At 69.3% G+C, this 48,622-nt stretch carries 37 protein-coding genes and 1 pseudogene; 17 read left to right on the plus strand and 21 right to left on the minus strand.

Annotated features, from left to right (window positions below; genetic code table 11):
• Positions 1 to 75: 75 nt before the first annotated feature.
• Entirely contained in the window at positions 76 to 1,320 is a 1,245-nt protein-coding gene (locus CV1CTNOD_RS11920) for a glycosyltransferase (protein WP_131786175.1), read from the plus strand.
• 167 nt (positions 1,321 to 1,487) lie between these two features.
• Here the strand turns inward: CV1CTNOD_RS11920 and CV1CTNOD_RS11925 are convergent, their stop codons facing one another.
• The gene (locus tag CV1CTNOD_RS11925; protein ID WP_207386373.1) at positions 1,488 to 3,128 is read right to left on the minus strand and encodes a multicopper oxidase domain-containing protein; all 1,641 of its coding nucleotides are present in this window, start codon (positions 3,126 to 3,128) and stop codon (positions 1,488 to 1,490) included.
• A gap of 517 nt (positions 3,129 to 3,645) precedes the next feature.
• Between CV1CTNOD_RS11925 and CV1CTNOD_RS11930 the strand changes: the two genes are divergently transcribed.
• The 3 genes from CV1CTNOD_RS11930 to CV1CTNOD_RS11940 all read left to right on the plus strand — a co-directional run bounded on the left by CV1CTNOD_RS11930 (position 3,646) and on the right by CV1CTNOD_RS11940 (position 7,550).
• Positions 3,646 to 4,959 (plus strand): hypothetical protein, encoded by a 1,314-nt coding sequence (locus CV1CTNOD_RS11930; protein ID WP_131786176.1) that lies wholly within the window; start codon positions 3,646 to 3,648, stop codon positions 4,957 to 4,959.
• 560 nt (positions 4,960 to 5,519) lie between these two features.
• A complete protein-coding gene (locus tag CV1CTNOD_RS11935; protein ID WP_131786177.1) occupies positions 5,520 to 6,908 on the plus strand; it encodes a metal-dependent hydrolase family protein in 1,389 nt (462 codons plus the stop codon).
• A 285-nt stretch (positions 6,909 to 7,193) separates the two neighbouring features.
• A complete protein-coding gene (locus CV1CTNOD_RS11940) occupies positions 7,194 to 7,550 on the plus strand; it encodes a four-helix bundle copper-binding protein (protein WP_207386374.1) in 357 nt (118 codons plus the stop codon).
• 133 nt (positions 7,551 to 7,683) lie between these two features.
• On the opposite strand, the gene CV1CTNOD_RS11945 is transcribed toward CV1CTNOD_RS11940, so the two are convergent.
• From CV1CTNOD_RS11945 to CV1CTNOD_RS11965, 5 genes are all read right to left on the minus strand, one after another.
• Complete coding sequence (locus CV1CTNOD_RS11945; RefSeq protein WP_131786178.1) at positions 7,684 to 8,697, minus strand: DUF2637 domain-containing protein; 1,014 nt, start codon at positions 8,695 to 8,697, stop codon at positions 7,684 to 7,686.
• A gap of 363 nt (positions 8,698 to 9,060) precedes the next feature.
• On the minus strand, positions 9,061 to 9,255 hold the full coding sequence (locus CV1CTNOD_RS11950; RefSeq protein ID WP_131786179.1) for a DUF5703 family protein: 195 nt from the start codon (positions 9,253 to 9,255) through the stop codon (positions 9,061 to 9,063).
• 111 nt (positions 9,256 to 9,366) lie between these two features.
• Positions 9,367 to 10,614 carry a mannosyltransferase family protein gene (locus tag CV1CTNOD_RS11955; protein WP_131786214.1) on the minus strand — a complete coding sequence of 416 codons (1,248 nt, stop codon included), beginning with the start codon at positions 10,612 to 10,614 and terminating at the stop codon, positions 9,367 to 9,369.
• 58 nt (positions 10,615 to 10,672) lie between these two features.
• Entirely contained in the window at positions 10,673 to 12,265 is a 1,593-nt protein-coding gene (locus CV1CTNOD_RS11960) for a glycosyltransferase family 39 protein (RefSeq protein WP_131786180.1), read from the minus strand.
• A gap of 30 nt (positions 12,266 to 12,295) precedes the next feature.
• The gene (locus CV1CTNOD_RS11965; RefSeq protein WP_131786181.1) at positions 12,296 to 13,792 is read right to left on the minus strand and encodes an NAD(P)/FAD-dependent oxidoreductase; all 1,497 of its coding nucleotides are present in this window, start codon (positions 13,790 to 13,792) and stop codon (positions 12,296 to 12,298) included.
• A gap of 212 nt (positions 13,793 to 14,004) precedes the next feature.
• On the opposite strand from CV1CTNOD_RS11965, the gene CV1CTNOD_RS11970 reads away from it, so the two are divergent.
• Positions 14,005 to 15,528: a glycosyltransferase 87 family protein gene (locus CV1CTNOD_RS11970; protein WP_131786182.1), complete on the plus strand. Its 1,524-nt coding sequence runs from the start codon at positions 14,005 to 14,007 to the stop codon at positions 15,526 to 15,528.
• Here CV1CTNOD_RS11970 and CV1CTNOD_RS11975 read toward each other — a convergent pair.
• On the minus strand, positions 15,486 to 17,384 hold the full coding sequence (locus CV1CTNOD_RS11975) for a glycosyltransferase family 39 protein (protein WP_131786184.1): 1,899 nt from the start codon (positions 17,382 to 17,384) through the stop codon (positions 15,486 to 15,488). The genes CV1CTNOD_RS11970 and CV1CTNOD_RS11975 overlap by 43 nt on opposite strands.
• Before the next feature lie 8 nt (positions 17,385 to 17,392).
• Positions 17,393 to 19,531, minus strand: a complete 2,139-nt coding sequence (locus CV1CTNOD_RS11980; RefSeq protein ID WP_131786186.1) for an AAA family ATPase — start codon at positions 19,529 to 19,531, stop codon at positions 17,393 to 17,395.
• A gap of 147 nt (positions 19,532 to 19,678) precedes the next feature.
• Between CV1CTNOD_RS11980 and CV1CTNOD_RS11985 the strand changes: the two are divergent.
• The 6 genes and pseudogenes from CV1CTNOD_RS11985 to CV1CTNOD_RS12005 all read left to right on the plus strand — a co-directional run.
• Positions 19,679 to 19,933 (plus strand): annotated as a pseudogene (locus CV1CTNOD_RS11985) (undecaprenyl-diphosphate phosphatase); the annotation flags it as partial.
• On the plus strand, positions 19,930 to 20,076 hold the full coding sequence (locus CV1CTNOD_RS24685; RefSeq protein ID WP_165485460.1) for a hypothetical protein: 147 nt from the start codon (positions 19,930 to 19,932) through the stop codon (positions 20,074 to 20,076). The pseudogene CV1CTNOD_RS11985 and the gene CV1CTNOD_RS24685, both read left to right, overlap by 4 nt.
• The gene (locus CV1CTNOD_RS11990; RefSeq protein WP_131786187.1) at positions 20,073 to 20,822 is read left to right on the plus strand and encodes an MSMEG_4193 family putative phosphomutase; all 750 of its coding nucleotides are present in this window, start codon (positions 20,073 to 20,075) and stop codon (positions 20,820 to 20,822) included. The genes CV1CTNOD_RS24685 and CV1CTNOD_RS11990 overlap by 4 nt, the downstream gene beginning before the upstream one ends.
• Positions 20,823 to 20,947: 125 nt before the next feature.
• Complete coding sequence (locus CV1CTNOD_RS11995; RefSeq protein ID WP_131786189.1) at positions 20,948 to 21,727, plus strand: SCO1664 family protein; 780 nt, start codon at positions 20,948 to 20,950, stop codon at positions 21,725 to 21,727.
• 199 nt (positions 21,728 to 21,926) lie between these two features.
• Positions 21,927 to 23,168 carry a cysteine--1-D-myo-inosityl 2-amino-2-deoxy-alpha-D-glucopyranoside ligase gene (gene mshC / locus CV1CTNOD_RS12000; RefSeq protein ID WP_131786190.1) on the plus strand — a complete coding sequence of 414 codons (1,242 nt, stop codon included), beginning with the start codon at positions 21,927 to 21,929 and terminating at the stop codon, positions 23,166 to 23,168.
• A gap of 30 nt (positions 23,169 to 23,198) precedes the next feature.
• Complete coding sequence (locus CV1CTNOD_RS12005) at positions 23,199 to 24,005, plus strand: hypothetical protein (protein ID WP_131786191.1); 807 nt, start codon at positions 23,199 to 23,201, stop codon at positions 24,003 to 24,005.
• A 66-nt stretch (positions 24,006 to 24,071) separates the two neighbouring features.
• Here CV1CTNOD_RS12005 and CV1CTNOD_RS12010 read toward each other — a convergent pair whose 3' ends face one another.
• Positions 24,072 to 24,911, minus strand: a complete 840-nt coding sequence (locus CV1CTNOD_RS12010; RefSeq protein WP_131786193.1) for a PAC2 family protein — start codon at positions 24,909 to 24,911, stop codon at positions 24,072 to 24,074.
• Between the two features lie 311 nt (positions 24,912 to 25,222).
• Between CV1CTNOD_RS12010 and metH the strand changes: the two genes are divergently transcribed.
• Complete coding sequence (gene metH / locus CV1CTNOD_RS12015) at positions 25,223 to 28,756, plus strand: methionine synthase (protein WP_431607104.1); 3,534 nt, start codon at positions 25,223 to 25,225, stop codon at positions 28,754 to 28,756.
• Positions 28,757 to 29,025: 269 nt separating this feature from the next.
• A complete protein-coding gene (locus CV1CTNOD_RS12020; RefSeq protein WP_278043899.1) occupies positions 29,026 to 29,760 on the plus strand; it encodes an HAD family hydrolase in 735 nt (244 codons plus the stop codon).
• Between the two features lie 22 nt (positions 29,761 to 29,782).
• On the opposite strand, the gene CV1CTNOD_RS12025 is transcribed toward CV1CTNOD_RS12020, so the two are convergent.
• The 8 genes from CV1CTNOD_RS12025 to map form a co-directional block, all read right to left on the minus strand.
• The gene (locus tag CV1CTNOD_RS12025; RefSeq protein ID WP_131786197.1) at positions 29,783 to 31,336 is read right to left on the minus strand and encodes an NADH-quinone oxidoreductase subunit C; all 1,554 of its coding nucleotides are present in this window, start codon (positions 31,334 to 31,336) and stop codon (positions 29,783 to 29,785) included.
• Positions 31,337 to 31,340: 4 nt separating this feature from the next.
• The gene (locus CV1CTNOD_RS27345) at positions 31,341 to 32,837 is read right to left on the minus strand and encodes a proton-conducting transporter membrane subunit (protein ID WP_131786199.1); all 1,497 of its coding nucleotides are present in this window, start codon (positions 32,835 to 32,837) and stop codon (positions 31,341 to 31,343) included.
• Positions 32,837 to 33,496, minus strand: coding sequence for a hypothetical protein (locus CV1CTNOD_RS12035; protein ID WP_131786200.1), 660 nt, complete (start codon positions 33,494 to 33,496; stop codon positions 32,837 to 32,839). Before CV1CTNOD_RS12035 ends, CV1CTNOD_RS27345 begins: the two co-directional genes overlap by 1 nt.
• A 46-nt stretch (positions 33,497 to 33,542) precedes the next feature.
• Positions 33,543 to 34,499, minus strand: a complete 957-nt coding sequence (locus tag CV1CTNOD_RS12040) for a respiratory chain complex I subunit 1 family protein (protein ID WP_207386375.1) — start codon at positions 34,497 to 34,499, stop codon at positions 33,543 to 33,545.
• Complete coding sequence (locus tag CV1CTNOD_RS12045; protein ID WP_131786202.1) at positions 34,496 to 36,526, minus strand: proton-conducting transporter membrane subunit; 2,031 nt, start codon at positions 36,524 to 36,526, stop codon at positions 34,496 to 34,498. Before CV1CTNOD_RS12045 ends, CV1CTNOD_RS12040 begins: the two co-directional genes overlap by 4 nt.
• Positions 36,523 to 37,005 carry an NADH-quinone oxidoreductase subunit B family protein gene (locus CV1CTNOD_RS12050; protein WP_131786204.1) on the minus strand — a complete coding sequence of 161 codons (483 nt, stop codon included), beginning with the start codon at positions 37,003 to 37,005 and terminating at the stop codon, positions 36,523 to 36,525. Before CV1CTNOD_RS12050 ends, CV1CTNOD_RS12045 begins: the two co-directional genes overlap by 4 nt.
• Positions 37,006 to 37,136: 131 nt before the next feature.
• Positions 37,137 to 37,337: a hypothetical protein gene (locus CV1CTNOD_RS12055; RefSeq protein ID WP_131786206.1), complete on the minus strand. Its 201-nt coding sequence runs from the start codon at positions 37,335 to 37,337 to the stop codon at positions 37,137 to 37,139.
• Positions 37,338 to 37,662: 325 nt separating this feature from the next.
• Entirely contained in the window at positions 37,663 to 38,430 is a 768-nt protein-coding gene (gene map, locus CV1CTNOD_RS12060) for a type I methionyl aminopeptidase (protein WP_131786207.1), read from the minus strand.
• 55 nt (positions 38,431 to 38,485) lie between these two features.
• Between map and CV1CTNOD_RS12065 the strand changes: the two genes are divergently transcribed.
• On the plus strand, positions 38,486 to 38,773 hold the full coding sequence (locus CV1CTNOD_RS12065) for a helix-turn-helix domain-containing protein (RefSeq protein WP_131786208.1): 288 nt from the start codon (positions 38,486 to 38,488) through the stop codon (positions 38,771 to 38,773).
• 187 nt (positions 38,774 to 38,960) lie between these two features.
• On the opposite strand, the gene CV1CTNOD_RS12070 is transcribed toward CV1CTNOD_RS12065, so the two are convergent.
• The 3 genes from CV1CTNOD_RS12070 to CV1CTNOD_RS12080 form a co-directional block, all read right to left on the minus strand.
• Complete coding sequence (locus CV1CTNOD_RS12070) at positions 38,961 to 41,501, minus strand: ABC transporter permease (RefSeq protein ID WP_131786209.1); 2,541 nt, start codon at positions 41,499 to 41,501, stop codon at positions 38,961 to 38,963.
• 3 nt (positions 41,502 to 41,504) lie between these two features.
• Complete coding sequence (locus CV1CTNOD_RS12075; RefSeq protein ID WP_131786210.1) at positions 41,505 to 42,482, minus strand: ABC transporter ATP-binding protein; 978 nt, start codon at positions 42,480 to 42,482, stop codon at positions 41,505 to 41,507.
• Between the two features lie 374 nt (positions 42,483 to 42,856).
• A complete protein-coding gene (locus CV1CTNOD_RS12080; protein ID WP_431607103.1) occupies positions 42,857 to 43,804 on the minus strand; it encodes a RecB family exonuclease in 948 nt (315 codons plus the stop codon).
• A 147-nt stretch (positions 43,805 to 43,951) separates the two neighbouring features.
• Here CV1CTNOD_RS12080 and CV1CTNOD_RS12085 point away from each other — a divergent pair, with 147 nt between their 5' ends.
• Positions 43,952 to 45,148 (plus strand): site-2 protease family protein, encoded by a 1,197-nt coding sequence (locus tag CV1CTNOD_RS12085; RefSeq protein ID WP_242606619.1) that lies wholly within the window; start codon positions 43,952 to 43,954, stop codon positions 45,146 to 45,148.
• On the plus strand, positions 45,145 to 46,059 hold the full coding sequence (locus tag CV1CTNOD_RS12090) for a tRNA (adenine-N1)-methyltransferase (RefSeq protein WP_131786211.1): 915 nt from the start codon (positions 45,145 to 45,147) through the stop codon (positions 46,057 to 46,059). Before CV1CTNOD_RS12085 ends, CV1CTNOD_RS12090 begins: the two co-directional genes overlap by 4 nt.
• Before the next feature lie 116 nt (positions 46,060 to 46,175).
• Here CV1CTNOD_RS12090 and CV1CTNOD_RS12095 read toward each other — a convergent pair whose 3' ends face one another.
• A complete protein-coding gene (locus CV1CTNOD_RS12095; protein WP_131786212.1) occupies positions 46,176 to 46,505 on the minus strand; it encodes a ferredoxin in 330 nt (109 codons plus the stop codon).
• A 120-nt stretch (positions 46,506 to 46,625) separates the two neighbouring features.
• On the opposite strand from CV1CTNOD_RS12095, the gene arc reads away from it, so the two are divergent.
• Positions 46,626 to 48,431 (plus strand): proteasome ATPase, encoded by a 1,806-nt coding sequence (arc, locus tag CV1CTNOD_RS12100; protein WP_131766884.1) that lies wholly within the window; start codon positions 46,626 to 46,628, stop codon positions 48,429 to 48,431.
• The last annotated feature ends 191 nt before the right edge of the window (positions 48,432 to 48,622 follow it).

Genomic DNA, 48,622 nt, shown 5'->3' on the forward strand with positions numbered 1-48,622 from the left:
GGTGGGTGGGAAGAACTGAACACACCGCCCGCCCGGCTGGAGCGCGGAGCCGGGTAATTTGCGACGCTGACCACCATGATGACGCTGGCGGCGTGCGCGGTGCTCTCGATGCTGGTCTGGCTGGTCCTCGCAGGCGGGCACGGAATGTTCTGGCGAACCGATACCCGACTTGACACCCACGATTCCGGCGCGACGGGCGCAGCCGAGCCGCCCGGGGGCTGGCCTGCGATCACCATGATCGTTCCCGCTCGAGACGAGGCCGAGATGCTGCCGAAGACCCTGCCGACCCTGCTCGGGCAGGACTACCCCGGACAGCTGCGGGTCGTGCTGGTCGACGACTCCAGCGACGACGGCACCGGCGACGTCGCCCGCGCCATCGGCCGGGCCACCGGCACCGGCAACACGCTGACGGTCGTCGCCGGCCAGGCTCGCCCGGCCGGCTGGGCCGGCAAGGTGTGGGCCATGGAGCAGGGTGTGCGCGCAGCCCCACCCGACGCGGAATGGCTGCTGTTCACCGACGCCGACATCGCCCACGGTCCGCACGCAGTGACCCGGCTGGTCAGCCACGCCACCCGCCGCGGGCTCGACCTCACGTCGCTGATGGCCGTCCTGCGCACGAGCAACCGCTGGGAGCGGCTTGTCATCCCCGCGTTCGTCTACTTCTTCGCCCAGCTCTACCCGTTCCGCCGGGCCAACAGGCCGACGGCGCGGACGTCGGCGGCCGCCGGTGGCTGCGTCCTGCTGCGCCGTGCCGCGCTGGAACGCGCCGGTGGGATCGCCGCCATCCGTGGTGCGGTCATCGACGACTGTTCGCTGGCCAGGGCCGTCAAGCGCAGTGGGGGACGGATCTGGTTGGGCCTGGCCGACCACGGCCCCGGGGGCGTCCGCAGCGTCCGGCCGTATCCCGGACTCGCGGACCTGTGGAAGATGATCTCCCGTAGTGCGTACACCCAGCTGCGGCACTCGCCCGTGCTGCTCGCCGGTACCGTCGCCGGCCTGGCGCTCACCTACCTGCTGCCGCCGCTGGCAGCCGTGGTGTGGCTGGCAGGGCTCGTGACCGGTGCCGGCGCTGGTGGCACGGCCACGGTGATTGCCGGTGTCGCCGGACTCGGCGCGTGGGCGATCATGACCGCCACCTACGTCCCGATGCTCCGCTACTACCGCCAGCCGGTCTGGACCGCCGTGGCCCTGCCCGCGGTGGCCTTCCTCTACCTGCTGATGACCGTGGACTCGGCCGTGGCGCACTGGCGTGGCAGGGGAGCGGCCTGGAAGGGCCGGGCGTACTCGGCGGTGAACTCCGACGGCGTCACCGGCACCTGACCGTCGTTCCGCAAGCCGGCGGCGGGTCCGTGGGGGAGTCCCCGTCGCCAGGATGACGATCCGGATCGAACGCGGATTGGCCGGTGTCTCGGGTGGAGCTGTTCCGAGACACCGGCCGTTCCGCGCTGGGCTGAACCGTCGGGTTCAGGCGGCCCGTGGGGCCGGGCTCAACGGGTGGCCCGACGGCGGCGGGAGATGATCCTGCGGCCGACCAGCGCCGCCAGGAAAATGATCAATGCCGGGACGACCGGGAACGACGAGGATCGGGCGACCCCGCCTTCGCCTGCCGGAACCCCTCCTGCCGGCACCGGCATCGTCGTGGCTGATGAGCCCGCCGACGACGAGGACCCAGCCGACGAGGAGGCGGATCCCGCGGACTGCCCTGCCGACCTCGACGACCCCGATGCGGATCCCGACGACCTCGATGACGACCTGGAGCCGGAGCCCGGGGACGAGCCGGGCTTCCCGTCGGCGGTGAGGACCTGGTAGCGGGTCTCCATGCCGCCCAGGAGGTGTTCGTTGACATGGCAGTGGAAGAGCCAGATCCCCACGTCGTCGGGCACCATGTCCGCCACGCCCATGGAAGCTGGCAGCAGGGGGACGGTGTCCATGCGCATGCCATCCCAGAGCACGCTGTTTCCGTGCCAGTGCGGTGTGTGCAGGTCCTGCTCGCCGCCCATGCCCATGACGTACCAGCGGACGTGCTCACCCTTCCGCATGGTGATCATCGGTTCGTTGCCGAAGATGTAGCCGTTGATGGCGAGTCTCAGGTTGGACCTGGTGAAGTTCACGTCGTCCCGCGGCGGATACGGCGGCTGGGCGAAACGGCGGAGATTCTCCTCCAGGTACGGGCTGCGGTTCTCGTCCATGATCTCGAACAGTGCGACGATCTCGCGGTCGACGTCCTTGGGGCTGCCGTCCGGCCGGGCCAGTCCCTTACCGGTGATGACCATCGGGCCCATCAGCCCGGCGGCGGTGTCGCTGACCTCCTGGGTGTGGGAGTGGTACATCCACATGACGGAGCTGCCGTCGTGCGGCCCGGGGCCGGCGCGGTCGGGTACCAGCCAGGTGTAGGTGTGCTTGCCGCCGGTGGGAACGGCGTCGTCGAGTTTGTCCTCGCCGGAGGTGTTGTCGGCGTATGGTGCCCCTTCGTTGGCTTTCGTGTAGAAGACCCCGTGTGGGTGCACACTGTCAGGAATCCGGCACCCGTTGCGGAAAACAATCTTGATTGTGTCGCCGACCTCGGCGCGGATCACCGGCCCCAGCAGGCCCAGATACGCGTCCTGTGGCGGGCGCGGTGCCAGCGTCGTGAAACCGGCGTCGGTGTAACCGCGATAGAGACATTTCAGATAATTCATCCCGACCCGACCCGGGCCGGATTCGAGAAAGCTTTTCTCCTGCGGGCTGAAAGGTTGGCTGGTGATGTCGTTGCGGTCGTCCGGGGCGTAGTTCCACACGACCTCGTCGGCACCGATGTAGTAGGTGCGCACGCGCCCGGTCGGGTGGAAGGCCTCTCCACCGACCTCGTTCCAGTACGACCCGCCCGAAGTAGCCGGCACGTCCGTCCCGGGCATACCGGCCATGTTGTGGGCGTCGGGCGCGCTGTGGGTGCCGGGTGTGTCATGGGCACCGGTCGGAGCGCCCACCGCAGACCCCGTGGTCACCGCGCCAAGGAGCAGCACCAGCACGCCTGTCAACAGGACGCGCCGTGCATGGCGTCGCGCCCGAGCAGGAGCGCGCAGCCGGACGCCGCACAAGGCCGCCTTCTCCGGTGAGCCCTCGACCCGCGATGCCTCCGGGGCGGCCATCGTGGTGGACGGTACCGACTGCGCCGGTGTCGCCCCTGTGCAGTCGGTGGCCCCGGGACCTGGGCCTCCAGGACCGGCTGGCCCTCCAGCGACCCGGGAACCCGGGCCTCCGGCAGCGCGAGAGAAGCATGATCGCGCCGCCTTTGGCTCTCCTGGCGGTCTGCCTCCCATACCTGTACGCCTGGCGGCGCGCAATTCGTCAATCACGGAGCGTGACAGTAACTGATTGTGACTGAACGTGCCCGGCGGGAGTCTGCATCATCCGCTTTCACGCCGAAAAATACGTTACGTTCCAATACTGAACGTCACGAATGAAGATTGGAAACGGGAAAGGTGCAGAATCCGAGCAGTCGGTCGGTCAGATGCTCCCAGATGCCGGCCAGGTGGCGCACTGTGGCGATACGCCGTCCGGATCAACAGGTACGACCGTGGTGACCGCTGGTCCCCCGTTCTCGCTCCCTGGTGCATTCTTGTCAGGTCGGTGACGGTGGGATTCCGGGAGCGAGAACGGACAGCGATGAGCATGACCGAGGACGCGGCGGTCGATGGGACCGAGCCGGTGACGTGTGCATACCCAGGATGCCTCCAGCCGCCGAGCGCACCCGCCGGACCAGGACGTCCACCCGCGTACTGTGACGATTCAGCCCACAACCGACTGTCGGCCTATCGTCGCAGGCGAGAGCTTTCCGGGCAGTCCGGGCCGGGGGCGGCAGGACCGGGGCCGACGACCGGAAAGGCCGGGTCGGACCGCACCGCGGGTGGCGCGCGCGGGCGGGCCGACGCACTGGCAGAACAGATCACCACGCTGGCCGGCGGGCTCACCCGCGCGCTGGACTCCTTCGTCCGGGAGATGACGGCTCTCGGCGACATAGCCGCAACCGAAGCGCACGTGGAAACGGTCGAGGCGGAGGCGGCCGAGCGCGTCGCCGAGGCGATCGCCCGTGCGGTTCGCGCCGAGCAGGCCGCCCGGGAGGCGCAGACCGCCCGGCACGAAGCGGAGGCTGTCGCGGCCGAGGCGGTCATCGCGGTCGACAAGCTGGAGGAGCGGATCACCGGCCTGGAAGCCGAACTCGACGCGCAGTCCGAGGCCCAGGCCCAGGTCCAGGCGGCGCTTGAACAGGCCCGCGCCGAGGCCGCCGCCGCGTTGGACGCGGCCCGGCGGGACACCGAAGCACGCCTGGACGCGGTCCGCGCCGAGGCGACCGCGGACATCCGCAAAGCGCATCAGGCCGCGGACACCGCCGTCAGGACCGCGCGTGACGACGCCGCCTCAGCGCTCGCCCAGGCGCGGCAGGACGCCACCCAGGCGGTCGCCGCCGTCACCGCCGCCCGCGACTCCGCCCTGGCCCGAGCCGAGGCTCTGGAGCACACCACGGCCCAGGCCAGGGCAGAGGCCGATCGGTTGCACACCGATCTGGTCCGTCAGCGGGACACCGCGGACACCGAGATCGCCCGCATCCACACCGACGCAGACAGGAGGCTCGACGCGGGCCACCGGGCCGCGGACGAACGCCAAGCCGTTCTCGCCGAGGCCAGGGCGGATGCCCGGGCCCGGGCCGAGCGCGCTGAACGCCAGGTCGACGAGCTCGCCTCCGAACTACGGGTTGCACGGGCCGAGCTGATCGCGATGCGAGCGGGTCGCAATGGTGACAGTGCAGACGGTGACGGTACAACCGGCCCATCGCCGGCGGGCCCGCCGTCAACGGCTTTCGCGTCGACAGACCCCGTGCCCACAGACCCCGTATCAACGGATCCTGTGTCGACAGGCTCCGTGCCGACGGGGATGGCGGCATCGGCGGGCCCGCCGTCCGCCGTCGTGACATCCGGATGACCGCCGTCGGAACGCCTGATATTCGGACGACTTCGTATCGCCGACGCTTGACCCTGCCAATGACGGTCAGTTACGTTCATGAGCAGACTGGAAGTGCCGGCTACAGCATCCGTTCACCGGCAGACACCGCCGTCGGCTGGGGCAGCCGGGTGGGGGTTGTGTAATGGCCAGGCCGGGGGGTTCGGCCGATAACGGCACACTCACAGGTGCCGACAATGGAGGTATGGGTGCGTAGCGCCAGGTTGGAGCCAGTGGCGGATGTTGCGGCCGGCCATGTTGCGCAGGCACGCGACTTCACCGTCCGCCGGTGTATCGACACATGCCGCGTGTCGACCACGGCCTGTTGACCGTGATCTGAGTACTCGCTCGGATATCGCGGTCGCCGGGCGGCCCGTCCGACACCTCTTCGTCAGTAGAACCGGTGATTCGGCGCGCGGCCCCGGACAAGCAGGCCAAGCGCGGTACTCCGCATACCCCACGTGATCTCCATGGCGTCCCCGTGCCCAGGGCACTGATCTACTGACCGGTGGACGCCGGACTGTATCGGCAGGAACGGCACGATGACGATCACCAGCACCGGTATTCCGACGCGGCGCGGCACCCGCTTGTCCAACGGCTTTGTCCTGCGGGGTGTGCACGCGCTCGACGAACACGGTTACTTCGGCGGCCCGATGGATGTCGCGGTACGAAGTCGGCGGATCACCGATGTCCGTCCGCACCTTCCCCTGGACGCCACCGCGGTCGATGTCGACGCACACGGGCTGTGGCTGATGCCCGGCGTCATCGATTGCCATTCTCACGTCACGCTCTGCACGTATGATCCGCTGGAGCTGATGACGACGCCGCTGTCGGAGCGCTTCTTCCAGACGGCGTCGATGCTGCACCGCACGCTGGCCGCCGGAGTGACGTACGTCCGGGACGCCGGGGGCGCGGACGCGGGTGTGCGTGACTCACTGATCGCCGGGCACATTCCCGGGCCACGGCTGGCGGTCTCGGTGGTCGGGCTGACCCGGTCGGAAGGTCACGGCGACGGGGCCCTGCTCGGCCCCGGTCTGGAGGCGCCGGCGGCCGTCACCGCACTGGGTTATCCCGGACGGCCCCAGCATGTCGTCCAGGAGCCGGACGGCATGCGCGCAGCTGTCCGCGCGGTTCTGCGCGCGGGCGCCGACTGGGTCAACATCTTTGCCAGTGGCGGCATCATGTCGGTCCGGCCGGGTGAGCCGCTGCCGGAGTTCACCGCTTCTGAGCTTGCTGTGGTGGTCTCGGAGGCAGCCGCCTTCGGACGCGGGGTCATGGCGCACGCGCTGGGGGCGTCCGCCGTCGGTGCGGCGGTGTCGGCCGGCGTCCGCTCGATCGAGCACGGAATCGGCCTCACGGAACGCGAGGCCGCCCTGATGGCTCAGCACGGCGTCACGCTCGTCCCCACCCTGTCGCCCTACCACGAACTGGGGCACCTGGCCGGCACCGGCCACCTGCCCCAGTGGGCCGCCGACCGCGCTCACGCGACCCAGGCCATGCTGGCCGACACGATCGCCGTGGCCCGTGACGCCGGGGTCAGGATCGCCCTCGGCAGCGACTGCCGTCACCGTGACCGCCACGGCACCAACCTCGCCGAGATCACCCGGTTGCACCGTGACGGACTGTCGGTATCCGATGCCCTGCTCGCGGCGACAGCCAACGGCGCACGGCTGTGCGGTATCTCGGAAAGTGTCGGTCGTATTGCCCCACGCTATGAATTCGACGCCATCCTGCTCGACGAGGATCCGGGTGACCTGTCGCTGTTCGAACGTCCCGATTCGGTGACCGGGGTCTTTCTCGGCGGTGTTCCCGTCGTACCGCATACTCGCCTGCCTGCGGCTATGACCGCGCAGATACGCGATGCTGTTCGGCCGTCTCTGGTATGCGACCCCGCCGACGACCTGCCCGCAGCGAATCCCGCGGCACCCTGACCCGACCTGCTAACTAACTGGTGCCGACACCGCACCCGCCAGTGAATCGAGAACAGGAAAAGAAATTCGCAAAACTCACGAATACGTCGATTTTACTTCTCCCCTCGTTTCGTGAATATCCTGGAAATAGGCCCGCGGCGCGCTGTCCGTCGCGATGCTGATGCGCGTTCGCCGTATAGGGCCTATCGTTGGTCCGAACCCCTCGTGGAACATTCCACACGAGCGGTTCGAGAAGGGATCACCGGATGCGGCGGTCCGCGCCGCGCGGCTGTCAGGAGGGTCATCGTGCAGCACGCCGAGACAATCAGTAACGAAATGCGTAAAGCGATCGACAACTGCATGTCCTGCTCGACCATGTGCGAGGAGACGATTGCCTACTGCATGGACATGCCGGGGACGATGATGGACGCGGCGAACATGCGTGTCCTGATGGACTGCGCGGCCGTCACCAAGGTCTGCGCGGACATGATGTGTCGTATGTCGTCGATGCATCGGGAAATGTGCGGCATATGCGCGCGTATATGTACCATGTGCGCGGAGATGGCCATGAAGATGCCCGGCGACGCCCAGATGATGAAGCTGGCGGAAGCGTGCCGTGCGTGCGCCGTCTCCTGCCAGACGATGGCTGGCGCCACAGTCTGAGCCTGAGTCCTTCGCCTGCTCGGAGGCTGTCGGGTCCGGGAACCATGGCGCCCGGACCCGACAGAAAAACCTGTTGGTGCCCGATCACGTCATCCTCGTTCGTCATCTTCGTCCGTCCCGGCCAGCGTATCGGTCAGCCGGATTTTGTGACGGACAGCAAGACGGACGCGGCGGTGTCGACGTCGCCGTGGTGGGTATCTTTTCGGACTTGATAAACCCAGCTCCTGCTGACTTTTACCCCCTGCGCGGCCAGCAGGGCAACGGCCTCGGTGGCGGCGCCTCCGGTCTGTTCGAGTGCACGGACGATGGCGTCCCGTTTTCCGGCTGCATCCAGTGGAGTCAGCGTAGCAGGAAGTGACGCGGACACCTCGGATATCGGGCCGGCCTCGTTGTGGCGCACGCCGTCCTCAAGCGCTTTGATGTCCGTGCCTGTGTCCGTGTGGATATCGCTGTCAATCGTGTCGGTTGTATCGCTGTCAATCGTGCCGACTGGGTTGCTGCCGATCGGACCATTGGCCGGGCCACTGTCGACCGGACCACTGCTGGCGGTGGCGCTGTTGACCGGATCGGTGGGGCCCGGAGCAACTGACCCGGCCGTCGGCGTTGCCGGTAACGTGGAGACGGCCGATAATGCCGCCTGCTGTTCGCCGCGCTGAGCCGGAACCGTGATCGCCACGCTGCCGCCCGTCGTGCGGTGGCTGGTGTGGATCTGGCGCATGAGCAGCTCGTAGGAACCGAGCAGCGCCAGCGGCGGCCAGCCGGCGATGATCCGGGCAGCCAGGGTGGCCTCGGCGTGCATGACGTTCGCCGCCAACGACGCGCACGCACCCAACGTCAGCAGCGTGTAGGACAGCCAGGAGCGGGGTCGCCCGGCGCGCCGGTCACGCAGCATCGTCATGGACGCGGCAACGATCAAGCCGTCGACACTGAACGGAATGACCGTCGCGGCGATGCGATCTTCTCCCTGCTCGAGGGCTACTCCCCGCATATGCCGGTAGGAGACGAAAGCGGCCACCGCCGCGACCGCGACCACCGCGACGATGGTGGTCGCCTGGATGGCCCGCTCAGCCCGTGGCCCGGTTCCGCCTGGCTCGGGTTCGCTCGGCCCGGGTTGACCGCCGGGCGGCACGGATCCGCTGTCGACCATCGCGGCAGGTCCTTCCTGGAGGCCAAAGGCAGCGCGATCATGTTCTTTTCGCGCTGTCGGAGGCCCAAGTCCTTGGGCTGGAGGGCCAACGGCCGCGCGATCATGGTTCTTCTCGCGTCCGGGCTCCGGAAGCCGATCTGACAGGTCCGGGAGGCCAGGTCCCCCTGCTGGCGGGTTAGTGCGGCTTCTACCGTTTACCAGTCATCCTGACGCCTGTCTGCCCGTCCGGGTTGCGCACCCGCGGGGGATGTCTCATCGCGACCGACCAGCGCTGATCCGGTGATCGGGCTGGTTACCGGTCGGGTATGTGCGATCGCGGTCCGGCTACTGGAGCTGCCACAAGGACGGGGCCGAGGCGATCAGTCAGGTGGGCAGGTAGCCGGGCAGTCCACCCCGCTTGTGCGGGCGGCGTAGCACCACACGCCGGGATCCGTCCGGGAACAGGCGCAGCCGCTCGAGCTCCCAGTCACCGAACTCGGCGTGCAGGGTGAGCACTGCCAGCGCCTGCAGGCGGTCCGTTCCAGGCGGTAGGTACAACCGCTGATACTCCACGTCCATGATGCCACCGTAACGACGAGGTGGACTGGCGGTGTGACGAACCCGTAAGAGTGCCCGGGGACAGGGGCAGAGCCTCTTTCCAGTTACTTCAGTCACTTCGGGTAGTGAGAGCTACGGTATGTAGAGGCCGAGGAAGGCCAGGGAGGCGTACACCACCATCATCGCGGCGCATGCCGTCAACACAATGCGGAACATTTCGTCATGCAGAGTCACAGCGGCTGCGACGAACAGGAACGGGAACGCGCCGTAGGCGTATCGTTCGCTGGAGTCCAGGTTGCTGCCGGTGAGTACCGCGGCGACAGTCAGCGCGGCCCACACCGGGTAGGAAGCCGGCAGTGTCCGTATCATGACCACGAGCAGCGCGATGACAAGCATCAGCCACGGAACGTGTAGGGCGGTGCCCACCTCGCCGTGGCTGATGCCCCGGGCCGCATTCCAGATCACCTCTGCGGGGTTCGAGGAGCTGCCGTGCAGCGACTGCTGTCGCTGCAGCCGGATCGGCGCAAGTGCGTCCCCGTAGGCGATCCGGGCCCACAGCAGGTACCCGCCCAGACCCGCGGCCGGCGCCATAACGGCCACCGCGCGGCGCAGCCGGTCGGTGGCGCCGGCCGCTGTGATCCCGCGGGCCGCTTCGAGGGCCACCGGGGCGATCAGCAGGATGCCCACGGGCCGGCACAACCCGGCGAACAGCCCACAGGCGGCGGCGAGTTCCCATCGCCGGGTACGGATCCCCGCGAACACACCGACTGCCAGCAGCCCCCACAACGCCTCGGTGTAGCCCATGACCAGCACGAACGCGGGCGGAGCCAGCGAGGTCAGCCAGATCACACGGGAAACCGTCGCGGGGTCGAAGCCCTCGTGACGAGCCAGCCGGGCAAGCGCCGTCACAAAGGCGAACGCGGTCAGGTTCACCAGCACGACCAGGGCGACACCGGTGCCGGTGTGCCCACCGAGCCCGGGCAGCACCGTGACGGCGCGCACGAGCAGCGGCAACAGGGGAAAGAACCGCAGGCTCTGCTCACCGGACCCGGCGTATCCGTGCTCGGCGATACCCGAGTACCAGCCCGCGTCCCAGCCGAGCGGGCCGGTCAGCGTCAGCCCCATGCCGGTGCTGCCGGCGGGACGGGCAGCGTCCAGTTGTCCGCTGACGTAGTGGGCCAGCGCGTACGCGGCGCCTGTCACGATGCGTGCGGCCAGCCAGGCGAGGGCGACCTCACGCAGAGGCAGCTCATGCCAGCCATGCCAGCCGTGCCACCGGTGTCTGATCGTGGCGAGCCGGGGAGCCCGGCCGGGTGGGCGCTCGGGCAGGACGGCGGCCTCCCGCCGGGACGCCGTGAGCGTACGGTGAGCAATCGTCAACGTACGGAGGGAGGCCGCTGATCCGCGCGATCGAAGATCCACCGGAGAGCCCTGAACCCTAGGGTTGGAAGCGCAACAGGGCGAAGTTCTCCCACACGTCGGCCGCCATGCCTTGCTTCATGACTTCGTCGGCTCGTGGACGCTGGTCGGCGAGCCGCCCGCGTACCTGGGTGCACAGGGTCTCGTAGGTACGGTACGAACCCGACCCGGCGAGAAAGACGTTGTTGCCCGGACCGGCCTCCGCCAGCGCCCGATCCGCGACGATCACGCCGTTGGCGTTGGTGTTACGGTTCTCGTAGTCGGTCCAGTCGACCCGGTCGGGTGGCGCGTAGGTCGGGACGACATACACGTGCATCCATGCGGGGACCGTGCGCGCCAGCCCTGGGCCGAGCTGGTCCGGGCAGACCAGCAGCACGTCGCCGGGATGCCCGAGGCGCTCGAGTATGCTCGCGGTCTCGCTGGCCTGGGTACGGGTGCGGGACAGGTCGGTGTAGCCACCGGCGAGTCCCAGCAGCGCGCACGCCAGGACGATTCCCCGGAACATCCGGCTGTCGACGATGACGGTCAGCCCAAGACCGATCACCAGAAGGAACGGGACGAACGCCGTGGCGGTATAGCGATCGGCCCAGGCGTTGCCCACCACCTTGCCCGCGGCAACGGCCACCACAAGGGTGACGGTGGCCAGGAAGAACAGCGTCCGCCCCGGTTCGAGGCCCTTCAGGTCGATCATCACATATCGGCCGTCGATCGCCCGGCCCGCCACCCCGGCCGCGGCGAGCCCGGTGACGAGGAACAGCAGCGTCCGCCCGCCGGTGGTGGGACCGCCCGCCCACTGCCCGTAGGCGTGCGCGATCGCCGCGAACGTGGCCGGCTCTCCCCACGGCGTCCCGGTGTGCGCCAACTGGTAGAAGAAGCCCCCCAGCCAGGGGGCGAACACCAGGCCACCAGCGGCGATGCCACCCAGACCCGCCAGCGGTGCCTGCCTGCCCCATCCCGGCCGCGGTCGCAGCACGATCAGAAACAGCCACCCCGCCACCGTGAACAGCAGGTAGAAGCACCAGTAGTGGGTCAGCGCCAGCATGCCGGCGCACAGCGCCAACGCGACGACCGAACCCGCCGAACGCCGGCGCAGCGTGCTCTCCAGCGCCACTCCGCCGGTTGCGGTCAGAAACACCACCAGGCTGTACATCCGGGTCTCGGTCGCGAAGTACAACGCGAACGGCGAGGTGAGGTACAGCACCACCGCCACCTGCGCGGCGCGTGCGCCGACCACCCGCCGGGCCAGCAGGTACAGCGGCGCGGCGGCGGCCAGGTTCACCAACGCAGACAGGGCCCGCACCGCGGACGTGCCGGTTCCGAACAGCTCGATCCAACCGTGCAACAGCAGGTAGTACAGCGGTGGTGAGCCATCCTGGCGAAGCCCGTCGAACAGCGTCGTGCCCGGCCCGGTCAACGGAAGCCGCGCAATTGCCACGCTCTGGGCCTCGTCCAGCCACAACGCCTGGCGGGCGGAAAAACGTACCGCCACTGCCCCGACAACAACAACGAACAGTGCTGCCTTGAAGAGGAGAACCGCCCGGTCAGGGCGGTTCAGGCCCGCTCCGGCCGGATCGGGGATGTTCTCCACCGGCCGAACCGCGACGTCGGTCACGGTCAGATCCTCCAGTCCCGCCGACTCAGGTTAACGCGATGTCTTGCTGGTGTAGCCAGGAGAGACTTCCTCGTGGTAGTCCTCCTCGACGTTGACGCTCCACACGTCATGGTTGGCACCGTCCACCATGTTCTGCACACTCAGCAGAGCGGTGTACATCGAGTGGTCCTGGTTATTGTAACGGTGCATGCCGTTGCGGCCGACCGGGTGAACGTTCGGTGCGGCTTCGGCAAGCCATCCACGCATGATTTCCACGTTCTTCTTGTAGTCCGCGTCGTAGAACGGGTAGGCCTTCGGCATGCGCACCACGAAACCGCGCTCCACCTGGTCCACCGGAACGAGACCCAGGGCGGCGAGTTCCTTGGATGCGAGTGCGATCAGGTCGTCGTCGGGCATCGACCAGGTCTCGTCACCCTCGAAGACGAAGTACTCCATCCCGAGGCAGGTACGTCCCTCTTTCACGAGGAACGGCGACCACGACGCGAAGTTCTGGATGCGCCCGACCAGCAGTTCGGGGGAATGGATGTAAATCCAGTTGTCCGGGAAACCGGCGGATTCGGGGACCACGAGCGCGACGGTGAGGAAGTCCCGGTAGCGCAGCGCGTTTGCGGCCGCCAGGACGTGGGCCGGGGCCGGGGGATCCATCGTACGTATCAGAGAGGAGAACGACATCGACGACACGATCTCGTCCGCGTCGTAGTGGTGCTCGCTGCCGATGTCGGTCCGGGACGCCTCCGGCGCGCCCGCGGCCGAGCCGTACCCGCCGGTGACCACCGTGGTCACCCCGGTGGCCCGGCCGTCCTCATGGTGGATCGTGCGGACCTTCTCCTCGAAGACGATCTTTCCGCCGCGCTCGGTGATCTTGTTTGCGGCGGTCTCCCACATCATTCCGGGCCCGTACTTCGGGTACTGGAATTCCTCGATGAGGGAGGCGATGTCCTTCTGGTTCCGCCTCGGCATGACCGCGTTCACAATGGCGTTGAACAGCGAGAGGTTCTTGATGCGCTGCGCGGCCCAGTCAGCCTCGATCGTGCTGGCCGGCACCCCCCACACCTTCTCGGTGTAGGTCTTGAAGAAGATCCGGTAGAGGCGCCAGCCGAAACGGGACGCAACCCAGCCCTCGAATTTCGTCTGGTCCTTCGGCGGGCGGACCCTCGCCCAGAAATAGGAGAAGATGCAGCGCGCGGCCTCGAGGGCACCCAGGCCGCGCAGGGCGTTGCCGGCACGCAGCGGGTAATCGAACAGCTTTCCGCTGTACATGATGCGGCTCGACCGCGGGCGCATCAGGAAGTCCTCGTCGGGCAGAATCTCGTGCCAGAGCGCCTCGACCTCGGGCACCTTGGTGAAGAAGCGGTGCCCACCGATGTCGAACCGCCAGCCTTCACGCTGAGCGGTGCGGCTGATACCCCCCACCACCGAGTCACCCTCGAGGACCGTCACGGGTACGTCCCGTTTCACCAGCTCCCAGCCAGCTGTAAGACCTGCCGGTCCGGCTCCGATAACGACGACCTCGGGCTTTTCGGCCACTGTGCCTGACCTCTCCTCAACTTCGCACGTGATGGTCATCCGTGTGACACACCAAGATGCCGGTGGACAATAATCCGGCTCTGCTTCTCAGTCTGGCATGACCCGGATGGGCGCTTGTCCGCGACCCCTGGCGGCCGCGACAACACGACCCCGGCGAACGGGTTCGGCTCCGCCCGGCGGCCGCCCACGCGCACTCTGGCATGGTGCACGTCATGGCAGTGCCCCTACCCGCCAGGGCGAAAAATCCGGCCACCACACCCGGGCGGGTGTCCCCGGGCCACCCGGATCGGGGGACAGCGGCCCTGCTGCTGATCGGCTGGAGCGCAGTCGCGGTGGGCATCGGCGCGGGCGACGGGCGAGGCCCCTGGCCGCTGGTTTTCGTGCTCGCCGGCTGGATCGCCGTACTGCTGGCCGCGGCCGGCCTCGCCGACCGACTGCGGCGGCGTGCGTGGCACTGGCATGGCGCCGCATGGACGGGACTGGCCGGGGTGCTCGCGGTCGGTGTGGCGCTGCGGCCCCGCTACTACGCGGCCGGGAGGTGGGCGGACGTCTCCGACGCGCTCGGGGTGGCCGCCGGACTGCTCACCGCAGGCTCGCTCCTGCTGCGGGCACATCCCTCGACACCGACGAGCTCTTCGACACCGACGAGCCGCCGGAGGGCAGCCCGCCGGCTCGCCTCGCCGGCATGCTTCTGGCCGGTGGTCGGCCTGGTCGTGGGCGCCGGCGTCGCGATGATCCTCGCCTCGCCGGCGCCCCGGATCGACGTCTTCCACCTGCTGCAGGTCTCCGGACGCGGCCTGCTCGACGGCGCGGACATGTACCGGCAGCAGTGGGCGCCCAGCCGCGCCGAGTACCCGGTTTACGGGCTGTTCGACGTCTACCCCTACCTGCCCGGCACGACGCTGCTGCTCGCACCGTTCCGGTTGCTGCTCGGGGACGTCCGTTACGGCCTGTTGTTCGCGCTCGTGCTCGCCGCCGTCGCGATCCGCCGGATCGCCGGTGCGATAGCCCCCGACGGGGACGGGGACGGGGACGCGGAGACCGACGTCCCGGCGGCGCTGCCACTGGTGGTGCTGGTCTTCCCCGGGTCCATGTACGCGCTGCAGCAGTCCTGGACCGAACCGCTGGTCGTCGCCTGTCTGGCCGGGATGGTGTGGGCGGTGCGCGCGGGCCGGACGGGCTGGGCGGTCGCCGCGTTCGCCCTCGCCCTCGCCAGCAAGCAGCATCTGGCGCTGCTGGTTCCGGTCGCGGCGGTGTGGCCGGCATTCGGGCCGAGGCGGGTGCTCGTGGCGGCCGCCGCCGCGGCGGCGCTGGTCGCGCCCTGGGTGCTGGCCGGGCCGGCGGACTTCTGGGCGGACGCGGTGATGACCAACCTGCGTTACCCCGTCCGGGGTGACTCGCTGTCCATACCCGGCGTGCTGGTCCACGCCGGTGTCAGGACCGGATTCGCCCCGATGCTCCTCGCGCTGGCAGGCGCCTACTGGCTGGCCTGGCGGGCGCGCTCGGACGCGGCCGGGTTCTGCGTGGGCGCCGCCGTGGTGCTGCTGACCCTCGACGTCATGAACAAACAGTCGTACTTCAACCACTACACGTTACCGATGGCGCTCCTGGTGATGACGCTGAGCCTGCGTGCCGTCGATCGGCCCCTGGGGGATACAGGAATCTCCCAGGGGATACAGGAATCCAGAGTCGATCAGCGCAGAGTTGAGAACCGTTCGAGCGAGGCACCCTCGTAGACCATGCGGCGGTCAACCTGGAAGGTGCGGTCACGCAGGGCTGCCAGCTGGTCCGAGACGACCGCGCAGGCTCCTTCCAGGGTCTTGTAGCCATCCGCCCGGACCAGGAACACCGCATGGCCGGGTCCGGCCATGGCGTTCACCCGGGCGGCGAAGTCCGCGCCGCTGGCCCGTCGCATCCGAACGGCGTAGTCGACCCAGTCGACCAGCGCCGGCCCACTGGTGTCGGCGTAGACGATCTGCCTGACGTCGAGGCCACCGCGGCGCTCGATGGCCCGGTACACCGCCGGACCCAACTGGTCGGGGCAGTAGGCGACCACGTCACCCGGCCGGGCCAGCGCCGAGATCCGGTTCGCGATCTCGGCGGCCTGGGTGCGTTCCTGCCGGGTCATGTGCCAACCACCGAACAGTCCGGTCACGCAGACGATGACCAGGATCGTGGCGCGTACCCGTCCGGGCAGGAGACCGATGCCGAGCGCGGCGAGCAGCAGGAAGGCCGGCAGCGAGATCCCGGTGTAGCGCTCCGTATAGGCGCTACCGCCTGTGGTGTTGACCAGATAGGCGAGGGCTAGTGGGACGAGCCACAATGCGGCCAGATAGCGTCCTGGCACACGCCCGGTCGGGACGATGTGCAACCCGTCGTCCTGAGGTCTCCCGGTAAGACCGAGCAGTGCCGCACCGAGCAGCACCACCCCGAGCAGCGCGCCGGTCGAGGTGGGACCGGCCCAGTCGAACACCGTGTCCAGCAGGATCTGCGCCTGCACCCGAGCCGCCCACGGCGTGCCCGTGTGCAACATCTGGAACAGGAAGGACGGCATCCACGGCGCGAACACCACCGCCGAGGCGATCATCGCGAACAGGGCCGACAGCGCCGAGCGGCGGTAGGTCACCCTGCGCAGCGCCTGCACCGCAAGGAACACCGCAACCGTGGTGAGCAGCAGAAACGTCCAGTAGTGGGTGTAGACCAGCGCCGAGGTGGCCGCGGTCAGCACCACCAGCCGGCGGCGGGTCGGCTGTTCCAACGCCCGCACCAGGGCCAACCCGAACAGCAGAACCAGCAGGACGACCAGCGAGTACATCCTGGTCTCGCTGCCGTAGCGGATCGCGTAGGGCGAACAGGCGAACAGCAGCAGGGCCGCGATGCCCGCCCGCCGCAGGGTGTTGGCGTCACCGCTGCCGAACATCGCAGCCACCCGCCCGACCCGGCGACCGGCGACCCAGGCGACCGGCAGGGTGACCAGCGACAGGATGCCCGACAGCGCGCGGACGGCAACGTCACCGGTCCCGAACATCATGATCCACACGTGCAGCGAGAGGTAGTACAACGGCGGTGAGCCGTCACGCCGCAGTGCGTCGAGCAGTCCGCCGACCGGTCTGCGGGCGATCTCCACCGTCAGCGACTCGTCCAGCCACAGGTGGCTCGGGGTCGCGAAGCGCAGGAAGGCCCCGGTCACGATCGCGGCGACGGTGGCGACGAGCAACAGCCTGCGCACCCAGCGCTCCTCGTGCACCGCCCACCTGCGGGCGGCCGGACGCCGCCCGACTCCGCTGGAATCGGCCGCCGACGAGGTGCGTGCCGCATCCGGGGAGGGTGCCACCGCTGGAGCCACATCCGATACCACAATTGGTAGCACAATTGGTACCACAGCCGGTGCCGGCGCCGTTGGTGCGACGGACACCGCCGTCGGTGCGAGGGACACCGCACCCGATGCGGGCAGATCCACCACCGGGCTCCCGGAAAAGTCGGCACTCACCAGCGAGACGGTACTCACAGTGCCAGCCTGCCGATCGTCGGTGTCGGCCGGTCGACGTCCCGCGCCCCTTTCCGGGGCGGAGGAAAGTTCGGATGGGCCCATGGTCCGGGCTATCGTCCTTCCTCGTCGGCCGCCTCAGGCTGGATCTCCTGGGCGAGCAGGGCCGGCAGCAGTGTGCAGCGCTGCCGACCACCGGACTGGTGCACCGCGGCCCGCAGTCCCGGGCCGTTCACGGACACCACCGACAGATGCCGCTGCGCCCGGGTCAACGCGGTGTAGATCAGGGGACGGGTCAGCATCCGGCCCGCCTCCGGGGGGAACACGGCCACCACCGCCGGCCACTCGCTGCCCTGGGCACGGTGGACCGTAACCGCCCAGCCGTGTCGCAGATCCCCGACAGCCCCACCGGGGACTTCCACGTCCCCACCGGGAAACGCCACCGTGAGAGCGCCCTTGTCACCGGCAGCGGTCACCACGCCGATCTCGCCGTTGGCGAACCCGTCGTCGAGATGGTTCGCGGTGGCCACGACCCGGTCCCCGACGTCGAACCCGCCGTTGCTCCCGCCCCCGGGATTGAGCACCTGCTTGAGCGCGGCGTTCAGCGCCTCCGTCCCCGCGGGACCGCCGTGGACGGGAGTCACCACCTGGACGTCCGCGACAGGTATGCCCAGCGCCCGCGGGATGGAGTCGGTGACAAGCTGGACGACCCGGTGCGCCGCCTCGCCCGCGCCGCGGGTGGGTACCACCACCACCTCGCGGTCCGGTCCGGACGGAGGCGCGGGCAGCTCACCGGCGCGAACGGCCATCGCCAGCGTCGCGATCCCCCCGCCCTCGGACTGCCGGTAGAGGCGTTGCAGCTCGGTCACGGGCGCCACCCCGGCCGCGAGCAGGTCCGCCAGCACCCGGCCCGGGCCGATGCTGGGCAGCTGTGCCGGATCCCCGACGAGCAGCAGATGGGTGCCATCCGCGCAGGCGTCGAGCAGGGCCGCGGCGAGCTCGGCGTCCAGCATGGACACCTCGTCGACCACGACGAGGTCCGCCTCGATCGGATTGTCGACGTCACGCGCGAAGGCCCCGGACATCCCCTGCGCCTGTAGCAGCCGGTGCAGTGTGCTCGCCGGCCACCCGCACAGCTCCTCCAGGCGTTTGGCGGCCCGACCGGTCGGAGCCGCCAGAGCCACCTGCGCGCCGGCTGCGCGGGCCAGACGCACGACCGCGGCGACCGTTCGGCTTTTGCCCGTTCCCGGCCCGCCGGTGAGCACGCTCACACCGACGTCGAGGGCGGTGCGGGCGGCATGCAGCTGGGTCTCGTCCAGACCGGCCAGGACCGCGGCGACGTCCTCGTCCTCGTCCTCCGCTCCCTCGGCGACGGCGACGGGTTCAGGGTCCGCGGGCTCCCCGGGGTCGTCCTCGACGTCTTCGCCGTCGAAGTCGTCGAACATGTCAGGAAGATCGTCGTTTTCGGTAGCGGCCGTCGGACGTGCCGGTGCGGCAGGTGTCCTGGGCCGTACGGACCCGGGACGCAGCGGCTCGGCAATGGCCAGCAGCCGCGCGACCCCTTCGGCCAGGGTCTGTTCCGCCGTGGTGTACCGCTCGAGCGCGACCAGCCCGTCGGTGACGACCATCCGGCCTTCCTCGACCGCGGTACCCAGCGCCGCCGCCGGGTCCACGACCCCGTCGCGGGCGGCGGTCCGCAGGAGCGTGTCCACCGGCGCCGCGGTATCCCCGAACCGGAACGCGGCGCGGCGCAGCAGGTGCGCGACCACCGCAGGACCACGCCGGCCGTCGTCACGGCCCGCACCCATCGCGCGGGCCAGCCGGTCGGCCTGGGCGAGTTCCGCCTCGCCCGCGGCGAGCAGCGCCCATGGATCGGCGCGCAGGGCGTCGCCCACACCCGGCCCGAGCTCGTCGACCAACCTGCGGACCAGGCGGACCGGCAGATCGGCCAGGACCAGCAACTCGGCCGCGGCATAAGCGTTCCCGGCTGCGGAAAAGGAATCCACCAACCGCCGGGCCCGGGCGGGGGAGACACCCGGGACGGTCGCCAGCCGGGTCGCGTCGACGTCGGAGGGCGTACGGATCCCGGCTTCGGGCAGGCGCGCCGCGGTCGTCCGGCCGAGCCCCGGCCACAGCCCCGCCGCGCAAAAGGCACCGAACACCACGGCCGCGCCGCCGGCCGGGTCGACCGTTGGCACCCCGTCCCTGGTCAGGTTGGGCAGTGCGTCGGTGGAGATGGTCTCGGCCGGCATGCCGGCAGTTTAGAGCGACCGGCAGACATGTTGTTCCACGCCGAATCCGGAGTGCCGCCGATAGCGACTGACGGTGATATTTGGTGATGTCCTGGTCGTCCCCGCCCTCGTCCCGGCGTTGACGCGACGCTCGACGAACGGCGCTCCTTCCTGCTGTCGATCCCCGCCGTGGTGCTCTCCGGCCTTCTGGAGCTCCGCAAGATCGGTGGCACCGGCGGCGCGGGCGCGGAACCGACGCTGCTCGCTACCATCCTCGCCTTCGGCGTCGGCCACGCCTCCATAGCCGGCCTGTTGAAGTTCCTCGTCCGGCACAGCACGATGGTGTTCTTCGCATATCGAGTGGCGCTGGGTAGCCTGGTACTTCTACTGGTGGCTTCGGGAGTGATTACGCCCACGCCATGACAATGATCATTGTGGAGACGAGTGTCGAGCAGATGAGCGTCGTGCAGGCGTTCGTTGCCACCATTGCCATCGCTGCGAATGGTGTGAACGTTGCGCATGGTGTGACAGCAGGCGTGGTAGCCGGCGTCCGGCAGGCCCGGTGACCACCGTCCTGCTCGTACGCCACGGGCTGACCGCGGTGACCGGTTCCATCCTCCTCGGCTGGACGCCGGGAGTCGGTCTGGATGACAGAGGCCGAGCTCAGACTCAGGCGTTGGCCCAGCGTCTGGCGTCCATCCCGCTCACCGCCATTGTCTCAAGTCCCCTGCAACGCTGCCGCGAGACCGCCGAGGCGATCGCTTCGCACCAGGGCGAGCGGGTCGATGACGCCGAGCAGGTCGGGCGCATCCCCGGTGTCGTGCCGGTTTCCGCTGCCGAGGGAAGGGATGTCGTCACCATCGACGACCGGCTCGGGGAGTGCCACTACGGCGACTGGACCGGTCAGGAGATGAGGGCGCTGACCGCCGACCCGCTGTGGCGGACCGTCCAGGAACACCCCAGCGCGGTGGTCTTCCCCGGCCCCGAGGGAGAGGCCCTGCGCGACACCCAGTACCGGGCCGTTGCGGCGGTGCGGGACTGGAACGCCCGGCTGGGACCGGACACGGTCTGGTTGGCCTGCTCCCACGGCGATGTCATCAAGGCGATCGTCGCGGACGCCATGGGCATGCACCTCGACCTGTTCCAGCGAATTTCGGTGGATCCCTGTTCACTCACCGTCATCCGTTACACCGAACGGCGACCGTTCATGATCCGGGTGAACGACCGGGGCGGTGCCGTCGCAGACCTGCTACCAGCACCGCGGACGCCTGCCGCCGACGATGGTGACGCCATCGTCGGCGGCGGGTCATAGCCAAGGGTGATTGTGCTCTCCTCTGGCGGCGCATCAACAATGATCGAGCCGCCTTTGGCCGGAGAGGCTGCTTCTGGCCGGAGAGGGAGGGACGAGTGCGCGTACGGGCAGCCAGACTTAGGGGCGTGAGTGAGCACGCTTCCAACGTCACGCCGCCCGGACGTCCGGCACTCGACCCAGCCGACGCCGGAGGTCTCGACGCGTCCGACGCTCTCACACTGCTCGGTAACGGTGAGATCACCGTCACCGGACGCCTGGTAGAGGCCAGCAACACGACCCTGTACTGCGAGATCAGCCTGGACGGTGTCAGCGGCCGGTGCGTCTACAAGCCGGTTCGCGGCGAGCGTGCGTTGTGGGACTTCCCCGACGGAACGCTGGCCGGCCGCGAACGCGCGGCCTACCTGGTCTCCGAGGAAACCGGCGTGGGGATCGTGCCGCCGACGGTGCTGCGGGGCGGCCCTTTCGGCGTGGGCATGGTCCAGCTGTGGATCGACGTCGACGAGACCGTCGACCTGTTCGCCCTCACCCGCTCCGACGATCCTCAGTTGCGGACGATCGCCCTGTTCGACGCCGTGGTCAACAATGCCGACCGCAAAGGTGGTCACCTGCTGCCCGCCCCGTCCGGGCGCATCTACGGCGTCGACCACGGGGTGACCTTTCACGTCGAGAACAAACTGCGGACAGTGCTGTGGACGTGGCGGGGGCAGCGTCTGCACGCCGACGAGGTGGAACTGCTGACGTGTCTGCGGGAGGCACTCGATGGCTCTCTCGCGGGGACGCTCGCCGGCCCTCTCACCGATGCGGAGATCAACGGTTTGCGGGCCCGAGTAGTCCGGCTGTTGACCGAACGCCGCTTTCCGACACCTTCCGGTGACTGGCCCGCAATCCCTTGGCCACCCTTCTGAACAACAGGGCAGGCGCAGGAGTCCAGCAGATCGTCGCGAAGCGACTTCGCGTTCCAATCCTTTTTCTTGCCGATCATCGCCAGATGATCGGCAAGCCACGAACGGTGGCCAGCCCTCGAGCCAGGGGTCCCCCGATCGTCGCGAAGCGACTATCGGGGGAAAGGCATGTTCCGTCCGTGGACACGGCTACGCTGACTGCATGCAATCCTGGCCGGCTCCCACCCGCTCCCGGCTGCCTGGCCGGGGATTACCCCTTCGGGTTTCCGACACGGCCACCCGTTCGGTGCGCCCGCTCGCCGCGGGGCAGACAGCCCGAATGTACGTCTGCGGGATCACCCCGTATGATGCCACGCATCTTGGGCATGCATTCACCTATCTCACCTACGACTTGGCGCACCGGGTCCTGCTGGACGCCGGGCACGACGTCGTCTACGTCCAGAACGTCACCGACGTCGACGACCCGTTGTTCGAGCGTGCCCGGCGGGACGGCCTGGACTGGCGGGAGATTGCCCGCAGCCAGACCGACCTGTTCCGCGCTGACATGGCCGCGTTGCGCATCCTGCCTCCAGCGGTGTACGCCGGAGCGGTCGAGTCGATTCCGCTCGTCATCGAGATGATCGAGCAGCTGCGCGCCCGCGGCGCCGCCTATCAGGTCGAGCAGGACATCTATTTCCCAATCGGCGCGGCTCCCCGGTTCGGTGAGGTCTCCCATCTCAGCCATGCCGAAATGGTCACCCGGGCCGCGGGTGGTGGCGGTGATCCGCAGCGCCTCGGCAAGAAGGACCCGCTCGACCCTCTGCTGTGGCGCGCGGAACGTGCCGGGGAACCGGCGTGGCCTTCTCCGTTCGGACCGGGTCGGCCAGGCTGGCACATCGAATGCGCTGCTATCGCCCTGGCTCATTTGGGTGACAGCATCGACATTCAGGGCGGCGGCACCGACCTTGTGTTTCCCCACCACGAGTGTGGCGTTGCCCACGCGGAGGTCGCCAGCGGCGTGTGGCCGTTCGCCCGTGCCTACGTGCATACCGCCATGGTTTCCCTCGACGGCCACAAGATGTCGAAGTCGAGGGGGAACCTGGAGTTCGTCTCCCGTCTGTTGCGCGGCGGCATCCAACCGGCGGCAATCCGGCTCGCCCTGCTCGACCATCATCACGCTGTGGGCTGGGAATGGACACCAGCTGTGATTGACACCGCCGGTGAACGGCTGGACCGTTGGCAGGCGGCAACCGCCCGTGAGCGGGGTCCGGACGCCCGGCCGCTGCTCGACGATGTCCGCCGGCACCTTGCGGACGATCTCGACGCCCCGGGCGCTGTCGCCGCGGTCGACCGCTGGGCGACCACCACTGTGACCGTGGGCGGTCAGGACCCCGATGCCCCCGGATTGGCGCGTGCCATCATCGACTCGCTACTTGGGATAGACCTTGATCCCGTCGTGCCCTGATCCTGTTGTGCCTGGAGGATGTTCAGTTTGATGGGCGCCCACTACCAGCGGGCAGACGCTGGAACCTACAGCGAACGACCGACGTTCAGTGAACGGCCGACGTTCGACGAGGTGGCGCGTGGTTACGACCCCCAGCAGGTCGAGGAGTATCTGGACGCGCTGTGGCGGTACGCAAGCCAGGTCACGGTGCGAGCGGCCGCCGCCGAGGCGGCGTTGGAAAGCGAACGCCACCGCCAGGACGCCGAGTCGCACCTGCCCCCCAGGTCATCCGCGCAGGCAGGTGGACGGATCGGCATCATGTTGGCGATCGCGCAGCAGGAGGCCGACGAGATCGTCGCGGGTGCCCGCAGCATTGCCGAGCGGGCCCTGGAGGAGGTGATCGAAGACTCCGCCGCCAACCATCCCATCGTGCGCAAGGCGCGCGAACAGGCCGACAAGCTGCTCTTCGACGCGATCGAGCAGTCCCGGCTGGACGCGGCGCAGCGCCACGCCGACATCGAGACGCAGATCGCGCAGCTGTCCGGCAGCTTGGAGACGTTGCGTCACCAGCAGGGCGAGGTGCTCGGTGCGTTGCTGCGGCTGCGGAGCCTGATGAACACCGAGGAGATCGACCGGGCCGTCACGGAACTGGCCCGAGCCGGCACCGGGGATGCCGAGGAGCACGAGCGGACCGCGGCATACCGCCCGCAGGCATCCACACCTGTGCAGACGGCGGCAGAAGCCGACCAGGGCGTCGCCGACGCCAGCTTCTTCTCCCGGCCGGCGAAGATGGCCGGCAGCCCGCCACGTTATCGTGACGACGAGGACATCATCGACGCCGAGATCGTCGAGGAATAGCAGCTGTCGAGGAGCGGTGCGGAGGTCCCCGTGTCGCGCCCGGGACGCCACACGGGGATCATGTGATCACTGCCCGCGGCGGCGCAGGTAGCGTTCGAATTCGCGGGCGATCGCGTCCCCGCTGGCTTCCGGCAGCTCGGTTTCCGGTTCCCTCGACTCCAGCGCACGGACGTACTCGGCGACCTCCGTGTCACCGGCGGCGAGTTCGTCCACCTGACGTTCCCAGGCCCGGGCCCGCTCGGCCAGGTCACCCAGGGGAATCTCGATGTCCAGCAGATCCTCGACCCGCCGCAGCAACGCCAGCGTCGCCTTCGGACAGGGCGGGTTGGCCACATAGTGGGGGACGGCCGCCCAGAAGGACACCGACGCGAGCCCGGCGCGGGAGCACGCGTCCGCGAACACCCCGACGATGCCGGTCGGGCCCTCGTACTTCGACGGGTCCAGGCGGAAGCGGGCGGCACTGGCGGCATCCCCGGCAGTGCCGCTGATCGGCACCGGCCGGGTGTGCGGCGAGTCCGCGAGCAGGGCGCCGAGGCTGACCACCGTGTCACTGCCGAGGGCGTGCACGGCTTCGATCAGTTCGTCGGTGAAGCCACGCCAGCGCATGTTCGGCTCGAGACCGCGGATGAGAACCAGGTCGTTCTCGCCGTTCGCCGGATGCGCCACCGACAGCCGGGTCGTCGGCCAGGCGATCTTACGAGCGCTGTCGGTTCCACTCACCGTCGGCCGGTTCACCTGGAAGTCGTAGTAGTCGTCCGGATCGATGGCACCAATGACCTTTGCCTCGAACATCGACTCCAGATGCTCGACAGCCGCGGACGACGCGTCCGCGGCATCGTTCCAGCCTTCGAAGGCAGCCACTACGATCGGCGACCGTAGCTGACCGACACCGGAGAACTCGATCACCTGCCACCTCCTGCCGCCCCCTGGCGGTTCACTGCCCCTATGACAGTGCAACGGTACGTCCTACGTTCGTGCGTGCCGGTGGATCCTTGTGACCCACTGCCGGAGAAATACCGCGAGACTGACCCGGCCCGCCCCGCTCTGCCGTCCAGCCGACGAAAATATTGCCGGTCGGAAGGGCTGTAAGCAGGGCAAACCCGGCGGTGGCCACAAGCTGCTACTGCGGGCGGCGGTGATGCTACCGGTACGCTTCCGACGTGCGAGGAGATCTGCTTTCCGTCCTGGCCGAGCGCGTTGTGGTAGCCGACGGCGCCATGGGAACGATGCTGCAGGCTGCCGACCTGGCTCTTGACGACTTCGAGGGCCATGAAGGCTGCAACGAGATCCTGAACGTGACGCGTCCAGACGTGGTGCGGGCAGTACACGACGCCTACTTCGCTGTCGGGTGTGACGCAGTCGAGACGAACACGTTCGGGGCTAACCTCGCCAATCTCGGAGAGTACGGCATCGCTGACCGTATCGGGGAACTGGCCGAGGCGGGCGCCCGGATAGCCCGTGAGGCTGCCGACTTCTGGAGCGGGCCCGGCCAGCCCCGTTTTGTCATCGGTTCGGTGGGCCCCGGTACGAAGCTGCCCAGCCTCGGCCACATCACCTACCAGCCGCTGCGGGACGCCTACCAGCAGGAGGTCGCCGGCCTGCTCGCCGGTGGCGTCGACGCCATCCTGGTCGAGACCGCCCAGGATCTCCTGCAGGCCAAGGCCGCGATCATCGGAGCGCGCCGCGCGATGGCCGCGACCGGCCGGAAGGTGGCCCTGATCGCGCAGGTCACCGTGGAGCTGACCGGCACGATGCTGCTCGGCTCGGAGATAGGCGCCGCGCTCACGGCACTGGAGCCACTCGGTATCGACCTGATCGGCCTGAACTGCGCCACCGGCCCGGCCGAGATGAACGAGCACCTGCGCTACCTGTCCCAGCATGCCCGGGCCGGGCTGTCGGTCATGCCGAACGCAGGCCTGCCCGTGCTGGGCAGGGACGGCGCCACCTATCCGCTGACCCCGACAGAACTCGCCGACGCCCAGGACGCCTTCACCCGCGACTACGGTGCGGTGCTGGTCGGCGGCTGCTGCGGAACCACACCTGAGCATCTGCGCCAGATCGTGGAGCGGGTCGCCGGCCGTGGCCTCACCTCGCGGCGCGCGGCCTCCCATGCGGGCTCCCCGGCCACATCCGCGGCCGCGTCGGCGGCCGAGCAGTCTGCGGCAGCCGAGCAGGCCGCCGCGGCCTCGCTCTACCAGTCCGTGCCGTTCCGGCAGGACACCTCGATCCTGATGATCGGGGAGCGTACCAACACCAACGGATCCAGGGCGTTTCGCGACGCGCTGATCGACAGCCGGTGGGACGACGTCGTCGAGATCGCCCGTACCGCCACCCGCGAGGGTGCGCACATGATCGACGTGTGTGTGGACTACGTCGGTCGGGACGGTCGGGTCGACATGCGCGAGGTCGCCAGCCGCTACGCGACCGCGTCCACACTGCCGGTCATGCTCGATTCCACCGAGCCGCCGGTGATCGAGGCGGGTCTGGAGTGCCTCGGCGGGCGTTCGGTGGTGAACTCGGTCAACTTCGAGGACGGCGACGGGCCGGGCTCCCGGATCGCCCACGTGATGCCGATCATCGCCGAGCATGGCGCCGCCGTCGTGGTGATGTGCATCGACGAGGAGGGGCAGGCCCGCACGGTCGAGTGGAAGGCGCGGATCGCCGAACGGATGATCGACTACCTCACCGGCCAGTGGGGTATGCGGGAGTCCGACATCTTCATCGACACACTGACCTTCACCCTCGGCACCGGCCAGGAGGAGTCCCGCGGTGACGGCGTCGCCACCATCGGAGCCATCCGCGAGATCAAACGCCGGCATCCCGACGTCCAGACCATCCTCGGGCTGTCCAACATCTCCTTCGGCCTCAAGCCCGCGGCCCGGGTGGTGCTCAACTCGGTGTTCCTGGCCGAGTGCGTGCAGGCCGGCCTGGACGCGGCCATCGTCCACGCTTCCAAGATCCTGCCGATGTCGCGCATCCCGGAGGAGCAGCGCGAGGTCGCTCTCGACCTCGTCTATGACCGCCGTCGCGACGGCTACGACCCCCTGACGCGGTTCCTGGACCTGTTCGAGGGTGTGGAGGGCAGCGGCGGCGGGCCGACCCGCGCGCAGGAACTGGCGGCCCTGCCCCTGGACGAACGCCTCAAGCGGCGGATCGTCGACGGGGAGCGGACCGGTCTGGAGGCCGACCTCGACGAGGCGATGCGCTCCCGCGACCCGCTGGCGATCATCAACGACACCCTGCTGGACGGCATGAAGGTCGTCGGTGACCTGTTCGGCTCGGGACAGATGCAGCTGCCGTTCGTGCTGCAGTCCGCCGAGGTCATGAAGGCCGCGGTCGCCTACCTCGAACCGCACATGGAGAGGACCGACGCCCGCGGCAAGGGCACGCTGGTGCTTGCCACGGTCAAGGGTGACGTCCATGACATCGGCAAGAACCTCGTCGACATCATCCTGTCCAACAACGGCTACACCGTCGTCAACCTCGGGATCAAGCAGCCGATCAACGCGATCCTGACCGCGGCGGCGGAGCACGACGCCGATGCGATCGGCATGTCGGGGCTGCTGGTCAAGTCGACCGTGGTCATGAAGGAGAACCTCGCGGAGATGAACACCCGCGGGGTGGCCGCCACCTGGCCGGTGCTGCTCGGTGGCGCCGCGCTCACCCGCGCCTACGTCGAGGGGGATCTCGCCGAGCTCTACCAGGGTGATGTCCGCTACGCCCGGGACGCCTTCGAGGGGCTGGCGCTCATGGACGCGGTGATGGGGGCCAAGCGGGGTGAGGCGCCGCCGCTCGCCGACGACCCGCGCGCCGCGGCGCGCCGCGCCCGCCGGGAACGAACCGAGCGGATCAAGGCTACCCGGGCCGCCCAGGCCACGGCCCGGGGCGAGCAGATCCCCACGGAGTTGCCGCCGCGCTCGGACGTAGCCACCGACAACCCGGTGCCGGTGCCGCCGTTCTGGGGGGAGCGGATCGTCAAGGGCATCCCGTTGGCCGACTACGCGTCCTTCCTGGACGAACGGGCGACCTTCCTCGGCCAGTGGGGGCTGCGCGGTGCCCGCGGGGGCGAGGGGCCGTCCTACGAGGAGCTGGTGGAGACCGAAGGACGCCCGCGGCTGCGGATGTGGCTCGACCGCATCGCCTCCGAGCGGATGTTGGAGGCCGCCGTCGTCTACGGCTACTTCCCCTGCGTGAGCAAGGGCGAGGACCTGATCGTCCTGTCCGGGGACGGTTCGGAGCGGGCCCGTTTCACCTTCCCGCGCCAGCGCCGGGACCGCCGGCTGTGCCTGGCTGACTTCTACCGGTCGGAGGAGTCCGGCCAGGTCGACGTCGTACCGTTCATGGTCGTCACGATGGGCAGGCGGATCAGCGAGGTCACCGCCGAGCTGTTCGCGGCCAACTCCTACCGGGAGTACCTGGAGCTGCACGGGCTGTCGGTCCAGCTCACCGAGGCGCTCACGGAATACTGGCACAAGCGGGTCCGCTCCGAACTGGTGCTGCCGGACGGCACACCCACTGGCGTCGCCGACTCCGGCGATCTGGCCGCGGTCTTCCGCCAGGGATACCGGGGCTCCCGCTACTCCTTCGGCTACCCGGCCTGCCCCGATCTCGAGCAGCAGGTCGGCGTGTTCGATCTGCTGCACCCCGAGCGGGTCGGCGTGGAACTGTCCGAGGAGTTCCAGCTCGTGCCGGAACAGTCCACGTCGGCGATCATCGCCCATCACCCCGAGGCGAAGTACTTCGCCACCTGACATCCGGACATCCGGACATCCGGTGAGCCGACTGATCCGGGTCGCAGGCCGAAGGCGGCACGATCATGATTTTTCGCGCTGCCGGAGGCCTGCGGGCTGTGGATGATCCGTATCACGTGTTCTGGTGCCGGTTCGCCGCAGCTGGTTGTCTGACAGGGATCCGGCTGTTGCCAGGGAGCCGGCTCGTCTCCCGAGGAGAGCAGGCCCTTGTGGATCTCGTGGATGCGCCCCTGTTCGACGCCCACGGGCCCGGCGACGGCACACGGCCTGTGAGTCCTCCGCGCGGGCGCGACGGTCGAGAGGGTGTTGCCGCGGTCCTGTTCGACATGGACGGCCTGCTCGTCGACACCGAACCGCTGTGGACGGTGGCCGAGCACGAACTGGCGGCGAGCCTCGGTGCCCGCTTCACCCCCGACATCAAGGCCGCAATGATCGGCCACGGCGTCGACACCGCCCTGCCCCTGATGCTGTCGATGCTCGGGGTGCCCGACGCAGACCCGCACGCCGCCGCCCGGTTCCTGATCGAGCGGACCGCCGAGCTGTTCGGCGAACCCGGACGGATCATCCCCATGCCCGGTGCCGTCGCGCTGCTGGACGCCCTGGCCGCCGCCGGGATCGCGACCGCTCTGGTGTCGTCGTCGTTTCGGGTCCTGATGGATCCCGTCCTCGTCACGATCGGACCCGAGCGGTTCGCGGTGACGGTTGCCGGGGACGAGGTGAGCCGGCGCAAGCCGCATCCGGAGCCGTACCTGACAGCGGCGAGGATGCTCGGGGTCGACCCGGCCCAGTGCGTGGTCCTGGAGGACAGCGAGGCAGGTGTGCGAGCCGGCCTCGACGCCGGCTGCCCGACGATCCTCGTCCCGTCGTTCCCGGCCACGGCGGTCCATCCGGTGGCAGCTGAGGCGACCGTCCGGCCGAGCCTGCACGAGGTCACCGTCGACCTGCTCGACCTCCTGGTCACGCGGACCGGCAACACCGGACGCTACTCCGACGCAGTCGGCTGACCGCACCCGTCCGGCGGCGTGGTCACAGGTCGTTCCCGGCGTAGGAGAGGTTGAAGCTCTTATTGGTCAGGGGAAAGTCGGGGACGATGGTGTCCGCCAAGGCGACGGGCAGGGCGGGCCAGTTGAAGAAGGAAGGGTCGACGACCTTCACACGGGTCAGGGTGCGGTCGGGGGCGAGTTCGACGCGGGTGGTGATGGTGCCGCGCCAGCCCTCGACGATGCCCACACCGGAACCGGAACCAGAGCCGGAGGCTTCGCCTCGTGCGGACACCGACTCGGTGCGCGTGACGCCGGGGGTGATGCCGTCGGCGAGGTGCTCGATGAGGGCCAGGGATATGTCGATCTCCTCCGCACGGACGAGGAACCGGGCCAGGACGTCACCGCTGGTGTGCACGGGGACGGTGAGGGCGTCGCCGTAGACGTGGAACGGGTGGGCGTGGCGGGCGTCGGTGCGCAGGCCGCTGGCACGGGCGACGTAGCCCAGGCATCCCAGGTCGCGGGCGGCGCGGCCGTCGAGGCGAGCGGTGCCGGTGAAACGGTCGCGCACGGTGCTCTGGCCGAGAGCGAGGGTGACGATGTCGCGGATGTCGGCGCCGAGGACACGCATGCGGGCGAGATCCGGCAGGGAGCGGATGACGGCGCCGCCGGGGATGATGCCGCCGCGCAGCAGGCGGTGCCCGGTGATCTCGTGGTTGAGGCGCAGCAGCTGTTCGCGGATGCGCTGGGCCTGGGCGTTGAGGATGCCGTGACCGACGTCGTTGCACAGCGCGCCGAGGTCGGCGACATGGTTGTGCAGGCGTTCGAGTTCGAGGAGAAGCGCGCGCTTTCGCTGGGCGGGGTCGGGGACACGGGTGGCGGTGGCCTCTTCGACGGCGAGGCAGTAGGCGAGAGCATGGCCGACGGCGGTGTCGCCGCTGATCCGTTCGGCGAGGGGCAGTGCCTGGTCGACGTTGCGCTGTTCGAAGAGTTTTTCGACACCCTTGTGGACGAACCACAACCGGGCCTTGATCTTGAGGATCGTCTCGCCGACGACAGAGAAGCGGAAGTGGCCGGGTTCGATCAGACCGGCGTGGACGGGCCCGACCGGGATCTCGTAGACGCCGTCGCCTTCGACGGTCAGGAACGGGAAGGGGCCCTCGGGCTCAGCGAAGGGCGGCGGGTCGCCGGCGTCGGGCCGCATCGGATACCAGCCGCGGGGCCAGTGTGGATGGCGCACCAGCCGGCGGGGCAGCGGATGGTTCAGCGGGACGATGCCGTGCAGGTCACGCATCTCGCGCTCGAACCGGCCGGCGGGGAAGGACAGGTGGGCGAGGCTCGGTAGCGCCGGGGTGTCCGGGTCGAGGCGGACGTGCAGTTCGGTGCGGGAGTCGGGCGGGCCTTTCACGAACAGGTACACCACCCGGATGGCCGGGCCGCCCGGGGCGTCGGCGCCGTCGTGGTGGGCCGCGACCAGAGCGAGGCGACAGTTGTCGGTCGACATCTCGCGGGCCCGCAGGGGCAGCTCGGTGACACCGACGTCGATCACGGTGCGGCTGCTCTGGGGCTGGTCGGTGCGGGAGGTGGAGCCTGGGCGCATGGGTTCAGTGCCCTCCGGTGATCGCGGCGGCGGTGGACAGCAGGCGGGTCAGAGGGGCGTCGCTGACGCCCAGGGCGGCGCAGGCGAGAAGCCCGACGGCCAGAGGCACCCATACCGCGGCACCGGACCGCACCGGCGCGGCGGCGGTGCCGGGGCCGCCGGTGGCGGAGCCCAGGAGCATGCGGGCGGTGCGGGCGGCCAGGGCTGCGAATGCGGCCAGGACCAGGACCAGGGCGGCGGCGGTGGCCCAGCCCAGGTGCGCGGCGAAACCGGCGCGGGCGATGGCCAGCTCGGAGGCGAACAGGCTGAAGGGCGGCAGGCCGAGCAGGGCCAGGACGGCCAGGCCGAACGCGGCGCCGAGGGCCGGCGCCCGGGCCAGCAGGCCGCGCACCCGGCCGATGCAGGTGGTGTGCTGCAGGTGCAGGATGTGCCCGCTGGAGCAGAACGCGACGCTCTTGGCCAGGCCGTGGCCGGCGATGTGCAGCAACACGGCGGAGATCGCCAGACGCGTACCGGCGGCGGCGCCGAGTGCGATCAGGCTCATGTGTTCCATGCTGGAATAGGCGAGCATGCGCTTGTAGTCACGTTGGCCGAGCAGCAGGGCGGCGGCCAGGGCGAGGGTGAGCAGAGCGACGCCGGCCAGCAGGGTGCGGGCGAATCCGGTGCCCAGTGCCGCGTCCGCGATCACTTTGTAGCGCAGGATCGCGGTGAAGGAGACCGCGAGCAGCACTCCGGACATCAGGGCCGACACCGGGGCTGGGGCCTGGCTGTGGGCGTCGGGCAGCCAGGCGTGCAGCGGCACCAGCCCGGCTTTGGCGCCGAACCCCAGGATGACCAGGGCGATACCCATCCGGGTGACGGCCGGATCCAGTTCGTGCGCCCGGGCGACGAGCACCGGCCAGTCCAGGGCGGAGGCTTCCGCGATGCCGGCCTGCCGGGCGGCATAGTAGATCAGGACGGTGCCCAGCAAGGCCAGGGCGATCCCGGCGGAGCAGATGACGACGTACTTCCAGGCGGCTTCGACCGAGGCGCGGGTCCGCCGGTGGCCGACGAGGAAGGCGGTGACGATGGTGGTGGCCTCGATGGCGACCCACAGCACGCCGAGGTTGGCCACCAGGACGGCGGCGGTCATGGCGGCCAGGAAGGTGTGAACCAGTACGCCGTAGCGGCGCGCGGCGCGGGCATCGGTGTGTCCGGCGGCCGTTTCCGCCGCCAGGTACGCGGGGCTGGCGGCGCAGGCCAGGATCGCGACCGCGCCGATAACCAGCAGGATCCACGCCGACAGGGCGTCGGCGCGCGCCAGTCCGCCGTAGGCGATGACCGGCCCGTGGTCGGGGATGCTGGTAGCCAGGGCGATGGCGCAGGCCAGGATCGTGGTGGGGGAGGCGATTCCCACCCAGGCGGTGGCCCGCTGCCAGCCGACGACGGCGTATGCGGTCGCGGTGGCCAGCGCAACCGCGACTGGGGCGGTCAGCAGCAGCGTGGAGGCGACGGGGGTCATCAGTCGTGCAGCTCCCGCAGGTCGTCGATGTCGGTCCCGCCGAACGCGGCGTGCATACGGGTCGTGAGGATCTGCAGGACCAGGACGGCGAGCAGCATGTCGAAGGAGACCCCGAGCTCGACGATGAGCGGCACGCCGGAGGTGGCCAGGAAAGCCACGGCGGTGATGCCGTTGTCCAACAGCAGGAAGCCGACCACCTGGGCCAGTGCGCGGCGCCGGGTGACCAGGGTGAAGAAGCCGATGAGGATCACGGCCAGGCCGACCGGCAGGGCGCGGGTCGCCGGGGAGGGGGCCAGCTGCACCAGGGGGCGGGATGCAGCGTAGGCGAGCAGGGTGAGGGCGGCTGCGGTCAGCAGCGAAGCCGCGACGTTGACCAGCGGCTCGGTCTCCCGGGTCTCCCCGCCGGCGGCCAGGACCCGCCGCATCAGACACGGCAGCACCCCCGCGCGCAGCGCTCCGATCCCGGCGGCTACGGCCAGCAGCTCGAAGCGGTGCTCGTGCACGCCCAGCAAGCCGGCGATGGCGGCCAGTGCCAGCCCCTGGAGGGCGAACAGGCGCACGCTCGCGGTGAGTTCGCGGCGCCACAGAACCAGCACGGCGGCGAGCAGGAAAACTCCGCAGGCCAGGTCGAGCAGCTGGGTGTACACGCTGGTGCTCACCGCGGCTCGCCTCGCGCGGGGCGGCAGGATGGGGTCACGAGCAGGCTCACTTTCCGGTCAGGAAGAACGAGGCGCCGACGGCGAGCAGCGCGAGCAGAAAGGAGCCGGCGAGCAGCTCGGGCACCTTGAACAGGCGCACCTTCGCCCAGAAGACCTCGGCCGCGGCCAGGACGCCGCCCAGCAGGGCGACCTTTCCGGCGAACAGGACCAGCGCCAGGGGCAGGGCCGCTGGCGCGGTGCCGGTGGCGATTCCCCAGGGGGCGAACAGGGAGGCGAGCAGGCCCAGCAGTACCGTCAGCCGCATCTGGGCGCCGAGTTCGATCAGGGCGAGGTCGGGGCCTGCGTACTCCAGGATCATCGCTTCGTGGATCATCGTCAGTTCCAGGTGTGTGGACGGGTTGTCCACCGGCAGCCGCCCGGTCTCGGCGAGGGTGACCACGGTCAGGGCGACCGCGGCCAGCAGGCTGGCGGGGGAGGCGAGCCGGGCGGGGTCGTGGACGCCGTGGGCGACGATGGCGGGCAGGTTGGTCGACCCGGCCGGGATCGACAGCGCGACGACCGACAGCAGGATGGTCGGTTCCACCAGGGCGGCCACGGTCATCTCGCGGGACGCGCCCATGCCACCGAACGCGGTCCCGGTGTCCAGACCGCCGAGCGCCAGGATCACCGTCCCCAGAGCCAGCAGCGCCACGACGACGATCAGGTCGGCGCTGCCGCGCAACGGGGTGGCGGTGGATACCAGCGGCACCAGCGCGGCGACCACGAGCGTGGTGGCGACCAGCAGCAGCGGCGCGAAACGGAAGGCCGCGCCGGTTCCTGTCGGGGTGATGGGCTGCTTGCGGACCAGCTTGCGCAGATCCCGCCATGGTTGCCCGACCCCCGGCCCGGCCCGCCCCTCCATGCGGGCCCGTACCTGCCGCATCAGTCCGGTCAGCAGCGGCGCCCCGACGATCACGGCGGTGACCTGGGTGAGCACCGCCACCGTCCCGGTGACGCTGCTCACCGGGTCACCGCCAGCACCACCAGGACGGCGACCAGCCCGGAGAATCCGTAGCCGAGGTAGCGGTGCACGCTGCCGTTGGCCAGGCGCCGTGCGGAGCTGCCCACACCGGCCAGCACCGTGATCACGGGCCGGTACAGGCGGTGCTCGATCCGGTCCGGGACCTTTCGCTGGAAGCGCACCCGCTCGACCAGGTAGGCCGATTCGCGTATCGGGGTGACATCGACGTCCTGCTCGGGAGCCAGCACGTCATCGAACACACGCTGCAACGGTTCGGCGAACGACGTCGCCGTGTACTGCATGCGGGCACTCGGCGTGCCGACGCCACAGTCCCAGAGCTCGGCCCCGGTGCGACGTGGATGACGCGCGACCAGGCGCACCAGCACTCTCACCGCGAGCCCCGCGGCCGCCAACGCAGCCGCTACCCACAGCGGCGACAGCGTCGTGGAGAACTGGGCCAGCCGCACGTCCACCCCGCCGCCGGGCAGCGGGCTCCCACCGTCTGGTCCGGTCAGTCCGGCCGCCGCCACCGCGTCGGACAGTCCGCCGGCCAGCATCCCCGGTGCCAGCGCCAAGGCGACGCACCCGGCGGCGAGCATCCCCATCCCGGCAAGCATGATCGGCGGACTCTCCTTCGCCGCGGCTGCCTCGGCGCTGCGCGGCCGGGCGAAAAAACCCACACCGAGCGCCTTGACGAAGGTGGCGGCGGCCAGCCCCGCGGACAGGGCGATCGCCGCGACCGCCAGCGGCAACGCCACGGCGGTGGCCGTCCCCGGCACGCCCAGCCCGTGGACGAGCGCCTCCAGCAGCAGCCACTCGCTGACGAAGCCGTTGCCCGGCGGCAGCGCCACCGCCCCCAGCGCGCCCACCGCGAACAACCCGGCCGTCACCGGCATCCGGGCGCGCAGCCCGCCCAGCGCGTCCAGGTCACGCACTCCGGTGGCCCGCAGCACCGATCCGGCCGCGCAGAACAGTAACGCCTTGAACGCGGCGTGATTGACCACATGCAGCAGCGCGGCGGCGAGGGCCAGGGCGGCAAGGGGCTGGTCCCCGGCGGAGGTGAACATCCCCGCCGCCCCGAGCCCGACCAGAACCAGGCCCATGTTCTCGCTCGTCGAATACGCCAGCAGTTGTTTGACATCGGTGGCCATCGCCGCCTGCAGCATTCCGTACACCGCCGAGACCGCCCCGACGCTCAGCAGCACCAGCCCCCACCAGCGCGGCCCGCCGCCCAGAAGATCGAACCCGACGCGGACTATGCCGTAGACGCCCAGGTTCACCATGGCCGCGCTCATCAGCGCCGAGACGTGGCTGGGTGCCTCCGGGTGCGCCCGCGGCAGCCAGGCATGCAGCGGGACCATGCCCGCCTTGGACGCGAATGCGACAACCGCCAGCACGAAGACCGCCCCGCGCACAGCGGGCGACAGCCCGGCCGCGCCCGTGCGCAGCGCCGCGAACGTCTCGCCTCCGGCGCGGGCCGCGAACAGCGCCAGGGCGATCAGGAGTGCCACCAGGCCCAGGTGCGTCATCACCGCGTACCACACCCCGGCCTCCCGAACCGAGGCCCGTGCCCGGTGTTCTGCCAGTACCAGCAGCAGTGAGGTGGCCGCCATCAGCTCCCACAGCAGCAGGAAGGACGAAACGCTGGACGTCGCCGGCACCAGCACGAGCGTGACCGCGAAAACGGGCAGTACCGTCTGCACACTGCGGGAAGACACCCCGTGCCCGGTGTAACCGATGCCGTAGACCGCCGCCGCTGCCACCACCGCACCGGAGACGGCCATGAACAGCCCTGACAGGGCGTCCACCGCCAGGTGCACCCCGGCCAGAGGCAGCAGATCGGGCAGGCTCGCCGACCACTGCGTGCCGCCCAGCGCCGCCACCCCGGCGGTAAGCCCGGCCACGCCCACCCCGGCGGTGCACACTCCCACCGCAGCCGGCCGGGCCCGCTCCGGGGCGAACGCCCCGGCCGCTGCCCCGGCACCGGCCAGCCCGGTGGCTGTGGCCACCGCCGACCCGATCAGACTCACCGGCGGGTCACGGTGCGTAACGCAGCCACGATCGCGCCCGGCTCCGGCGGACAGCCCGGCACCTGCATATCCACCGGCACCACATCGGCCACCGAGCCCTGCACGCCGTAACCTCCGGCGAACTCTCCGCAGTTCAGGGCGCAGTCGCCCACCGCCATCACCAGCCGTGGCTGCGGCGTCGCCTCTACCGTGCGCCGCAGCGGCTCGGCCATGTTGCGTGTCACCGGCCCGGTGACCAGCAGCACGTCAGCGTGCCGCGGTGAGGCCACCATGCGTGCCCCGTACCGCTCGGCGTCGTAGACCGGGCCGAACGCAGCGGCAATCTCGATCTCGCACCCGTTACACGACCCGGCGTCCACACATCGCACCTGTACCGAGCCGGCGAGCTCGCGGGCTGCGGGTGGGCGCTCCTCCTGCGGCCGTGGCGGGGCGTCTTCGGCCACCCGCCCAGTGTTGCGGATCTTGCGCAGCAGATTCACCACATGCTCCTGATGTCGGTGATGGTTTCCTTCGCGGTGATCGGAAAGTGATCGGAAGTCGTGTATCGGAAGCCGTCGCCCCGACCGGCTGGGGTCCGGCGTGGGGTGGATGCCGGGTGACGCGGGACCGGCTACGACGGTCGTGGTTGCTGTGGCGGCGGCCCTGCCCCTGGCGCGACGGCGCGCAGGTCCTGCAGCAGTTCGGCCTGGCCGGTCAGCACCCCGGTCAGGATCGTCCGCGCGACCGCCAACAGTTCCAGCACCCTGATGCGCACCGGGTGCCCCAGCGTCTTGAAGAACTCTGCCTTCAGCTGGTAGAGGGGCGTGCTCACCGACGCAGCCCTGCAGCCCGCCGCCGCGTCACCGGTCCACCCTCGTGCGCCCCATCCACTCCGCCTCGCCGAGCTCCACGTCGCCGTTCGGTCCGCCTGTCGAACTGCGGGCCGTTTCCCGCACACAGCACGGCGACCTTACCAATTGCAAATATTAGCAACTGAAGGAGAAGATAAGGATCGGCGGCATGTTCCACGCGGCATCCCATGTCGCAGGGCGTCTTGACCTCAGGTACGAATCGACAGACACGCGTCGACACGTGCTGCCGTTCACCAGGTCACGCATGGTTACCTGGCCGGCGCTCTGACCCTGGATGGATCGCTGTCAGGGCAGGGTGAGGATGCGGGGGCCGTCTTCGGTGATGGCGACGGTGTGCTCGGTATGAGCGGCGCGATCACCGTCGGTGGTGTGCAGCGCCCATCCGTCCGGGGCGGCGCGGTACCGGTCGCCGCCCCCGGCGGTGACCATCGGCTCGATCGCGAGGACGAGTCCTGGCTGCAGCCGCAGGCCCCGGCCGGGCCGGCCGTCGTTCGGGACGTGGGGGTCCTCGTGCATGTGCCGGCCGATGCCATGCCCGCCGAAGCCGTCCGGGATGCCAAGGCCCACCGCCCGGCATACGGAGCCGATCGCGTGGGAGATGTCCCCGATGCGGGCGCCGACCCGGGCTGCGGCGACACCTGCGGCCAGGGCCTGCTCGGCCGTGGCGATGAGCCGCAGATCGGCCGGGCGTGGTGTGCCCACGACGAAGCTGACCGCGGCGTCACCGGTCCAGCCGTCGAGCTGCGCGCCGCAGTCGATACTGACCAGGTCGCCGTCACGCAGACGGTAGCCGTCCGGGATGCCGTGCACGATCACGTCGTTGATCGACGTACAGATCACCGCCGGGAAAGGCGTCGGTGCAAAAGACGGCAGGTAGTGCAGGAACGCCGGCTGGGCGCCGGCCTCGCGAATCGTCGTCGCGGCGACTTCGTCCAGCTCCAGCAGGCTCGACCCCACCTGCGCGGTGGCACGGACCGCCGCAAGCGCCTGTGCGACGACACGCCCCGCCTCGCGCATCGCCGCCAGTGCCGCGTCCGTCTTGAGTTCGACCACGCCCTCACCTCACTCCCGCGCGCCCAATAACTATCCCGGTATTAGTATCACGGTCATGGTGAGGACTGCGCTGACGGCGATGGATCGGGAACGCGGCCGGCGGCTCGGGGCAGCGCTGCGCGAGGCCCGTGGCGGCCGCAGCATGGTGGAGGTCGCTGCCGCCGCCGGGCTGTCCTCCGAGACCGTCCGCAAGATAGAGACCGGGCGGATCCCGACACCGGCGTTCTTCACCGTGGCTGCCCTGGCCGGGGCACTCGGGGTCTCTCTCGACGTCCTGGTCGGTGTCGTCTGTGCCACAAGCGACTCGTCTGCCGACCACGACCGGCAGACCTTGTCCGCTTAGCGGACCAAAGTCGACGGGATCATGCTTCTCCCGTCGCCGCAGGCCCAGGTTCTCGGGTCACTGAGCGGCCCGGGGCGACGTCCTCATGGGTTGTCACCCCGGGCGCGGGTGAAAGGTGGCGGTGTCCAGGGCCTCGGCGGCGGCCTGATCGAGCGTCGGTATGCGTGATCAGGGCACGCGGGAGGGATCAGGTGGTCGCGATCGCCCGCAGGATGTCCATCTTCGCGGCCCGGCGTGCCGGAAAGATCGCAGCGAGGACGCCGAGGAGACCGCCGACGATCACAACGGCGATGATCGTCGCTGTCGGGTAGGCGAAGGTGTTGATGCCCTGCTCCTTCAGCGCGATGGTCAACGCCCAGCCGAGGAAGCTGCCGACCGCGACCCCGAGCACCGCTCCGAACACCGCGATCACAACCGCCTCAAGCCGGACCATCCTGCGTAGTTGCCGTCTGTTCATGCCGACCGCGCGCAGCAGCCCGATCTCGCGGGTCCGCTCGATGACCGACAGGGCCAGCGTGTTGACGATCCCGAACAGGGCGATGACGACGGCCAGCGCGAGCAGGACGTAGACGAAGCCCAGCAGTTGATCGACCTGCTTTTCCTGCTGCCTGATGAACTCGGACTGGTCCCGGACCTCCACGTTCGGATGGGGTTTGACCGTGGCGTCGATCTCCTGACGTACCTGGGCGAGGTCCGCGTTCTTCTCCGTCTTGACGAGAACGAAAAAGTCCAGGGTGCTGGTGGGAAAGCGCTGGTTGAACTCGTCGAGCGAGATCAGGTACTGCCCGGCCACCTGGCTCTTGTCGAACGTGCCGACCAGACGCAGCGTCGTGGGCCCGTCGGGGAACACGACCGGAACCGCCTGCCCCACGGACAGCTTCTGCTCCTTCGCGGTGTCCGCGTCGATCAGGATCGAGCCCCTGCCCAGCGCCCGGAGATCACCGGCTGCGGTCTTGAGAGCCAGCAACGTCGGTAGCGCTGCTGGATCACCGGCGGTGACCGATTTCTTCTTGTCGTTGATTTTCACCGTGTCTGACCGCAGCCCCGTGACGAGCTCGATGTCGGGTTTGCCCCGTAGCGAACGGGCAACATCGGCGCTGAAGCCCTGCGCGAAACTGGTCGAGGTGAGGTAGAAGTCCGCGCCCAGGCTGTTACTGACCGTCTCCGTCACCGACTTCTTGATGGACTGGCCAAGCACGGAGAACGCGCTCACGAGCGCGAGGCCGATCATCAGCGCCGACGCCGTCGACGCGCTGCGCCGTGGGTTGCGCATGGCGTTCTCACGCCCGAGTCGCCCGGTCGCACCGAACAGGGCCGGCAGCGGGCTGCCGATGGCCCTGGTGACGGGCCTTGCCAGCAACGGCGAGAGGGTGGCCACACCGAGGAAGGCCAGACCCGCCCCGACGCCGACCACGGCTGCCGCGCCCTTGCCCGTGGCTGCTGCCAGGCCGAACACCAGCAGCGCGGCGCCGATGAGCGCCAGAGCGCCACCGGCGATCCCGCGGCTGCGCAACGAACGCGCAGGTAGGACGAAGGTTTCTCGCATCGCCGCTATCGGGGGTACCGTCGCCGCCTTGCGCGCGGGAACGAAAGCGGCGACGGCCGTGACGACGATCCCGACGGCGTAGGCGACGATGATCGTCCGTGGTGCGAAGACCAGGCCCCCCTCGGGTAGGGACACCCCCACCGCGGCGGTCGCAGCCCGCAGCAGCACTGCCAGAGCGGCACCGAGCACCAGCCCTATGGTGGCTCCGACGAATCCGACGATCCCCGCCTCGAGCTGGACCGCGAGCTGCACCTGCCGTCTGCTGGCACCCAGCGCGCGCAGCAGGGCCAGCTCCCGCACCCGTTGGGCCACCAGCATCGTGAAGGTGTTGAAGATGATGAAGGCGCCGACGAAGACCGCGATGCCCGCGAAGACGAGAAGAAACGTCGAGAAGCCTCCGATGGCCTGCTGGACGGTGTTGGCGTTCTCGTCGGTCAGCTGCTTCCCGGTGACCGCCTCGACGCCGGTGGGGAGCATCCGGGCGATCCGGTCGCGAAGCTCGCTCTGGGAGATGCCGTCGGCGGCGGCGATGCTGATCGACGTGTACTGGCCCGGGGCGAGCAGTACGCGTTGTGCGGTGGCGGTGTCGAACACGGTTACCGCGGCGCCGCCGAGACTGTCCTGTCCGGCAATCCGGAACGTCCCGACCAGGGTGTAGACGCCCGGTCCGCCGTTGGTGAGGACGGTTATCCGCTCCCCGAGCCGCAGGTCCGCCTTGTCCGCGGTGGCCTTGTCCACGACGATCTCCGAGCCCTGCGGCGCGCGACCCGTGGCGATCTCCGCCGCGGACACCGGGCTGTCACCGTCCCAGTTGGTGCCGAGGGCGGGCCCGCCGCCGGTGTCGAATGCCTTGCCGGTACGGGGGTTGACCACGACCGCCGATCCGTCGACGTTGCCGAAGACCGCGCGTACGCCGTCAACGCCCCGCACGGTTTCCAGCACGGACGTGGGAAGGGGTTGTCTGCTGCTGGTACCGGAGCTGTCGTCCACCGCGTTGGTCGCCCGGACCGACACGGTCACGTTCTGGTAGATGTTGGCGAACAGCGAATCGAAGGTCCGGTTCAACGTGTCGGTGAGAATCAGCGTGCCGGTGACGAAGCTGACTCCGGCTACGACCGCGAGCGCGGACAGCACCAACCGGATCTTACGAGCCAGCAGACTCTTGAGGGTCGCGCGCAACATCGTTCAGACCCTGCCCGCGGATCCGTGGTCGTGCTCGTGCTCGTGCTCGTGGCCATGCTGGTCGTGACCGGGCTCGTGCCATCGATCCTGTATCGGGTCGGTGTTCTGCCGGGGCTGGGGTTCAAGGCCGTCCGGCGGCGTGCCCACCAGGGCCGCCTCCTGCTGAAGATCGTCGAGATGTTTCATGCGTTCGAGAACGCTCTGCGCGGTCGGGTTCGGCATCGAGTCGACAAGCCGCCCGTCCGCGAGGAAAACGACCTCGTCGGAGAAGGACGCCGCGGTGGGATCATGGGTGACCATGACGACGGTCTGGTCGAACTCGCGAACCGACCGTTGGAGGAACGCCAGCACCTCCGAGCCCGACCTGGAGTCGAGGTTGCCGGTGGGCTCGTCGGCGAACACGATGTCCGGCCGGGTGACCAGAGCGCGGGCGCACGCGACCCGCTGCTGCTGTCCGCCGGAGAGCTCCGAGGGGCGGTGTCCCAGCCGCGGGGCGAGTCCGACGGCGTCGACCACCGCACGCATCCACTCCCGGTCGGGTTTGCGCCCGGCGATGTCGAGGGGAAGGGTTATGTTCTCCGCGGCGGTCAGCGTCGGCAGGAGGTTGAACTGCTGGAACACGAACCCGATGCGGTCACGCCGGAGCTGGGTGAGCTGCTTGTCCGACAATCTGGACAGGTCCACGTCACCGACGTAGACCCGGCCGCTGGTCACCGTGTCCAGGGCGGCCAGGCAGTGCATCAGGGTCGACTTCCCCGACCCGGACGGTCCCATGATCGCGGTGAAGCGGCCGCGAGGGAAGGAGACGTCGATGTTCCGCAAGGCGGTGACCGCGGTCTGCCCTGATCCGTAGATCTTGACCAGGCCCGCGGCCCGGGCGGCGGGAGCGGTACTCGCCGCCCCGTGGCCGGAGGCGGCCGAATCCGGGGACCCAACCGGCGCGTAGGGATCGGCACCGGAGATCCGGCCCGCTCGGCTCATGGAATAAGCTCCTTTCGAACAATGTGCTGATACAATCTGTCCGGACGCTCAACAAATGTTGACATCTTGCTGGTTGTCTTCGGGCCGGTGCCGGCCGGAATGGATCAATATCGTCTCCGCCGGAGGCACTCATCCCGGCGATGACCGACCCCGCGGCGGCGAACCATTCATCGGATCAGATCCATGTGGCTCCTGGTACTGCCCCACCCTTGTCCGAGCATCGCCCTCGATTTTCCTGACGTCGTCCTCGACTTCCTAACGTCGCCCGGCCCGGAGGCGATCCGAATACCTGCCGAAACTTGGATGTGGAGCGACCGGCAATGCTGGACACGGGGTTCGGACGCACACCTTGCCGGGTTGTCATCAACCGACTGTCAGCTATCTGTCTGGTGCGCATCTGTCGGGTGTGCTGCCGGTGCAGGATGATCGGTCACCGCGTCGGCATCCGTGTCCGGACGGTCGGATATGGGCAGCGGCGGCGGTGTTCCGCCGAACGCCGGGCATCGGATCTTGTGATCGCACCAGTCGCACAACCTGCTGGGGGTCGCCCGCCAGTCGCCCGTGTGCCGGGCCCGGCTGATGGCCGACCACACGGCGTCGATCTTCCGTTCGGTGGCACGCAGATCCCCCTCGTCGGGCTGCACCTGTAACCAGGTCCGGTCAGCCAGGTAGTACAGCCGCAGCTCACGGGGAACCACCCCACGGATCCGCCAGATCAGGTAGGCGTAGAACTTCATCTGGAACAGCGCCTGGCCCTCGAACGCGGGGCCGGGCGCCCGCCCCGTCTTGTAGTCGACGACCCGCAACGCCGGGCCGTCGCGGGTCGTCGCCTCGTCGAGACGGTCGATGTAGCCACGCAGCCGCACTCCGGACTCGAGTACGTGCTCGACATACAGCTCCCGGGCCGCCGGGGCGAGCCTGGCCGGATTCTCCAGGCTGAAGTAGCCGGCGAGCAGAGAACGAGCCGAATCCATCCACACGGTCCGCTCGGCTTCGTTCTCGAACAGCGCGGCCAGGTCCGGCTCCCGGGAGAGCAGGTCACGCCATGCCGGCTCCAGCAGTGCCTCGGCGCCGGCAATCGTGCGTTCCGGCGGTGGATGATCGAAAAGTCGTTCCAGGACGGTGTGGACGACCGTCCCACGCACCGCGGCGGAACTCGGTGGCTCGGGCAGGCGGTCGATCACCCGGAAGCGGTAGCGCAGAGGACAGTTCATGAAGTCGCCCGCTCGCGACGGCGAGAGCGACCCGACAATGCGAATCCGGCCCGCGGGATGCGGAGCGTCCCCACCGGGCGCAGGAGGCTGGTCCATGGACGGGCTCATGCCTTCGGACCATAGGCGGCTGCTCCGACAATCCGGCCACCCGGCCTCGGGCCCTCGGCATCGGACCCCGGCCTTCGGCGGCGCCGTCGGCGTCCACCGCGGTCACGGGGTGTCCCGCCACCTGAAAGACTCCGTAGCATCGCAGACATGGCAGATCAGCCTGACCAGGTACCGCGTCACGCCTCCCACCGCGCGGGCGGAGGCGAACAGGGGGGCGGACACGGTCGCCGACCGCCCGGCATGCTGGTCGGACGGGTTCGCGGTGTACCGGTGTACCTGTCCCCGCTGGCACTGCTGTTCGGCCTCATCATCGGTGTACTGCTGCTCGAGCCCAATCGTGAGCGCCTGCCCGACGTGACGGAGGGGCAGTTGTACCTGCTGGTTGCGATCACCTCCGCCGGATTCATCGCGTCCCTGGTCATGCACGAGATCGGCCACTGCCTGACGGCCCTCGGCTTCGGCCTGCGGGTCCGTGGGGTGACCGTGCACGGGTTCGTGGGATTCACCGAGATCGAACCCGAGCCGCAGACCCCCGCCCGGGAGTTCCTGGTGGCCGCCGCGGGACCGGCCGTCAACGGTGTGCTGGCCGGCGCGGGTTTCGCCCTGCTGACCGTGCTGGACAGTGGCACGCAGCCCGGTGTGGTCGTTCTGGACCTGACCATGACCAATCTTGTCCTCTGCGTGTTCAACCTGCTGCCCGGTCTTCCGCTCGACGGTGGCCGGCTGGTCGTGGCCGCTGTCTGGGGCGGCACCAGGGACAGGCTGCGCGGTGCCCGGGCCGGCGCGTACGGCGGCTACGTGGTTGCCGGCCTGCTGGCCCTGTGGGCCCTGCTCTCGCCAGGTAGCCGCTTCGACGGCCTCTATCTGCTGGTGGTGGCGGCGTTCATCGCCGTGGGGGCACACCAGTCGCTGCGCCAGGCCCAGATCCGGATGCGCCTGCCGGGGGTGTCAGCCGGGCGGTTGGCGCGTCGTACCCTACCGGTGGAGGGGTCCGTGCCGCTGGCCGAGGCACTTCGCCGCGCCCGGGAACTCGGTGCGAGCGCGGTGGCCGTCGTCGACTCCGACGGCACGCCCATCAAGGTCATGACCGGCTCCGCGGTGGACGCCCTCCCCGAGCACCGCCGGCCGTGGATGACCGTGGACGAGGTCAGTCGCACGATCTCCCCCGGCATGGTGCTGGAAGCGGAACTGGAAGGCGAGGATCTGTTGGCAGCGGTAGGCAGCACACCCGCGACCGAGTATCTGGTGACCCAGGGCGGTCGCCCGGTGGGTGTTCTCGCCATGGTCGACCTGGTTGCCCGCATCGATCCGGCGAGCATCGGCCGGTTGGCGAACCAGCGGTGAACCGTCCACCCATCGGCGCGGACAATCGCCGCGGAACGTTCACCAAGGGCGATCGCGTCCAGCTCACCGACCCCAAGGGACGGCGGCACACCGTGATGCTGGACCCCGGCCGCCAGTTCCACACCCACGCCGGCGCCATCGAGCACGACGACCTGATCGGCCGCAGCGAGGGTGTGGTCGTGACCAGTACCGGAGGGACGCCGTACCTGGCGCTGCGCCCGCTGCTGACCGACTTCGTCCTGGCCATGCCGCGTGGTGCCGCTGTGGTCTATCCGAAGGACGCCGCGCAGATCGTGACCTACGCCGACATCTTCCCCGGCGCGCGTGTGCTGGAGGCCGGCGTGGGTTCGGGGGCGCTGTCGTGCTCGTTACTGCGTGCCGTCGGTGACCGCGGGCTGGTGGTCTCCTACGAACGGCGGGCCGACTTCGCCGAGATCGCGCGCAGGAACGTCGAGACCTTCTTCGGTGGGCCGCATCCCGCCCACGTCCTGCACGTGGGGGACCTGCTCGAGGCGACCGAACGGGACATCGACCGGGTGGTCCTGGACATGCTGGCCCCCTGGGAGGTGCTGGGCACGGTCAGCGCGGCCCTGGTGCCGGGCGGGGTCGTCTGCGTCTACGTCGCCACCACCACGCAGCTGGGACGCGTCGTCGAGGAACTGCGCGGCCACGGTACGTTCGCCGAACCGGCCGCCTGGGAGTCGATGATGCGCACCTGGCATGTGGACGGGCTGGCGGTACGCCCCGATCACCGGATGGTCGGCCACACCGGCTTCCTCGTGACGGCCCGGCGGCTGGCCGACGGGGTCACCGCCCCGCCGCGGCGGAGGCGACCCGCCAAGGGCGCGCATCCCGACGAAACAGAGATTCCCGGGAAGACCCAGAAACCTCCTGCGGTGTCGGATTCCTGACATCGACGTCATCGGGTGTCGGATTCCCGACATCCCGGCCGGCTCCGAACGGCGGGATGTCGAGGCTCCCGCGTGTGCCCGGGCATCCGAGACGTTCAGAAACCCGGGCGAGGCGCTCAGGAACCCGGACCGGCCTCGAGGGTCCCGTCGGGGCGCTCGACGTAGATGCAGCTGCCCGGGCAGTCGTCTGCGGCAGCCACGACGTCGCTGACCAGCGGCAGCGGTACCAGCACCGATTCGCCGGCCTGCGTATGCAACTCGCCGTCGGGCCCCTTCACGTATGCCAGACCGTCAACGTCGAACTCGAACACACCGGGGGCGAGCTGGACGCAGAGACCGTCGCCGGTACATGCGTCCTGGTCCACGCGTACCCGCAACGTCGAGGGCGTCGATGCCTCAGAGAAATTCGTGGGCGTTGCCACAGGGCTCCGATCGTCTGTCACCATGGCACCGTAACTCGCTGTTTACGCCAAAGCAGGCCCGTAGTCGTCAGACCGGCGTGCCAGCGGCGGTCACAACGGTAGTGTTGGGTGCGTCCCGGTCAGCACGGGGGAGGTGGAGGCGCGGTGTCCGGTCCCCGTTCGGGCTCTGGCTCCGGTGGGAGTTCGGGCCGTCCAGGTGATGGTGATCCACGAGCTTCGGCGTACGAGAAAGAAGTACACGAGCTCACAACTCAGGTCGCTTTCCTCGAGGAGGAGGTGGCGATGCTGCGGCGCAGGCTCAACGAGTCGCCGCGGCAGGTCCGCGCTCTTGAGGAGCGCCTAGCCGAGGCACAGGCGGATCTCGCCGGTGTCAGCGGACAGAACGACAAACTCGTGGCCACACTGCGCGAAGCTCGCGATCAGATCATCGCCCTGAAGGAAGAAGTCGATCGACTCGCCCAGCCGCCCAGCGGCTACGGGATCTTCATCGGGTCGTACGACGACGGAACGGTCGACGTGTTCACCCAGGGCCGCAAGCTACGGGTGACGGTGTCGCCGAACGTCGGCGTCGGCGATCTGAGCCCCGGACAGGAGGTCATGCTCAACGAGGCCCTCAATGTCGTCGACGCACGAGCGTTCGAACGTCACGGTGAGATCGTCCTGCTCAAGGAGATCCTCGAAAGCGGCGATCGGGCACTGGTCATCGGCCACACCGACGAGGAGCGGGTGGTCATGCTCGCCCAGCCGCTGCTGGACGGGCGCCTGCGGGCCGGGGACTCACTGTTGATCGAGACCCGGTCGGGGTACGCCTTCGAGCGCATCCCCAAGTCCGAGGTGGAGGAACTGGTCCTCGAGGAGGTGCCGGACATCGGCTACGAGCAGATCGGCGGTCTCAAGGGTCAGATCGAGTCGATCCGGGACGCCGTCGAGCTGCCGTTCCTCTACAAGGATCTCTTCCTTGAGCACAAGCTGAAGCCGCCGAAGGGCGTCCTGCTGTACGGCCCGCCCGGCTGTGGCAAGACGCTCATCGCCAAGGCGGTGGCCAACTCGCTGGCGAAGAAGGTCGAGGCCCAGACCGGCCAGGGCAGCGGACGGGCGTTCTTCCTGAACATCAAGGGTCCGGAGCTGCTGAACAAGTACGTGGGCGAAACCGAACGGCAGATCCGGCTGGTGTTCCAGCGGGCGCGGGAGAAGGCGTCCGAGGGCATGCCGGTGATCGTGTTCTTCGACGAGATGGACTCGATCTTCCGGACCCGCGGGTCGGGGGTGTCCTCGGACGTCGAGAACACGATCGTCCCGCAGCTGCTGAGCGAGATCGACGGCGTCGAGCAGCTCGAGAACGTGATCGTGATCGGCGCGTCCAACCGTGAGGACATGATCGACCCGGCGATCCTGCGTCCGGGCCGACTGGACGTCAAGATCAAGGTCGAGCGTCCGGACGCCGAAGCGGCCAAGGACATCTTCGCCAAGTACGTCACGCCGGATCTACCGCTGCATCCGGAGGACCTCACCGAGAACGGCGGCAACCGGGAAGCGACCTGCCAGGGCATGATCCAGCGGGTTGTCGAGCGGATGTACGCCGAGACCGAGGAGAACCGCTTCCTCGAGGTCACCTACGCCAACGGCGACAAGGAGGTCCTGTACTTCAAGGACTTCAACTCGGGCGCAATGATCGAGAACATCGTCGCCCGGGCGAAGAAGATGGCGGTCAAGGAGCTCATCGAGGGGGGCGTCAAGGGGCTGCGGATGCAGCACCTGCTCAACGCCTGTATCGACGAGTTCAAGGAGAACGAGGACCTGCCCAACACGACCAACCCGGACGACTGGGCACGGATCTCCGGCAAGAAGGGCGAACGGATCGTCTACATCCGCACGCTCATCACCGGGACCAAGGGCACCGAAGCGGGCCGGTCCATCGACACGATCGCCAACACGGGTCAGTACTTGTAGCTGATCGGACCAAGGAGCCGGATCAGGGAGCCGGATCGAAGAGCCCGGGCCAGGGCACCGGGCCGGCACCCCTGGTCCGGCTGCTCCGGTCGGCCCAGGGGTGCATGATCGCAGCTTCCTTCGTGCACGCAGAACGTTCCGCCGAGGGCGGGAGAGCGGGGATCATCCCGCCCTCGGCGGAACGTTCTGCG

Origin of the sequence: Protofrankia symbiont of Coriaria ruscifolia (genome assembly GCF_900634745.1) — a bacterium.
GTDB lineage: Bacteria > Actinomycetota > Actinomycetes > Frankiales > Frankiaceae > Protofrankia > Protofrankia californiensis.

What these genes read in the sequence shown, in the direction of transcription:
- CV1CTNOD_RS11920 (WP_131786175.1), top strand. Translation starts at nt 76, where the DNA reads ATGATGACGCTGGCGGCGTGCGCGGTGCTCTCGATGCTGGTCTGGCTG.
- CV1CTNOD_RS11925 (WP_207386373.1), bottom strand. Translation starts at nt 3,128, where the DNA reads ATGGCCGCCCCGGAGGCATCGCGGGTCGAGGGCTCACCGGAGAAGGCG.
- CV1CTNOD_RS11930 (WP_131786176.1), top strand. Translation starts at nt 3,646, where the DNA reads ATGAGCATGACCGAGGACGCGGCGGTCGATGGGACCGAGCCGGTGACG.
- CV1CTNOD_RS11935 (WP_131786177.1), top strand. Translation starts at nt 5,520, where the DNA reads ATGACGATCACCAGCACCGGTATTCCGACGCGGCGCGGCACCCGCTTG.
- CV1CTNOD_RS11945 (WP_131786178.1), bottom strand. Translation starts at nt 8,697, where the DNA reads ATGGTCGACAGCGGATCCGTGCCGCCCGGCGGTCAACCCGGGCCGAGC.
- CV1CTNOD_RS11950 (WP_131786179.1), bottom strand. Translation starts at nt 9,255, where the DNA reads ATGGACGTGGAGTATCAGCGGTTGTACCTACCGCCTGGAACGGACCGC.
- CV1CTNOD_RS11970 (WP_131786182.1), top strand. Translation starts at nt 14,005, where the DNA reads ATGGCAGTGCCCCTACCCGCCAGGGCGAAAAATCCGGCCACCACACCC.
- CV1CTNOD_RS11975 (WP_131786184.1), bottom strand. Translation starts at nt 17,384, where the DNA reads ATGGGCCCATCCGAACTTTCCTCCGCCCCGGAAAGGGGCGCGGGACGT.
- CV1CTNOD_RS11980 (WP_131786186.1), bottom strand. Translation starts at nt 19,531, where the DNA reads ATGCCGGCCGAGACCATCTCCACCGACGCACTGCCCAACCTGACCAGG.
- CV1CTNOD_RS24685 (WP_165485460.1), top strand. Translation starts at nt 19,930, where the DNA reads ATGACAATGATCATTGTGGAGACGAGTGTCGAGCAGATGAGCGTCGTG.
- mshC (WP_131786190.1), top strand. Translation starts at nt 21,927, where the DNA reads ATGCAATCCTGGCCGGCTCCCACCCGCTCCCGGCTGCCTGGCCGGGGA.
- CV1CTNOD_RS12005 (WP_131786191.1), top strand. Translation starts at nt 23,199, where the DNA reads ATGGGCGCCCACTACCAGCGGGCAGACGCTGGAACCTACAGCGAACGA.
- metH (WP_431607104.1), top strand. Translation starts at nt 25,223, where the DNA reads ATGGGAACGATGCTGCAGGCTGCCGACCTGGCTCTTGACGACTTCGAG.
- CV1CTNOD_RS12025 (WP_131786197.1), bottom strand. Translation starts at nt 31,336, where the DNA reads ATGCGCCCAGGCTCCACCTCCCGCACCGACCAGCCCCAGAGCAGCCGC.
- CV1CTNOD_RS27345 (WP_131786199.1), bottom strand. Translation starts at nt 32,837, where the DNA reads ATGACCCCCGTCGCCTCCACGCTGCTGCTGACCGCCCCAGTCGCGGTT.
- CV1CTNOD_RS12065 (WP_131786208.1), top strand. Translation starts at nt 38,486, where the DNA reads ATGGTGAGGACTGCGCTGACGGCGATGGATCGGGAACGCGGCCGGCGG.
- CV1CTNOD_RS12070 (WP_131786209.1), bottom strand. Translation starts at nt 41,501, where the DNA reads ATGTTGCGCGCGACCCTCAAGAGTCTGCTGGCTCGTAAGATCCGGTTG.
- CV1CTNOD_RS12075 (WP_131786210.1), bottom strand. Translation starts at nt 42,482, where the DNA reads ATGAGCCGAGCGGGCCGGATCTCCGGTGCCGATCCCTACGCGCCGGTT.
- CV1CTNOD_RS12080 (WP_431607103.1), bottom strand. Translation starts at nt 43,804, where the DNA reads ATGAGCCCGTCCATGGACCAGCCTCCTGCGCCCGGTGGGGACGCTCCG.
- CV1CTNOD_RS12085 (WP_242606619.1), top strand. Translation starts at nt 43,952, where the DNA reads ATGGCAGATCAGCCTGACCAGGTACCGCGTCACGCCTCCCACCGCGCG.
- CV1CTNOD_RS12095 (WP_131786212.1), bottom strand. Translation starts at nt 46,505, where the DNA reads ATGGTGACAGACGATCGGAGCCCTGTGGCAACGCCCACGAATTTCTCT.